Here is a 57,671-nt window from a genome sequence, read left to right as displayed (position 1 = left end):
TACTTTGAAGCGGGGCCAGTGTGGTGGTTCGGTGGCGGTTTAGACTTGACACCTTATTACCCCTTTGCTGAAGATGCGACACATTTACACAAGACATTAAAGCAGGCTTGCGACCAACACCACCCAGAGTATTACCCGGTGTTTAAGAAGTGGTGTGATGAATATTTCTACCTCAAGCATCGTGACGAGACAAGGGGTGTAGGTGGTCTGTTTTTTGATTACCAAGATGGCCAGGGTGCTTTATATCGCGGGCCAAATCCCAATGGAGAAGCGGCTATTTATAGCAACCAGGTAGGAACACCAGCAACCCGCAATTGGGAAGATTTGTTTGGCTTTGTGCAAGGCTGTGGCAGAGCATTTTTACCAGCTTACGTACCAATTGTAGAACGGCGACATGGGATAGAGTATGGCGATCGCCAACGGAATTTTCAACTCTACCGCCGGGGAAGGTATGTAGAATTTAACTTGGTTTATGACCGAGGCACAATTTTTGGTCTACAAACCAACGGACGCACCGAATCAATTCTCATGTCCCTACCACCCTTAGTCCGTTGGGAATACGGCTATCAACCGGAACCAAATTCCCCCGAAGCCGAGTTGTATGAGACATTCTTGAAACCTCAAGATTGGATCAATTGGAAATAATGGGGAGTAGAGAATAGGGAATAGGGAATAGGGAGTTATGATAATCTATCCGATCTTCCCCCAGTCCCGAATCCCCACCCAGTCCCGAATCTGTCTTTGCGCTCTTTGCGTCCTTTGCGGTTCGTTAAACGATCTTCCCCCAGTCCCCAATCCCCAATCCCCAATCCCCAATCCCCAATCCCCAATCCCCAATCCCCAATCCCCAATCCCCACGATTTTCCTGAGTTAAACTACTAGAGTTAAGCACTTAGCAGAAAAAGGTGACAATTTTAGCTATAGCTTGTTAATCTCAAGTGACAGCATTAGAAAATTCTGCGAGTAGTTAATCTTAAGAGAAATGTCACGGGGAGGACTTTAATGATTCATATAGACCAAAAAACTTATACAACCCAAGACGGAAACACCGTTATTATCCTGACACCAGCAGGCCGTCTTGATATTACCACTGCTTGGCAATTTCGGCTGAAGTTACAGGAGTGTATTTCCAAACTCAGTCGCCATGTAGTTGTAAATTTGGCTCAGGTAAATTTTATTGATAGTTCTGGTCTTACGTCTTTGGTAGCTGGAATGCGTGATGCTGATAAAGTCAAGGGCAGTTTCCGCATCTGCAATGTACATCCAGAAGCCAAACTCGTGTTTGAAGTGACGATGATGGATACTGTTTTTGAAATTTTTGAAACAGAAGATGAAGCTTTAGAAGGTGTACCTCGTAGCATTGCCAGCTAAAAAAGAGTTAGGAGTTAGAAGTTAAGAGTGAGGAGTTCATTCATAACTCAGCACGGGCTAAACGCCCCGCTACCGCTAACAGCACTCAGCACTCAATACTGAGTTCGCTTGCTGTAGCGATAAGGCCCCATAATCGCTCCCCAAGTTGCTTTTCCGGTGGCTGGATCAATTCCTTTGTCGTAGCTGTAAAATTCTGTCGCTGTCGCTGCAAAACCCAAAGAAACATAAATGCTATTGCCAAGATAAGTAAAGCTGCAACGTGTCTCTGGTGGTGGGGTAGCGGTAAACTTGTAGCGATCGCCAGCTAGTTTTTCCTGAGTAACTGTTAGGATACAACCTGGTAGTAAATCTAATTGTTCGGGTGTCAGTGTGTTTAGTAGAGCAGGGTTATCACCTGCGCCTCTTAATGCACCTGGATTTTGAGGCATATAATATTGTACTTCCACGGTTGTGTCAGAGTCGCTCCCCTGACGCAATCGGATAATTCGCTGGCGATAAGGTTGATCTAGGGTGATAACGTTAGCCTGTTCGGCAAACAAGGTGATGCTATCTTCTGTGAAGAGATTAACTGGTCTTTGCCACAGGCACAGGTGGACATACCAAACTGGTTCTGCTATGGCTTGTTCCCGATTATCAAATTTACCAGTTAGGTACTCACCTAAAGCAATTAACTGTGGCGAGAAGTTCATGAATACAATAAACGAATCATTAAGGATAATAATTTTGGGCTAGTTTTTTAGGATAAAAGGTCTTATCTCCTATGACTACTAGCTTATAAAATACTTCTGATGTGTATATATTGTAAATGAAACCGTCACTTGCTAAAAGCTCAACTTGGCAAAGTAGCCTTTAAGCGACAGAATAAAGATACGTCGCCCTTAACATTCTCTTTTTTCTTTGTGAATAACGTCCGTACAGTCTCTGATACAAAGCGAACTTTCTACAATCTTCACACCCGTCCGATTAACACTATTTATCGGCGGGTAGTAGAAGAATTGATGGTAGAAATGCATCTGCTGTCAGTAAATATCGATTTTAGCTACAATCCAATTTATGCCTTGGGTGTCGTCACTACTTTTGATCGTTTCATGGAAGGCTATCAACCAGAACGGGATCAAGAATCAATTTTTAACGCCTTATGTCAGGCTATAGAAAAAGATCCGCAACAATATCGGCAGGATGCCCAAAGACTGCAAGCTGTAGCTAAAGGTTTGCCAGTTAAGGATTTAATTGGGTGGCTGGGCCAAAGTACTTACTTAGATAGAGATACTGACTTGCAAGCACAACTGCAAGCGATCGCCAACAATCCTAACTTTAAATACAACCGTTTGTTTGCAATTGGTGTATTTTCGTTATTAGAACAGTCTGATCCCGAATTGGTTAAAGACGAAAAACAACTCACTGAGGCGCTAAAAGCGATCGCAGCCGGTCTGCACCTTTCCGATGACAAACTCAACAAAGATTTGGAGTTATACCGTTCTAACCTAGACAAGATGGCGCAAGCACTGATAGTCATGGCAGATATGCTCTCAGCCGATCGCAAAAAACGCGAGCAACGTAAACAACAATCTACTACCCCAGTTGCTCCCCCAAGTTCCAACGAATAGTTAAGAGTTATTCAATTTTAGATTTTAGATTTTAGATTTTAGATTTTTACTCCAATCCAAAATTCAAAATCCAAAATCTAAAATTAGTAGAGTTTGGAGTTACTAATAAATCATCACTCCTAAATTCTAACTCTTCGCTTCAGACACCCAATATTTTGTAGATTAAGCTGTTAATTATAGTTAGCGCAAATGCCCCAATAACAGCACTCCAAATGCCGTAACGCAAGCGAAAGCCCTCGACTAACCAAGCAGCAATACTAAAACAAACCACAGCAATCATAAATGTGAAAATGCTGGATAATAAGTCTAAAGTAAGTAAATTTGGTACTGCAAAAACGAGACTTAAAATCGGTCTGACTATTGCCGTTACGATACCAAGCACTGCGGCAGAAAGGAAGGCTTTACCTGGAGTGTCAATTTCGACTCCCAGAGGCAATTTGCTAATAATCAACAAGCTGATAGCTGTTACTACCCAAACAATTAAAAGCGTCACAATATTCATGCCACAACCCCTGAAACGTGAATGGCAATTGGTGATAAATTACTTCAGTTTATCGGTGGAAAAATCTTTAAAGCTCAACCAATTATTTATAAATTAGCAGTAAATTTTTCTCTAGCCGAATTTTATTTCAGATATCTTTAGGTTTGGGAAAGAGATTAGAGAGAAATGGGGAGCAGGGAGCAGGGAGCAGGGAGAAGAATTTTCCCCTCCGCCCCCCGCACCCTGCCCCTCTGCATCTTTTCAATGCCCAATGCCCCATATCCCTATATCATCTTTTAAGAGGAGGTTGGGTTTGTTTGGGTGCTACAGGCGCTTGGGATGCTGGTGGGTTAGAAATACCAGGATTGATAGGACTGATGCCTTGTCCAGTTGGAGGCTGACTTACAGCAGGAAAGGGCACAGAATTAGGTGCTGAGGGAAATTTAGGGATAATATTCCCTTCAGGATTGATGCCCGGAACTGGTGCAGCACCAGGATTGATTGGGAAAGCAGGGACAAGCGGTTGGTTAAGTGAGTTTATGGGTGGTTGAGATGGGCCAGGGATAATTCCCAAAGAAACGCGATCGCCCCCTACTTGCCGCAGTAAGTCCAATGTCTCAATTACATCATTGTAAGTTGCTGTTCGGGAAGCATTCAGGACAACAACAGCATTGGGATTTTGTTGGAGATACTGTTTTAAGCTCTGTCTCAAATCTTCCTGTTTTACAGGTTGCTTTTCTATATAAGTATTACCAACGGCATCAATAGTCACAATCACACTTCCACTCTGTGAGGTTATGCCAGATATGCTACTAGGGCTGGCTTTAGGCAAATCCACATTGATTGCCTGTTGCCTGGTAAATTGTAATGCCGCTAACAAAAAAAACGTCAGAATACAAAAAACGACATCAATTAAAGGGATGATTTGAATTTGGACTTCTTCAATTGGAGTATGTAGATTAACTTTCATGTCTTACTCTAAAATCTGGTTCGGAGGTTGAATTTTTGACTATTAATTAGCTGTATTCGGGGGTTCAGGAGGTTCAGGAAGCCTAGTTTTTCCTGGGTTGCGGGGTGGAGTGAAATTTTCCCGTACAATTGCTGATGTCCGATTGCTAAAATCAGGTGGGGACTGGCGATAGAGCAATTCCATCTCATTGCCTGCCTTGCGAAAAACTTTGACTTGGTTGACTACAAAACTTTGAAATAGGCGGTAAAATACCAAAGCAATAATCGCAACTATTAACCCACTTGCCGTACTAATTAAGGATTCACCAATACCAGTAGTCACCCCAGCAGTGGATTCAGTTCCCAAATCGCCAATTCTAATTGAGCCCAGAGAGTGGATTAAACCCAAAACTGTGCCCAACAATCCTAGCAGTGGCGCTAAGGCAATCACAGCTTCTAAAAGTTTTTCGCCCCGCCGCATCCCAGCTAATTCGTCTTCTGCTGTAGCCTCCAGCGCGAGTCGAAAGGTTTCCACATCGTTTTTCGTTAAGCGTAGAGGGGCATAGAGAAAACGCCCGACAGGCTGATCGCTCGCTTGTTTAGCGATGTCCGCAGCTAATTCCCAATTATCTTGGGCAGCATCCAGGATGCGATCGACTATTTGCTTTTCTTGAGTCAAAATTCGGAACCAGAACCACAAACGCTCAAAAATCACACTCACAGCCAGAATCGATAAAACAAGCATTGGCCACATCGCTGGCCCGCCTTTATAAAACAAATCTAAAATATCCACTGTTTAAGTTTCCTCCCTCCATGACTAAAGCAAATGTGTTAAGGCATTTTAATTCTAGAGATTAATGCAAAATGAGGGACTTCCAAAATATAAATTTCTCGAAAACCTCAAAAAACAGGCGTATTTGACTGCGATTACTATAAAACTTGATGCTGGGTAAGTAATTGAATGATAGACCGATAATTTTTGGCATACTTTTGTTAGACTTCCTTGTAACCTGGGTTTCGCCACAAGATATTTTCACGTAAAGGAGAGCAAATTTTGGCAGCAGTCCGAGTCCGCCAGCATGTTAATCCACTTGGTAAAAAGTATCAAACACCAGCAAGTCCCCAAGACTGGGAAAAAATTTATGTAAAGCCAAATCAACCACTACATTTAGATATTGGCTGCGCTAAAGGAGTATTTTTATTGAATATGTCCAAGATAGAACCCAATTGGAATTATCTAGGCTTGGAAATTCGGGAACCTCTGGTGGTGGAGGCGAATAAGTTACGTTCTGAGTTAGGTTTAACAAACCTGCACTATTTATTTTGCAATGTGAATAACTCACTGCACTCGCTTTTATCTTCCCTCCCTTCAGGAAGGTTACAACGCGTTACAATTCAATTTCCCGATCCTTGGTTTAAAACCCGCCATGCGAAACGTCGTGTAGTCCAACCAGAACTAGTGGCAGATTTAGCTAATTATCTTGCGGTTGGAGGAGTTGTATTTCTGCAATCAGATATGGAATTTATCGCGGTGGAAATGCGCGATCGCTTTGCTGAAAATCCAGCTTTTGAGAAAATTGGTATAGGAGAATGGTTGCCTGAGAACCCCCTACCAGTCCCCACAGAACGGGAAATAAGTACGCAAAAAAAGGGTGAACCTGTTTATCGAGCTTTGTTTGTCAGGCGAGAAGTTGTGAATGAGGAGTAGTTATAGTTTAGTGCGATCATGCGATCGCCTAGCGCTATGGAAAATATCGCTTGTTATCTTGACATTTTAGAGTTTATATGTTCCTTTAATTTGATATAGAGTAACTGGACATTAGACATCCTCTGTCAATTGGCAATATTTTCGGGACATAAATGTTTTAGTTAATGGTCGAAATTGCCTGAGATATGAAATTTAAATTGCTATGCGAGAGTTTACAGCTTGAGCAAGTGATAGATATATGATATATGTCCCTACAGAAAAATAGAGCTAAACCACATCTATTCTGAGAACCATAGTTTTTAAAAGTAGTGGGAGCATCTTGCTCCCTACTGGTAGTAGCGGGCAAGATGCCTGCACTACTCCAGGTTTCAAAACGGACAAGGTTTAACTAAAAAACGATAATTTTTTAGTGACATAAAAGTTTTATTTGTGTCTAATTTAGAGTTATTAAGATATAGAGTAAGTAGCTTATTTTTTCCTAATATGAGGACATCTTAGGGAATTACACTAATTACTATAATTGCCTAAAAGATAATCAATAGTCCAAAAAATAAGAGGAAAATCAAGATGGAAGCTAAAGAAAGAAAGTATAACAGTCAAATTGAAATTAACGATTTGATTGATGATGCTGTGAAAAATGCTGTGACTCGTCGAAACGAAGTTTTGGATTCAGAAGAAGCTTTGTTATCTATGTCTGATGAGGAAGCAAAAAACGTTGCAGGTGGAATATGGCTAATAATACATGGTGTGATTATTAGAAGACCTCCTTTTATTTACGGAATCATTATCAATCCAGCTTTGACCTTGTAGTCATAAAAAACTCTGTTTAGTTGGAGGCTTAATTGATGGAAGATATTGCTGCTGATAAAACTACACTTTGCCCTAGTGCTAGACCAGAATCAGTGGATAGTTTTATTTTCGGTATTGTCAGTGGAACAGTTACAGAACCCCGTGTAACTTATCTCAAGCAGCCACTACCTATCACCAATGAACTCATAGCAAAAGCTAGTCCAATTACACCCACCGAAATTTTCCGGATGGCGACAGCTTGCGCGGCTAAAGCTTGTCTGCATTTTGATGGACAAGATTGTCGTCTAGCGAAACAAATTGCTGAAAAATTACCCGCAGTCACAGAGGAATTACCCCCTTGTTCTATCCGCCGAGATTGTCGGTGGTGGCAGCAAGAAGGCAAGGCAGCTTGTATGCGTTGTCCGCAAGTAATTACAGATAACTACAATCCGTCTGAAGTAGCAATTCAAGTATCAAAACTAGCTGCTGGTTAAGCACAACCACAGATTAGGTTTGTCAGGCAAAAGAACTTTCTAACAAAGATTTCATTAAGTAATTTCAGGAGATTATTATGTCAAAGTAAATGAATCAAAGGCATCTCAAAAGTCAAATTTAAATTGCAGACTTGATTGCAGAGGCAGTTGATAATGCATCCGCACGACGCAACCAAGTTTTAGATGTGAAAGAATCGCTGTCAGATTTGTCTGATGAAGAGGAGAAAAGCATTACTGGCGGTTCAATCAAACCAATAATTTTCGGATATTTAATTAATCAAGGTCAGGAGAATATTATGTCTCTAGAACATGTCAAAGGTTTTTACGAAACGCTAGCAAATGATGAAGCATTTCGTAATCAAATTCAAGGCGTTAATAGTAAAGAAGAATGTAGCCAAATAGTTAAAGCTGCCGGCTACGATTTCACTCTAGAAGAGTATGAAGAATATACCGCTCAATTGCTAGAGTCTGCCGATGATGAAGGTGAACTCAAGGATTTAAGCGAAAAAGAACTGGCAGCAGTTTTTGGTGGATTAACTGGGTGGGGCAAAATTCAACCATTATATGGAGGTGTACGTCCATGGCCACGTCCATGGCCACAACCAGGGCCACAACCATCATATGGAGTTATTCGGCCAACTGACATAGCTTAGGGAACCGTCTGTTGCTAATAGAACAGATTAATTTTATAGGGACGGATGGCGATTTGTCCGTCTCTTTCATAAATTCAAAGGAGAATCGAAATGACAAGCAGCGAATTTTAACAACAAACTAATATCTATCACGACGAATGGAGATTTGTTTGTCCCTTTCTAGAAAAATTAATTGAGGGTATTTTAATGACTTATCGCCGAATTAGTTATGCCGTTTGGGAAATTACACTCAAGTGTAATCTAGCCTGTCAACACTGCGGTTCTCGTGCTGGTCATACAAGGACAAATGAACTTTCCACAGCAGAAGCCCTTGATTTAGTCAAACAAATGGCCGAAGTGGGAATTACAGAAGTAACCATAATTGGTGGTGAAGCTTTTCTCCGTCCTGACTGGCTAGAGATTGCCCAAGCAATTACCAAAGCTGGGATGTTGTGTGGTATGACCACTGGGGGTTATGGTATCACCTTAGACACAGCCCGCCGGATGAAGGAAGCTGGTATAGGCGTGGTTTCTGTGTCGGTTGATGGCTTAGAAGCAACTCACGATCGCCTGCGGGGCAAACAAGGCTCGTGGCAATGGGCATTTAAGACTATGAGCCATCTCAAGGAAGCAGGTATCCCCTTCGGCTGCAATACGCAAATCAATCGTCTGTCTGCACCAGAATTTCCCCAAATTTACGAGCATCTCCGCGATGCTGGAGTCTTCGCTTGGCAAATTCAGTTGACTGTACCGATGGGCAATGCTGCCGATAATACTGATATTTTACTGCAACCTTACGAACTATTGGATATATACCCAATGATTGCTCGTGTTGCCCAACGCGCAAAGCGAGAAGGGGTACAGGTACAGCCTGGGAATAACATCGGCTACTACGGCCCCTATGAACGATTGCTACGGGGTGGGGATGCTTGGTCATTTTGGCAGGGATGTAGCGCTGGACTGTCTGCTTTAGGTATTGAAGCCGATGGTGCTATCAAAGGTTGTCCCTCACTACCGACCACAGCCTACACTGGCGGCAACATCCGCGACTATTCACTGCGAACAATTATTGAAGAAACCGAGGAACTACGGTTTAACTTAGGGGCTGATACTCCCAAAGGAACATCACATCTATGGGGCTTTTGCAAGACTTGTGAATTTGCAGAACTCTGTCGTGGTGGTTGCAGTTGGACTGCTCATGTTTTCTTTGATAAGAGAGGTAATAATCCTTATTGTCATCATCGCGCTCTCACTCAGGAAAAAGGCGGTATTCGGGAGCGAGTATTTCTCCAACATCGGGCGGATGGAAACCCCTTTGATAATGGGGAGTTTGGGCTAATTGAGGAACCAATAAATGCTCCTTGGCCTGAAAACGATCCACTTCATTTTACTAGCGATCGCATTCAATGGCCAGAAAGTTGGGAAGAAGAGGCAAATCTAGCATCATCTTTAGTTGGTTCTAGTAATTAAAAACTGCAAAACACCATTTTTATGAATAATATCTCTACTGATATCCCTCCAGAAAATACGACTGTTCCCGACTCTCAAGCAACCCTATTACCTCGTTCACCTTGGAATAGCCAACTAGCTTATTTGAGAACTATTTTTCGTGCAAAGAAAGCTCTAGACCGCATTGAGCAGGAAGCAGGTGTTGTGAGAAGTGAAAGCTGATTAATTGCTAAGAATAAATTCATCTGATGCTAAAAATTAAATATTTATTATCTGTCAATCAAAGCTTTATTTTGGGTTGATTTTTTCTCGACTCTAGTCTTGAAGGATTACATAAACAAATAGTGACATAAATATTATATATATATCACCAGATTAGATTTGCATATTTAAAAAAAATACTAGAGATTGTTTTTGCTAAAAATAGTAATGGCTTTGGGTAATAAATAGTGACATAAATAAATCATTTTTGTCTAAAAATATCGTAATTAAAATCTTGTTATCACGAATTTTATAAAATATAATTTTATAAAATATGATGATAATCAGAACAGAGAATTCAAAGTCTAATTTCAATTCAAATCAACAACTTTACTTCATACTTCATAACAGGTCTACAAAATGGCTAAGATTACAATTTCAGATATCGATATTTCTTCCGATGCCGAAAGCTTAATGATTGCGCTTACAGAGTATGAATTAGAGTCAACATCTGGAGGTATAATCCAGTTACTAATCATAGTGTTTGGAGTAGGCTATGCAATTGGCACTGGTATTGCAAAAGCTTTGGATTTATAAAGCAATTAGCTAGTTTTGATGGTTTGTAGTAAGGATTTTAGTGTTTATAAAATAATGACTAAAGTCCTTACTAAGAACTTAAATCATCAATTCAAGACGGTTTTTTACTGATGTCGAGCCTGGAGAATTTTCGCGAAGTTTGGGTGCTTTGGTAAGGAGTAACAATCGCCGCTAAAACTCTAGGCATAGCTTGAAGACTAATCAAGTTGAATATTAAATTCAGCTTGCTGACTTTGTACTTTTAGCCATCCAAAATACAAATTCGTAGCAATTTTTTGATACAGATTTTGATTTAGTGATGCTTGAATAACCTCCTCTACAAAAATTAAATGTATTCCCTTAGAAGTCACAATTGGTTTAAGAACCTCTGGCGGTTTAGCAGTAAAAACAGCAGCAGAAATCTCTGGTTTTAAATCCTGACGGCGCACTATCCCCAAATATCCACCCTTGCGACGCAATTCTACATCCTGAATATATTTGTGAGCAACATCATAGAAACTCATCTCACCTTCCTTAATCGTATAGAAGAGTTCTATGGCTAAATCTTCATCATCCAGAACAACTTCATACATCACCACACCAACATAGTCTAGTTGATTTTCAAAGAAATAAGGTTCAACTTTGTCTGCAAACAAATGTTTTACCAACTTCCCAGAGATTAGACTTATGTAAGCAATTTCTTCAAAATCATCTATAGATAAACCATGTTTATCTAACCATTTCCAAGTATCTTCAGCACTATCAAGTTTATTCGCTAATCGTATTTGGTCTGCTGCTTTCTGAAGTTCTTCAACCTCTACTTTTATCCCAGCTACTTCAGCAGCCGCTATAATCACTTTACGGTGAATAATCTGCTCAACTATTTCAGGAATTTTACAAGATAGTTTAACTTCCTGAAGAATGTCTTCGTTGGTAATAGTGATAGGTTGTGACATGATATTTATCCTAAATTTGATTGTCAAAATTAAACATGAGATAATGCTTAAATTTTCATATTAAGCAAAGCAAAACATCTCAAAGATTCTTCATTTCATCTGAAACTCCTTAAATTGAGAGGATAGCGATAAAAAAATAAGCCACATTTTTTACTGAGATAATCCCTTCACCATAAGCTTCAATTGAACAAGGATATCTCTCAATACGGTTCGGTTAAGATCCCCCCGCCTACGGCGACCCCCTTTTTAAGGGGGTAAATAGGAGGAAGAGCAAGCCTTTTTTAAGGGGGGTTGGGGGGATCTCCGAGAGCCAAATATACTAACCGAACCGTATTGGGATATCTCTACATTCCCAATTCCCATATCCTGCGGAGGTAGGGAAGGCGGTTAGCTTTTCTACAATTTCACTCCCCCTTGCTGCAATTTCTTAAACGGATCGAGTAGGAAATCAATAATTCGACGTTGGCGTATAATCACTTCAGCCGTCGCCGTATCCCCTGGACGCAGGGGAATACATTTATTTGCAGAGGGAATACAATTCTGTTTTAGGGCAATATCTAAGTTATAAGCTGCAACTTTTCCATTAGGGGTATCTATTTGTGTAGTAGTAGAAGAAATCTTAATTAACTCCCCTGGTAGAACCCCATAATCCTGAAAAGGATAAGCATCAAATTTTATCTTTACTGGTAATCCTGTTCGCAAAGAACCACTTTCAGTAGTTGCCATTTGTGCGCGAACTATTAAAGGTGAATTAAGTGATGCAATCTCCGCTAGCATTGTCCCCGGCTGCACAACAGATCCAGCTTTTTCAATCGGCAATTGAAACAATACACCACTCGCAGTAGCTTTGATATCTCGTTGTCCTAACTGAAATTTTAATGATTCAATCTGTCTTTGACTTTGAGCAATTTCTGACTTTAGCGAAGTAATATCTGTTTCTAGACTTTTCTGTTGTTCTTGAATTTTTAGCACAGCTAATTCACAAGAACGGGTCAAAGTTTCATTACTCCTTTCCTGTTCTTTTAGTCGCAATCGAGCCTGTTCAATATCTGCATTGGTTTGACGAAGATTTCGTTCGTAACTGCTGTGTTGTTCTGCCAGACTTAACTTAGCTTGTTCTATATCTGACTTAGTTTGTTCATATAGTTTTTGCTTCTCTTGAGCTATATCCTTCTTGTCTACTACATTAATTTCTGGTACAACTCCTTCTTGTTTTAGTTTACTATAGCGTTCAACTTCCCTCTGAGTACTTACCAAACTACTTTCCACTAACTTACTAGTAGTTCGACTATGTTCAAGAGTTTGTCGTGCCTGATTAACTTGAGCTAACTTTTCATCTTTTTGTAATTCATAGGCATTCTTTAGAGCATTCAAACTCTGTCGCGCTTGATCAATTTGTGCTTGCTTTTCTAACTGCTGAGATTGATTTTGTTGCTCTTGAGTTGCTAAAGATACAAATAACTGATTTTTTGACGATTTTAACTGAGTAAGACGGTTTAACTGTCCCTCTAGCTTATCCTGCGCTTGCTGCAAATCTGCTTTTACTAACTCCGATTCTAACAACAATAAAGTCTGCCCAGCCTTAACTGATTCACCTTCTTTAACTCGAATTTCGGCAACGGTTCCAGCCACGGCAGCATCAAGCCTAATTGTCTTTTCTTTAGGCTCAGTCCGCCCTATAGCTGTACCTGTTTCATCTACTTCCGAGAGCATTGCCCAAGGTAAAAATATAGACACAAATACAACCAAAAAATATAGTAGTCCCCTAGTCCAAATCTGGGGTAAGCTATCAAGTGATTCTTTGGTAACATCAGACCAATCATTGCTTGATATGGGCGGTATTTGTGGAGCTAAAATTTCCTGATGAGATGTGTCTTCTGGGAGTGAGCTAGTAACCCGTCCATTTAATAATGGAGTATTTGTCATGATGATTTCTGATACTAATTTTTAACTTTGGATGAGTAATGGTTACACAATTGCTTATTAAGTATTCTGACTTCTCATAGTATCTGGAAAACCTCTCTCTAAATCTCTCTCCTATAAGTAGAGAGACTTTGAGTTTTCCTCTTAACTGTTCACGCTACTCCATGTAACTGCTGTTGATTCAGATAAAAATAATGTCCCCGTTTCGCCATCAATTCTTCATGAGAGCCACTCTCAATCAAAACGCCTCTGTCTAGCACCAAAATCAAATTTGCATTTTGCACGGTGGAAAGACGATGAGCAATTATTAATGTGGTTCTTCCTTTGAGAATTGTGTTGAAATTCTGCTGTATAATCCTCTCTGACTCAGTATCTAAATGGGACGTTGCCTCATCGAAAATCAATAATTGGGGATTACCTAATAAAGCCCTGGCAATAGCTATCCGTTGTCGCTGTCCCCCAGATAATAACCCCCCACCTTCACCAATTTGGGTTTCATATCCCATAGGCAACTTTTTAATAAACTCATCAGCACCCGCCAGTTCTCCTGCCTCAATCACCTCTGGTAAACTTGCCCCAGGATGTCCTAAGCTAATATTTTCTCGAATTGTTCCGCCAAATAAAAAGGTATCTTGGTCAACTACTCCAGCTTGCTGACGTAAGGAACTTAAGGAAATACTGGTAATATCCTGTCCATCAATTAAAATTTTGCCATCTGTAGCTGGATACAACCCTAAAACTAACTTAGAAATGGTAGTTTTTCCCGAACCACTACGTCCCACCAGCGCTACCATTTGCCCTGGTTTCATTTCAAAACTGAGATTCTCCAGGATATTGATATCGCTTTCTGGGTGATAGCGAAATGTCACTCCCTCAAAGCGAATATGACCCTGAATTTGTGGTAAATTTTGTCGTGGTTGGTGATGTAAATCCTCTTCTGGCTCTGCATCTAATACATCATTAATGCGTTCGACTGCAATCACAACTTCCTGCAATTGATTCCACAATACGGTTAAACGTTGAAAGGGTGTAATAATATTCCCAAGCAGCATATTAAATGCCACTAATTGCCCAATAGTTAACTGGTTATGAATAACTTGGTATGCCCCAAACCATAGCAAACCAGTAGTGATTAGTGCTTCAATGGTATTACTAAAGATTTGCAACCGATTGCTAATAATTTGCCCGGAAAAGTTAGTTTTTATCTCTTTATTTAATAACTCTTCCCAATGCCAACGGACTGTTTGTTCCACCGCCGTAGCTTTCACCGTCCGCACACCAGTTAGGGTTTCAATTAGGTAACTACTCTCCTGGGCAACAGCATTAAATATTTCTCTGGAAATCCTTTGTAAAAAAGGTGTGGCAATCAACGCTAGTAAGGCAAAAGGCGGGATAATTAACAACACCAACAAAGCCATTTTCCAACTGTACCAAAACATTAATCCTACATAGATAAAGACGGTGAGTAAATCTAGCAGGATAGATAATGCTTCACCTGAGAGGAAGCGTTGAATTTTACGGTTTTCCTGGACGCGAGAGATAATATCTCCCACGTAACGGGACTCGAAAAAATTCAAGGGTAGCCGTAGGGTATGGCGTATAAATCCCACAATTAGCGCCAAGTCTATCCTATTAGCTGTGTGGTCTAGGAGATATTGCCGTAACCCTGTCATCGCCACCCGAAACAGGCTAAACATCAGCAACCCTAACCCCACTGCTGTTAAGGTGAGTTCCGATCGCTGCACTACTACCCGATCTAAAATTAACTGGGTGAATAAGGGCGTAACTAGTCCAAATATCTGGATAAATACCGAAGCAATAAACACCTCCAGCATTACCAAAGAGTGAGGCTTCATCAGCTCAAAGAATTGCCAAAAGGGAGTGGATGTCTCTTTGGTATCTTTGAGCATGGCTGTCGGTTGCAGCAGCAATGTGTAACCAGTCCAGTTGGCTTTAAATTCGGCGTGGCTGAGGGTGCGTTGACCGATGGCGGGATCGGCTACAATGACGTACTTGGGGGTAATTTCGTAGACAACAATGTAATGCTTGCCTTCCCAGTGAGCGATCGCAGGCAATTTTTGCTTCGCCAACTGTTGAAGGCCAGCTTTCACAGGGCGTGTAGCAAAACCAATACTTTCTGCCGCCACCAATAACCCCCGCAAGGATGCACCATTGCGATCTACATTGGCGATATCCCGCAAACGATTGACACTAAAGCGTTTTCCCCAATAGCGAGACACCATCACTAAACAAGCTGCACCACAGTCGGATGCACTGTGTTGGGCAAAAAATGGGTAACGCCGCATCGCCCGTTGCCATAAATGCCCGACTTGCACAGTAGGATTGGGAAAATAGGCTTTGCTAATTTTTTTTTCGCCCGATAAATCCCCAGACTTTGACAAAATCTTTATTTGATGATCTGTATTTGACTCAGCCGCCCTGACTGGGGGATGATCTGAGTCCACCTGTTGGGGATTCCGGGACAGCGCCTTAGCCCACAAATGCTCCCGAATTTGGGGATATTTAGCCATCAATGGCCACAACACCTCAGCAGGAATAAAGCACAGTTGCAAGTTTACTGAAGCCCTTGCTGCATAAGGTTTAAAGTCACCCTCCTTGAACAAGGTAAATTCCCCAAATGAGTCTCCGGACTCCAAAGTGGCGATTAACTCATCTAAGCTATCCAGCAACCTGACTTTGCCTGCGATCGCAATATAGATTCCCGATTCCGCATCAGTTCCTTGCCAAAACTTGCCGACTTTTGGGTTGATAAATTTAACTTGTTGAAGACAATGTTGATATTCCTCTGTGGAAAGAGAATAACCCAGAGTATTGTTGAACTGTTGCAGAGAAACCAACTGAGCAGATATATTTTGCGCCATAAATGTCAGAATTTTTTCCTAATTTTGCAAAATTAATCGGTAATAATTCGGAATTATCTGCAAGAGTTGCTGATTTTAGGTCACAAATCAAAATTTTGGAACCCTGAGTCTGTTCAGTATTGTTGGATTTTGGTAGTGTGGATAATCCCATTTGTTTAAGCAGTCGCTTCAGATGGCGATCGCTCACCTCAATCCCCAATTCTTTTGCTAGATGTTTCCCCAGCCAGTTTGCTGTCCACCGATGAAAAGAATAGCCATGATCGCGAGGACTGCTGTTAACTAGTTCTTTTAAACGTTCTAAATACTCGTCATTGACTGCCTTCGGACGACCAATGGGGCAATCTTGCCATTGGTGCGCCATCCCAGTCCGGGCTATGTGTGTCCAATGTCGTGCTGTTGCTGCACAACATCCCAAGGTTTGACAAATCGACTTTTGAGTTTTTCCCTCATCTGCCAACAACATGATTTCAATGCGTTGGCGGTAGGATTCAGGTAAACTTTTTTGCAAGCTTTCTAGCAGTAATTTCCTCTGAAATGATGTTAAATACTTACTGCTAAATACATCATATTTGAGTTGATTTTGTCGGTGAGACATATACCTATAATTTACTAGTTTTTATAGACACATGAATGTCTTATGCTAAATGCATAATTTGCTAACCACCTCTTAATAAGTAGATAACATATTGCAAGAGTTAATTTTTGCTCTTAGATGTAATATCTATCACTTTTTGTGAGTTTATGCAAAAACTATAGGAATCGTACTTGAATCTTGCTAATAGACTGAGAAACAAACCTTTGTATGGCAAGCTTCTAGCCAATTTGGTTTTTCAGAAATCAAATGTGAGTCCTATATATAATTAAAAGTAATATCATCTATGAAACCAATCGGCTTAATATTGCTTTTGCAACTCATAGATTATGCTACACATCCTATTCATTAATTCCGAAGAATAGTCGCTAAATTTTTAATAAAGTTTTTTCAAGACTGTCGAAGTTAATCGTTGACAGAAAAGACATAATATGTATTATGTCTTTCACGTATTCAAGCTTGATTCTTCTATGGTTTTTCAGCGATTCCCAATGTCCGTTTAATTAAATCCAAGAGGTGAACCACATTCGCAGCTTATAACCAGCAGGGGAAAGGGGTAAACCCAAATAAATAGGCATCCAGAAAATAAAAGCAGCCAGAATGATAAAAGTAATGGTGACGCCTAGCGCCCGGAGTTGTTGATAATAACTGCGAAGACACTGATCAACAAACCAAGCGATCGCTTTGCTGAAAATCCCTTTTTTGAGAAAATTGGTATAGGAGAATGGTTGACTGAAAACCCCCTACCAGTGCCCACAGAAAGGGAAATAGGCACGCAAAAAAAGGGTGAACCTGTTTATCGGGCTTTATTTGAAAGGGTGAAGATTGATACTCTCAGGTCTAAAGACACACTCGATTCTTGAGTCTAAGACATAACTTGCTATAGCTGGATTGCTGAAGCTTTACCCTTACCGGATGGTTTGTAAAGGGAGGGTGACGGTAAAGGTTGTACTTACTCCAACTTGACTATTGATTACAATCTCGCCTCCGTATGCATCGACACACTTTTTAGCGATCGCTAGCCCCAAGCCGGTACCAGGAATGGTTCCAACATTGCCCGCACGTTGGAAAGGCTGAAACAGTCGCTTTTGGTCTTCTTGAGGAATGCCAATTCCCCAATCTTGAATTCGGAAAATTACTGTTTTTTGCTGACCAATTAGTTCAAAACGCACTAGTCCGTCCAGTAGTGAATACTTAATAGCATTGGTAAGTAAATTGCACAAAATGTGCCGCAGCAAGCTTTTATCCCATAGTGCTTCGCCTAATTGCCCAAAACTGTTGAATACCAAAGTCAGATGTTTCTCACCTGCCATTAATCGAACTTCTTCGACCAGTTGACGGCAAAAAGCTTCTAAATCTAAGCTGATGAGTTCACAATGCAGTCTACCAGAATCAGCTTTACCGATGAATGAAACTTCATCTAATAGCTGCGCCATATTTTTGATCGCCGAGCTAATCATTTGCAAATGATTCAGTTTTTTCTCTTTGGTCAATTTTTCGTCGTAGTTTTGTAGCAATCCAGCAGCCAAGAGAATAGTATTTAGGGGATTGCGGATGTCATGGGAGAGCATCGAGACAAATTCAGATTTTAATTGGTTGAGTTCATTGGCTTTCAGCAGTTCAGCAGTTCGTTCTTCAACCCGGATTTCTAACGTTTCATTGACCGTGCGTAATGTTTCTAAAACTTGCTTGCGCTCGATCGCATAACGCAAAGAGCGAACCAATACATCTGAATTTATCTGGCGCTTGATTAGATAATCTTGTGCCCCCTGTCGCACTGCCTCAATTGCCAGTTCTTCGTCATTTGTATTGGTTAGGACAACAATCGGTATGTTTGGAACTTGACCAATCAGAGGAGGCAGAGATGACAATCCTTCGCTGTCAGGTAGAGATAAATCTAACAAAATAACGTCGTAATTACACTGAGTTAGTTCCTGAAGCGCTTCCCCCAATCGCTTCACATGAACCAGACTAAACTCTTGGGACTGACCTTGCATCAGAAACTTTTGTAACAACCTAGCGTAAGGTAGGTTATCCTCAACTAACAAGATTTTTACTGAGTAGCTCACAACCATAATTTCGGTTTTCACTCTAATGGCAGCGTCACAGTACAGAGCCAAAATTCTTCAATACTCTTGACAATTTGGAATAGCTGGTTAAGGTTCCGGGATTTAGTGATATAGCAATTCACATGCAAATTGTAGCTCTCAATAATGTCATCCTCATTTTTTGAGGTTGTTAAGACAACGACTGGAATACGTTTTAGTACTGGGTCAGTTTTAATTTCCGCCAGAACTTCTCTACCATCTTTTTTGGGCAAATTCAAATCGAGGAGGATGAGGTCAGGGCGCGGTGCATTAGCATATTCGCCTTCTTGGCGTAAATAAGCCATAGCATCTATGCCATCTCTGGACGTGACCACCTCATGTGGCATCGAACTATTTTTCAACGCTTCTTGAATTAAGCGAATGTCGGCTTTATTGTCCTCGACTAAAAAGATCATTTTTTGTTTTTCTCCCCTTTCTACGCTCAAGTTCACGTCCTCCAACTGGAATCGTAAAGTAGAAGGTTGCGCCTTCACCCAGTTTTGACTCTATCCAGATCCTTCCCCGGTGGCATTCGACAATCTTCTTACATATAGCTAAACCCATACCTGTACCGATATATTCATCCCGTGTATGTAGGCGCTGAAAGATCACGAAAATGCGATCGCTAAATTGTGGGTCAATGCCAATTCCGTTATCCCGGACTGAGAACAGCCATGCATCTTCTATCCTTTCTGCTCCCAGATGGATTTGTGGCGGCTGGTCACTGTGGAACTTAAGGGCGTTACCAATGAGGTTTTGAAATAGCTGCATCAGTTGGGTACTGTCAGCCATCACGGTTGGTAAGGGATCGTGGGTGATAGTAGCCCCAGTTTCATTAATCCGTTGACGCAAATTGCTTAAGGCCCGATTTAAGGCTGTCTCTACCTCGGTTATTTGAAATGCGATCGCCTGCATATCGACTTTCGAGTATGCCAGTACGTCATCAATCAAAGTCTGCATCAAGTTAACTCCCTCCACTGCGTAGCTGATAAACTCGTGGGCTTCTGCGTCGAGTTTTTCGCCATAACGCATCTCCAACAGCTGGACGTAATTCACAACTTGATTAAGAGGTTCTTGCAAGTCATGGGAGGCGACGTAGGCAAACTTTTTCAGGTCGGCGTTAGAACGTTCTAAATCCTGCGCTAACTGGGCAAGTTCATCGGCTTGACGCAGCACAATATTGACAATTGCTTTTCGCAGTTCTAATGCTGCTTTAACTTCTATATCTTTCCAAGGTAAAGATGTTAAGCGGACGGTTTCTTTCCACAGTTCAAATGATTTGCGTGGACATAAACGGACATTTCCTTCTGACTGGCTAACTTCAAATGCCTGATTAGGATCGCCACCCCAATTTACAGTTTGAATTACTTCCGGTCGAAACCACAAAACATAATTTCGTTTGGCAATGGGAATAGCTAATAAACCGCTAGCAACGTTTTTAAAACTTTCGGCATCTGAATAAATCTGCGGCAAAGAATCTGTATAGAATACTTCTTCCTCAACGTTATTCTTGAGCCATTGGACTAAAAAATTCAGGTCTTCTTCTTTCGGCGTTTCACCAACTACCCGACAATTTCCCCCAGAACACACAGCTGCGCCTTGAGCGCTAGCCAAATCTAAAATATACTGCGGGTTTTTAACTAAACCATCAATAAAGTTTTCGTCTTCAGACATATATTCAATCAAGACTGATTGAATACGTGTCAGATTTATCTGGCGATCGTGGTCTTCTGTCTCTTCTCTTGCTGAGATTTCAGCAAATATTAATCGCCCCAAAAATTCGCAAGCTTTACGCAATTCGTAGGAAATATATTTAGAGGACTGATGATGACAAGCAATTAGTCCCCAGAGTTTTTGGTCTTTAATTAAAGAGATCGTAAGCGAAGCCGCAACACCCATATTATGTAAGTACTCTAGATGACAGGGAGCAGGACTTCTGAGAATAGAGTTGGTTAAATCAATCGGGCGATCGCTAATTGGATTATTGACAGGAAAAATTTTTACTGGCTCAGAAGAAGAATCCGGTATGATTCTGATCGAATTGACAGCGAATATTTTTTTCGCTGATTTGGGAATATCTGACTCTGGGTAATGCAGTCCTAAGTATGGTTCTAGGCTTTCTAGTTTTTCTTCAGCGACAACAGAACCATGACCATCATCATCAAATTTATATAGCATTACCCTGTCAAATTCCGTTATTTTCCCCACTTCTTGAACGATAACTTGACAAAACTCTCGGAGATTTGATGTTTTTTTTAGTTGATTTATGGAGGCTTGAGCTAAATGATAAAAGCTTAAAAATGGAATAGTTTCTTGAGTAATAGCAGGTTCTAATTCCAGAATTAAAAATTTTTCTTCATTGCGGTGAAATACTGCATCAAATACTATGTATTCATCATCTTTTTTTCGCACCCAAACTCTGGTGGAATTGATGAAATCAAGATTTGCCCCGGATAGCCCTGTTTTAATTTTCTCTATTTGGAATGGATCGAGTAAATCTTCTAGTTTTTTTTGTAACATATTTTCGGGAGTGATTCCGAAAATACTTAATGTATTAGTGCTAACTTGTAATATTTTTAGCTCCGGCTCCTCCAAGACTAACAGGATACCATGAGGCTGAATTTGACTAGAAAGATGAATCGATGCCTCTTTTAAGCTAATTAAATTAATGTCTGGCAATTCTAAGTTCATTTTCATGACGATCCGCCTCTATTGTTCAGGATCATCAAAACTAGGTATCTATAATAACAATAACGGAGAATGATAAATGTAAAAAATTTTATAATTTCTCATTCATTATTTTTAGTTAATATCTAATTCACCATGCCCTGGTGTTGCGTTTTGCAGCTTTAATATTTATCTGCTTGCGCTTTTAACAGTCTAACAGTAATTAAAGCTACATAGTGATAAGAAATGTCAACTCTATGTGATTAAAGAAATCTCTATATGTGTAGCTATGTTAAGGGACTTCCAAATAAAAAAATATCCCAAAACTGACGCAAAAATCCTCTGCATTTCTCTTCTCTCTGTGTTCTCTGCGTCTCTGTGGTTCGTTTATTTAGATAATTTATTTCTTGGAAGTCCCTAAGTTGAGAAATTAGTTAGGAGTTAGGAGTTAGGAGTTATTATTCTTCCCATGCCCAATGCCCCTTTAATCAAATCCAAGAGTTAAACCACATTCGGAGCTTATAACCGTCAGGGGAGAGGGGTAAACCCAAATAAATAGGCATCCAGAAAATAAAAGCAGCCAGGATGATAAAAGTAATGGTGACACCTAGCACCCGGAGTTGTTGATAATAGCTGCGAAGACACTGATCGACAAACCAAGCGATCGCTAAAAATACAAACACCACTGCACACATATAATGATAGATAAAAACGCACCTCGTCACCTCTACCCAAGGTAATAAGTTAGCAGCATAATTGATGACTATATACAAGGCAATCCAAGTATCAACACTAAGAGTTGCTCTCCCAGAAAAACGCTTTTCCTTTACCCAAGGAATTATAATTTGTGACACTAGCATTCCTACTAAAAACAACATCGCAGCATCACCAAACCACCATAAAAATGGATTACCCATTGCATGGACATCATAAATAACTTGTCCAGCACCAGCAGGCAAAGGTGGCCCCATTACAGGTAATGGTTCGGTGATACTTTCTGCCGTTTGATAATAATATGCCATTGGTCTAGTCATCAAAGGCCATTTATACCAAGCAGCACAGTAAGGATGCACATCTGAACTATTACCACCTAAATGCAAATGAAATTTCAAAATTTGCTGATGTACTGCAATAAATCCATAAGTTTTATCTAGCTGAAGGTGAGGAATCCAGATGATGCTGTATATAAAAGCTGGGATAATTCCTAGATAAAATAACATCTGGAAAATATTTAGCTGAGTCAAGTTTTGTAGTGGTGACTCAGATGATAGGGATGGTGAAAATGGTAGAGAATAAGTACTAACTCCTGAATTATCGCTCCTGAATTCTGACTCCTGAATTCTGCCTCCTGCTTTCTCCAATGAAGGGGATGTAAAAAAGAGTTTGGAGTTAGAAAAAGAATGTATTAAATGAATTACCCAAGCTGCTATCCAAACAAGATAAGCACCTGACAGGAACCATAAACCATTCCATTTAGTACCAACTGATGCACCAAAAGCAATGCCAGCAAAAACTAGCCAAAAAGAACGTCGCCGATTTTGGTTATCTAATGCCAATAATAAAAACCAGTGCCCTAATAAACCAAAGATGACGATATAAATATTACTTAAAGCATAGCGAGACTCAACTAGAAAAATGCCATCACAAGCTGTGAACAATCCTGCAATTATTGCAAATGTACGGCGATAACTCAATTGATAAGCGATCGCACCGACAACTAAAGGGATAAATGAGCCTGTGAGGGCATTTAGCCAACGATAAGTCCAAGGCGATCGCATTGAACCTGTCAGTCCATTTACGGTATCGTGCCAAAAAGGAATGTGACTACCAATCCAAATGCCGATGCCGATAATATATTGACTTAGCGGCGGATGAGCATTGAAAAATGGTGTCCGCGTGAGATAATCATTACCGAATTTAGCAAAGTAAACTTCATCAAATACCAGAGTGTTGAATCGCTCCAGTCCCCAAAACCGTAAGGCAAGTGAGAGAAGAAATACACTCACCATCCCAATTCTGAACCATTTTTTAGTCATTAGTCATTAGTCATTAGTCATGGGGCATTGGGCATGGGGCATGGGGCATTGGACTACTCCCTACTCCCTACTCCCGCCCCAACGGGGCTTGGTTATGGCGATCGCAATCATACAGGTAGTTATCCAGAAGTTCAACTACTGTTGGTTATGCGATCGCAAATTCTGAATCTTTCCGCAGTTCCTCAGACCGAAATCCCAATACAATCCGATCCTTCGCCACACCAGCCCTAACTAGTTCCGTTGCTACCCCCTCTTCAGTGCCATCACGTTGAATCCAAATTTTGCCATCAATAATATCAATGTGAATCATACAACCGTGAACGCGACGAGTCACAGTCGGAGACAAATCATAAGCTGGTTCTCTTCCCAAAATCATCAAGAGATAGCGGTCTTGATCGCTATCGAAAACTGTTTCAAATTGAATATCACCAGCGCTGAAGGGGATTTTTGTATGTTCAATCAGAATATTCCGAATCAACTGCCTGTATTGCTCCAAGGTATCCATTTAAAAATAACCTCTTGTTCTAGCTGAAATAGAACAATATGAACTTTGTAATCTTCTACCAAAATTTTAGCAATTGGCTCATCAAAAATATCGGCGTATACTTCGTCCCTAACGGCGAGATAGAGGACGCGATCGGGATTGGTTCTAGTCATCACAGAACGGTATGCAAGGTACTGTCCTAATGCGTGTTCGAGAGCCGTCATGTCTGATACGCTGCGAAACGTTTTAATCTCAACGGCTATCTGTTGTCCTTCCTTTTCAGCAGCAATCAATTTTTCTGCACCCAAGTCAACATACATATCCCTTTTTCCCCACTTCAAATGAAAGGGATCGTCGGTAATCGTCCAGCCATCTTTGATTAGGGCATTTTTGACATTCTCGTGGTAGCGGTCTCTAACTGGCATACATTACTCAAATTACGAATTACGAATTACGAATTACGAATTACGAATTACGAATTACGAATTACGAATTACTACCCTCGACTTTTGCCACTTCTAGCATTGTCTTTAAAACCGAATCTGGATTCAGACTAATCGAGTCAATTCCTTGTTCCACCAAAAACTGGGCAAATTCTGGGTAATCGCTGGGTGCTTGTCCACAAATGCCGATTTTGCGGTTATGTTTTTTTGCAGCTTTTATAGCCATTTTCACCATTTCCTTGACAGCTGGACTGCGTTCATCAAACAATCTCGCTACCAACGCCGAATCTCTGTCTATCCCCAGTGTTAGCTGAGTTAAATCATTAGAACCGATTGAGAAGCCATCAAATACATCTGCAAACTCCTCAGCCAGAATCACATTACTGGGCAACTCACACATCACATAAACTTGTAAGCCGTTAACACCTTGTTTTAAACCATTTTTTGCCATCTCTGCCAAAACCAAACGCCCCTCATCGGGAGTGCGACAAAAGGGAATCATTGGGATCACATTCGTCAAACCCATCTCTTCGCGTACCCGTTTGATGGCGTGACATTCTAGGGCAAAAGCTTCTCTGTAACCTTCATCGTAGTAACGCGCTGCACCTCGCCAACCCAGCATGGGATTTTCTTCATTGGGTTCAAACTGTCGCCCACCTAACAAGTTGGCATATTCATTACTTTTGAAATCGGATGTTCTGACAATCACAGGTTTGGGATAAAATGCCGCTGCAATTCTACCTATACCTTGGGCTAATTTATCGACAAAATATTGAGGTTTATTGTCATAAAGTGAGGTAATTTCAGCAATTTTACCTTTCACAAATTCATCTTTTAGCAATTCATGATGAATCAACGCCATTGGATGAATTTGAATTTGGTTAGCGATGATAAATTCTGTCCGTGCTAAACCTACGCCATCGTTGGGAATTGCCGATAAACTTAATGCTTCTTGAGGATTACCCACATTCATTAAAATTTGAGTGCGGGTGCGGGGTAAGTTCTCTAAGGGGACTTCTTCAACTTCAAAAGGTAATAACCCTGCATAAACTTTTCCTTCTTCCCCTTCAGCGCAAGAAATTGTTACTTCTTGACCAGGTTTTAAGATTTCTGTAGCATTACCGCATCCCACGATCGCAGGTACACCCAATTCTCGCGCAATAATTGCGGCGTGACAATTACAGACAATCACTGGTGTATATTTGCTGGTGAACACAACATAGTTATGATGTTGGGCAACTGTAATGTTGAAAACATCATCATGAGTCTCTCGTTCAACTGCAACCACCCGTTGCATCCGAATATCACCTGCAATTAAGTGATGGAATTTACCAGTTTTCTGTAGTTGTTTGTCAGAAATCAGAAAATTATTATCTCTTCTGAGTTTTATCTGTCCTGTGGCATTGTCATCAAATAGTTGTTTGGTAGCAAAGAAGCGTGTTTGTATTACTCTATCGCTAACTTTCCCTTTAACTCTGTTGGTAAACTGGAATATTTCTGCTAATTTCTCAACCAACTGTACATTGTGTATTCCTCTATTTCTTGTCACTTGAGGAACAGTACCTATTTTTAAACAAGCTACCATTACAGCTTGCAAGAGAATTTCTTCTGACACATATATATGAATGCGATTATTAAAGTAACAGCCATCTCCATCAATTACACCTGCTAGAAAATTGTAAGCAACTTCCACAGAGCTATTGAGCAATATACTAACAATATTTTGCTCTTTATCGTACAATTCGTAGGCTATTTTTTTAGAATAGAGTCTGTAAGCTGTTGCTTCACCTACTACTAATTGACCTCTTATATATCCAGAAGAAGCTTTTTTGTGATATGCGACAAATGATTTATTGTAAAGTGTATTTACGCATTCATGCATAGCAGTTATAAATTGCTGCTTTGGCAAAGTATCCTTTTGGATAAACTGTACCTCTCCATGAGTACGACTTTTATAAATTGAACCATCTGTGAGAATACCTCCTAAGAAGTAAGCCATCTTGATATTTTCTTTTTGAGGCATATCTAACTGCGGGATATTTTCTGCTATCACGACCATTTCTTGGGCTGTGAGCATATCTTGAATTTCAGTTTTTAGATATTCGCCACCTCTAATATTAATCATTTTGTGATCCGGAGTCAGGCGCAAGTAGTTATCAGTCACTCTACCTGTTTGAGAAACGCTGACACTAATCATTTTTGATTGTCTTTTCATCGAATCAAGAATTGGTTGCCATTCTATTTTGTTCGTCTGGGTGTTTAATGATAGAGTTAGCAAACCTTCATAACCTTGCTCATAAATCTGCTGCAAGGTCATAAAACCTTTGTTGGTTAAAACTTTTGTTTTCCCATAAAAGCACGTGCGGCCTCCAGAATTGGTGACAATTGCACTGGCGCGTTTCATAATTGGTTCCCAATCGGGGTCAGTTCTTTCTGTCACCAAAACTTCCCCAACTTGGAACTGGTCAAGTTTCTGAACATCTAAAATTAGGCGTGCTTTCCCTTGACTAATAGCTTCCCCAATCGCACTTCCCGTAACCAGGGGAATTGGGGATTGAGAATCAGAAAGTGAGGATTGGAAAGATTTTTCCCCATTCCCTATTCCCCATTCCCTATTCCCCAATAACAAACGATAACTCCGCAGCACATTTCCTGTTTTCTGTGACTGGACGGTTTCGGGACGCGCTTGCACAATAAAAAGTTGGTTAGTAATTCCATCTTTTGCCCACTCGATATCCATTGGGGTGAAAATGCCGTGGACTTGGGAATAATGGTCTTCAATTAAACATGCCCAATTTGCTAGTTGTAAAATCTCTTCATCACTCAGGGCAAATTTACCTCTTTCGCTGGCCGAAACTAAAACATTTTTCGTAAGTTTTGAGCCGTCATCATAAATCATTTTCAGTTCTTTACTGCCCAATTTCTTATCGATAATTGGACGAAAACCAGCTTTTAAAGTTGGCTTAAAAACATAATATTCATCGGGATTTACTGACCCCTGAACAACGTTTTCACCTAAACCGTAGGCGGCTGTAATTAGTGCTGCATCTTTAAATCCGGTTTCTGTGTCAATAGAGAACATTACTCCAGAGGTTGCTAAGTCAGAACGCACCATTTTTTGTACGCCAACGGCAAGGGCAATGCTAAAGTGGTCAAATCCCTTGGCGTGACGATAAGAAATAGCGCGATCGGTAAATATGGAAGCAAAGCATTTATGACAAGCTGCTAAAACCCCCTCAGCACCGACAACGTTGAGGTAGGTTTCCTGCTGTCCGGCAAAACTAGCGTCGGGGAGGTCTTCAGCTGTGGCACTGGAACGGACTGCTACATCTGTCTCTGTATGGTATTGTTCACAGAGGCGATGGTATGCTGTGGCGATCGCCTCCCGCAATTCTACCGGAAATGGGGTGTGGATTAATAGCGATCGCGCTTTTTTTCCCCGTTCTCGCAAATTTTTGACATCCTCAACATCTAAATCTGCAAAGAGTTTGCGTAGCTTTGCTTCTAACCCTGCTGATTGAATGAAATAACGATAAGCGTAAGCAGTGGTGGCGAATCCAGTGGGAACGTTAATACCTTTGGGCGTTAGCTGTTGAATCATTTCCCCCAGCGAGGCATTTTTACCACCAACTACCGGGATGTCAGCAATGCCAACTTCATCAAACCACAAGATGAGCGATCGCTCTTGGGCAGATAGAGATAAAGTGCTTTTAGATACTGTAGTCATAAATATTACCTTTTAAGTTTATACTCAACTTGTAAGTACATAACTCATACTATATTTTTCCCATATTAAATTTTAGATTTTTGACTCTGTCGCGTGGTTTGATATTTAGCAATTAAATGCAAGGCTATAAGCAATAAAAATTAACAATTATTCAGTTTAAACCTCGTCTACCTTGAGAACCGTAGTTTTGTAGGTTGGGTGCAGCGATAGCGTAACCCAACTTAACAATTCAAAATTCAAAATGACGCTCTCTACGAGACGCTACGCGAACGGGATGGCAACGCTATGAGCGAGTCTTGTCTGCGACACGCTACGCGAACGAGGGTCAAATTTGGGATTTGGGATTTTAGATTTATTCCGCTTGACTTCGGGCGGGGTATGAACCAAAAATTCTTTTAATCCAAAATCTAAAATCTAAAATCTAAAATCGCTAGTCAAACTTATCTAGAATTAGTCCTGAAAGCCAAGTTACTTCTTTAACCATAATTAGTGATGTTTTTGCGATTTACTCGTCGTTTATTTCTGTTTAATCTGCTAGGTTTGACATTTGCTGCCTGCCAAGCAAAAAAAGACAAAGACTTTGAAGGCACGTTAACTATTGGTGTGATCAACTATGGTGGAGGCGAACAGATAATTAACCAATATGCTAAATTCAATACTTACTTGGGTGAAAAGACAAATGCCTATATTCAGCTAGAGCCTGTTTTTAATGAAAATAGAGCGGTTGAGCGTCTTGAGGCTCGTGCGTGGTCATTGGTATTTGCTCCACCTGGTTTAGCTGCGATCGCGATCGCACGCTATCAATATGTTCCCCTATTTCCTTTAATAGGTATTAGTAATTTGCGTTCTATCTTCGTTGTTCGCAAAGACAATCCGATAACTGAGTTGAAACAACTACAAGGTCAAACAGTGGCTTTAGGACAGTTAGGTTCAGCAACAGGATATTATTTCCCTCTTTACAATCTTTATGGTACAACACTAGCTGACATCCTATTTGCACCCACACCCAAAGCCGCGCTGGAATTCGTCGCTCAAGGAAAAGCGATCGCCTGTGCCGTTTCAGAGGCGGAATTAAGTCTCTACAGTTCGCAGTTGGCCCCGACTGAATTTCGCGTACTATTTAAAGATCCGCACTATGTACCCTTAGGTGTGGTCTTGATTGGGCCTAATATAGAACTTAACCGTCAAGAGTTTATCCGCAAAGTGATGAGTGATTCGCCTTCAGGTTTAGCTCAAGAAGTGGGGTATGTAGCCAATGGACAAGTACCAGATTACAAATACATGATTTCTGTTGTTGATCGGGTAAGCTCGATTAGTTCTAAGCTGCAAATAAAGCCTGTGCGTTTATTTTGAGTAAGGAATAAAAATTAAATAACACTGAATTCTTCTTCAAGACTCAGGACTAAAAACTATAGAAAGAGCTAGTTGGTAGAGTTGGCGACGGGGAAGAAAAGTAGCTTTTGCTAGCTGACGACTAGCTTGCGATCGCGATATTCCCTGACTAATTAACTGTTTCAATTCGGCTATCAACTCCTCTTCTGTCAGTTGGGGCTGACTGAGTGGAATTCCTGCCACTACTAATGTATATTCACCTTGGGGTTCTCGTTGGGTGTAATGAGCGATCGCCTCAGCAATTGTCCCCCGCCAAAATTCTTCATACAATTTAGTTAGCTCCCGTCCTAGCACAATTTGGCGATCGCTTCCCCAAACCTCTGCTAAGTCTTGTAAAGTATCTCGCAAGCGGTGGGGCGATTCGTAGAAAATCAATGTGCGAGATTCTGTTTGCAGAGATTCTAAATGTTCCTGTCTCTGTTGACTTTTAGATGGGAGGAAGCCTTCAAAGACAAACCGATCAGTTGGTAATCCGGCTGCACTCAAAGCGGTAATTGCTGCACTAGCGCCAGGAATGGGAACTACTGGAATTCCCGCCTCAATACAGGCTTTCACCAGTTCATATCCAGGATCGGAAATACCTGGCATCCCAGCATCACTCACCAGAGCGATCGCTTTATGATTAACTAAATGCTCTAATAATTCTGGGATGCGGCTAGTACGATTGTGTTCGTGGTAACTTACCTGGGGTGTCTTAACTTGAAAATGCTGTAGCAATTTCCCTGTATGACGGGTGTCTTCGGCAGCAATAATATCCACAGTCTGTAAAATTCGCACCGCCCGAAAGGTTATATCTTCCAGGTTGCCAATTGGTGTGCCGACAACGTAAAGTGTTCCTGGTTTTGGATCGGTTTGCATGAGCAAGAGTGAGGAGTTTGTAGAGACGCGATTCATCGCGTCTGTGCCGGAGAGACAGGAGAGACGCGATAAATCGCGTCTGTACAAGAGTTAAAAATAATTAAGAACATATATGAGAAATGGATAATCCAAAATCCAAAATCCAAAATCCAAAATCGGATCGTGGGTTATTTGTAGGTTTAGTAACCTTGGATTTGATTTACCTGGCTGAGTCTGCCCCTAAGAGTAACCAGAAGATTGTTGCTACTGACTATACTGTAGCGGCAGGAGGGCCAGCTACCAACGCGGCTGTGACTTTTAGTCATTTAGGTAATCAAGCTACAGTCTTGGGTGTAGTGGGTTCTCACCCGATGACGCAGCTAATTCGAGGTGATTTGGCAAATTATAAAGTTGCGATCGCAGACCTTGAGCCTACCACTGATTTAGCACCGCCTGTATCTTCAATTATTGTCACCCAAGCCACAGGTGAACGATCTGTGATTTCCATTAATGCTGTCAAAACTCAAGTCAGCAGCGCATCTATACCAGCAGATATTTTGCAAAATGTCAAAATATTACTGATTGATGGGCATCAGATAGCGGTTAGTTATGCTCTAGCCCAAATGGCTAAAGCCAAGAATATTCCAATAGTAATTGATGCTGGTAGTTGGAAGCCTAGATTTGAGCAAATTCTACCATTTGTGGATTATGCCATCTGTTCAGCTAATTTTTATCCCCCCAACTGCCAGACTAGAGAAGATGTTTTTGCTTATCTCAGTGGATTTGACATTCCTCACATCGCCATTACCCAGGGACAAAACCCAATTGAATACTTGAGTTGCACTAAAACTGGTATCGTAGATGTGCCGCAGATTCAAGCGGTTGATACCTTAGGGGCTGGAGATATTTTCCACGGTGCTTTCTGTCATTACATTTTAAGGGAAAGTTTTACTGATGCATTAGGACTAGCAGCTAATATTGCTGCTGATTCTTGTAAATTTTTTGGTACACGGCGCTGGATGGATTGAAATTAATGAAAGACTTACAAGAAATATTAGCGATCGCTCGTGAGGTAGGTTGGGGTGCAGCAGAAATACTGCGATCGTATTATCACGGCACTGCAAAAGACCCGAACCTAGAAGTACAATACAAGGAGAATGAGCCTGTTACCGTTGCCGATGTCGCTGTAAGTCAATACATTTTGCAGAGGCTACAAGCAACTTTGGGTAACGAAGATTTTGCTTATATCAGTGAAGAAACTTATCAATCGTCAAATATTGCTATACATTCTGCTCCTTGGGTATGGATCATTGACCCTTTGGATGGTACACGAGACTTTATCGAAAAAACCGGGGATTATGCAGTTCACATTGCTTTAGTCAAGGAAACACGCCCAGTATTAGCAGTGGTGGCAGTACCAGAGACTCAAAAGTTATATTACGCTACCAAAGGCGGGGGTACATTTGTAGAAACTCGTGATGGCTCTGTTCCTTTACAAGTTTCGTCAGGCAAAGGAATTGAAGATTTAACCTTAGTTGTTAGTCGCTCCCACCGCAACCAACGCTTAGATCACTTATTACAAAACTTACCCTCTCAAAATCAGAAATCTGTGGGTAGTGTAGGCTGTAAAATCGCCACCATTGTCGAGCAAGATGCAGATATCTACATTTCTCTTTCTGGTAAGTCTGCGCCCAAAGATTGGGACATAGCAGCCCCAGAGTTGATTTTAACGGAAGCTGGTGGTAAATTTACTCACTTCGATGGTACTCCGTTGCAGTATAACACTGGTGATATTAATCAATGGGGAGGTTTGCTGGCTAGTAATGGTGAATATCACGAATTGCTGTGTCAGGAAGCAGAAAGGATTTTAGCGCAGTTTGACCAGAGCTAATGGGATATTTAAAGATGAATATTTTTTAATTTTGCTTTTAAAACAGTTAGTCATGGTATATTTACCAGAACTACTAATAATCTTCGCCCTTAGTCGATATCGTCATTTTCAAAACACTAGACATCTCCATAAATTAAATATGCGTTATCCAGAACCCTTGTAGAGACGTAGCACTGCTACGTCAAAACAATTCTTTTTCGGAGATGTCTACTACATACCTGAGCGATCGCTAACTAATATCGATTTCCTGTTAAAAGTGTAACTTTTATAGTACAAACAACAAAAGCCTGTCGTTGGAAGGTTTACGAACCTGTCCTAAAGGTTCTATTTGTCAATAAAATTCACGATCTGACGATATTCAAAGGCTAGAGGCTGTGCTACACTCATGGACATAAAGATTATTTTCGGTTGAGTAACTAGTGGTCTGTCAAGAACTAATTGACGGATAAGTTCTCTGTAGAGACGGCGATTTATCGCGTCTCTCTAACCGCCAAAATGAATTTGACAGACCACTAGTTTTGATTTCTAAAAACCGTCTCTCCGAATTTAACGTGTCGCGGAAGTCCCCACCTTCAATGTACTCTAATGGTAGGTATTGTGAGCGGGGGATAAGGATTGCATCTGGAATTTCTGGATGGATGACGAATCCCCAGAATTTTCTGATATTATACTCAGTGTCTTGACCATCAATGCCATAAGCGAAAACCAAGCTAATAGGTATATGTTGCATCGCCTTTGGCGTCTCCCCTTGGGAGAAGAAAAAAATTTGGGTCTTGGGAACCAGGACTCCTGCCCTTGGAGGGAATGTAAGACTTTCTAGTACTACGCAGTTCTGGAGGCTATTTCTGATGAATTGGGAAGCCCCGTCCGTCTTAGGTTGGGGTAGTTCACCTCTCTACACTCCCTGAATTCGGAGATTTGTATGTCAATTTACGTCGGAAACCTGTCCTATCAGGTTACAGAGGATGACCTCAAGCAGGCTTTTGCAGAATACGGTAAAGTAAGTCGTGTTCAGCTACCCACAGATCGGGAAACAGGCCGGCCGCGTGGGTTCGCTTTTGTAGAAATGGAATCAGACAGCCAAGAACAAGCTGCCATTGATGCACTTGATGGTGCTGAGTGGATGGGACGTGATTTGAAAGTCAACAAAGCTAAACCTCGTGAGGAAAGAAGCAGTTCTCCTCGTGGTAACTGGGGTGGCGGTAATGCCCGCCGCAACAATAATCGCTACTAAAGTCGATTCCTGAAAATTTCACATTTAGAGTCTCCAGCAGATAAAGGCAAAGGCTCCATTCTGCTGGAATATTTGATTTTGGAGACCTCCACAAAAAGAAATGCCCTTCGATTTGAAATTTAGCTAGCATCTCTTCATGAAAAAAGTGAAGGTTTAAAACCTCGCCCCTTGTGGGCGAAACAGTCCTTGTATCCCAAGGGTTGTTGAAACCCCTCTTCCCGTTGTGTCTGTCTTGATTCAATTGCGAATTGCGAATGGGCGAAAAAGCGAATTGGTTTCATTGGTTAGATATTTTTGTAAAATCAGGATGTTCTCAATATTTCAGCCATTACCATTGTGAAAAAGGGTGTTTTACTAAATTGCTGTTGAAATATCTGGAATCATCAGAAACTTCTTCTCCAATCCACATTGGTAGTTCAATTTGTTGATTTTCATCACTGAGTTCAACTTCTGCTAATATCAATCCTTTATTAACACCATCAAACTCATCTATTTCCCAAATTAAACCACCCGACTCTATTTTATATCTGATTTTTTCGATAAAGGGACGTTCGCATAATGTCTCAAGTATTTCTTGAGCATCTTCAACAGGAATAGGATACTCAAACTCTAATCTTGAATATTTAATATTAGGGCCTTTAATGGTCAAATAACTTTTTTCCCCGACTATACGTATACGTACAGTCGCTTTATCTTGTGTGGCAATGTATCCTTGACGATATACACTACCTTCAGCTAATTCTCTCCAGCTATCTCCTCTCACTAAATATTTCCGCTCTATTTCTTTTGCCATTTTATTTACCAGATTATTTACTGAGAATGGGGCGTAGCCGCTTATCTTATGTAGACGTTGGGTTCAATTGTTAATGCTGGGTAACTGAGTCGGTATTTTGCATTCAAGATTGTCTAATTGCTTTTAAAAAGCTGAAATAGTTAAAACAAGTCGCAAGTCGCAAGTCGCAAGTCGCAAGTAAGTTTTGTGTTAGCGAAGCGGTAGCGAGTCTGCGAGCGTCCGGGGATTTAGACCCCGACCCAAAACTTGCCGGTTATTGAACCGGGGGACTTAAACCCACGGAGTTTGTTAAATTAAGAACAGCCTTCAACATATTCGACTTCTGGCAATTTACCTGCTCTGAACTGAGTGACAAGCTTACCATCAGTTTCAAAGACTACACGGTAGTTCTGATGGGCGCGATCTTTGGGGATGAAAGTTAGGTAATGTCCGTTTTGGACGTATTTATGAGGTGTGACTTTAAACAGATAATATCGGGTGTAGCGTTAATTAATGTCTGCAACCGCTCCTCAATCTCTTGTAAGGATTCTTGAGTTTGTTGAGTCAGTGTAATATCCTGAATTACTAGTGTTGCACAGCGATCGCTAGTCAATCCAGTACAGCTACCGGAAATTTGTAGCGTTAAAGTCTGCCCATCTTGCTGCAACTGATAATTTGTTGTTTCATACTCTCCATTGAGAACCTGTACATCAGGATAACAAGATAAAGCAACTGGTTGTCCTACTTGTGTTAGAGGTAGTAACTCAGTTAACTTTACACCGCAAACATTACTGTGAGGTTGGTCTACTAGAGACTCAAAGCGAGAATTACACCATTGAATGAGTCTGTCTTCTCCTACCCAGACTACAGCATCAGCGATCGCACCCAGCGTTACTTCCATCTTGTTCACAATCGCTTGCAATTGCTTTACTTGCTCTAGCTGTTGTGTACTCATCAACCACTCCTCTTAAATAATTCGTAATTATTATGAGTTAAATGCTTTACAAATTAACAATTATGTGCTAACAATAGCACTAATAAATCTGTATAGTGATTGTATCCTCAGTTGATCGCTGGAATGCTAGACTACAGCAAAACTACATACTCTCTTCAAAATTTTACAAAAATGCGTAGGTGTAGCTAGTAGTCTGTCCCATTAAATATAATGGGTGAACTCATTCTTAACTTTTCTTTCTTTGCGCTCTTTGCGTCCTTCTCCCAAAGGGAGACGCTAACGCGAATGCGGTTCGTTCTCTTAACCCTCAAAACTTTTGCGATAGACTACTAGCCGTAGGCATCTCAAAATCAAGAACACTCTGTTTTCACCAGATGTCTAATGGTTGAAGCAGGAGTAGCAGCCAAAGTTTGCAATGATTTTTCGCTGAGGCGATCGCTGTTTATCATAGGTATCGGGTTGATTTAATTTATGCAAGCGATCGCGACAACAATATTACTGATAGAATATCCAAAATGCGAGAACTTTACCCAGCGATCGAGCCTTACTTAGAAGGTTATTTAAAGGTTTCCGACCTTCATACCATTCATTTTGAAGAGTCAGGGAACCCCCAAGGTCAACCCATCGTTTTGCTGCATGGGGGTCCTGGTGGTGGATGTCCAGCTTTTTATCGGCAATATTTCCACCCCGAAAAATGGCGGTTAGTGATGTTTGACCAGCGCGGTTGTGGTCAAAGTACACCCCATGCTGAATTACGAGAAAACACCACTTGGGATTTAGTCAGTGATATTGAAAAACTGCGCCAACATTTAGGTATAGAAAAGTGGGCGGTTTTCGGTGGTAGTTGGGGTAGCACTTTATCATTAGCCTACAGTCAAACCCATCCCTCTCGCTGCACGGCATTAGTTCTGCGTGGAATCTTCATGCTGAGGCAAAAAGAGTTGCGCTGGTTTTACCAAGAGGGTACTAGCTATATTTTTCCTGATGCTTGGGAAGAATATCTCAAACCAATTCCCGTAGATGAACGTGACAATCTGATTGCAGCATATTACAAACGCTTAACCAGTCCAGATTTAGAAATTCAATTAACAGCAGCGCGTGCTTGGTCAATTTGGGAAGGTAGTACCAGTAGACTGTTTTTAGATCCGGAACTGATGCAAAAGTTTGGCGAGAGCGAGTTTGCTTCAGCTTTCGCACGGATTGAATGCCATTACTTTATGAATAAGGGATTTTTAGAAACAGAAGATCAATTACTCTTAAATGTAGACCGTATCCGCCATATTCCGGCTGTAATTGTTCAGGGACGCTATGATGTAGTCTGCCCAATGATATCAGCTTGGGAATTACATCGGGCTTGGCCAGAAGCCGAATTTATAGTGGTTCCTGATGCCGGACACTCGATGAGCGAACCCGGAATTCGTAGTGCTTTGATTGAAGCAACAGATAATATTTAATTCCGTTGAATTAACTAACAGATATAAGAGTATATTTGAAAAGTTTTAGGCGAATTTTATGAGACTGTTGGCAAATTAATAGGGGGTCTAACCCATCATTACTCTAATTTCAGTCCGTTTAAACGGACAGTAGCTCTTAGCCCGAAATTTATTTCAGGGCGGGAAAGGAACGCCAAACCAAGGTTTTAGGGGTGAGGGGTCAAACCCACCGTGAATTGACCAACAGTATCTTTCTAATAGACATCTCCAGAAATTAAATATGCGTTACCCAGAACCCTTGTAGAGACGGCGATTTATCGCGTCTCGAAAACCCAAAATTGTTGCCAGAAGCCCTTAACCCAAGCATATTGCACTATAAAAGATGGTATATACACAGCAGTGCTAACTCTTGTTACTTTGGAAACTTACACTGTATGTAAAGCATCAGTGTAAATAGTTCACTACAAAAAAAGAAAATATGCGAATACTAATTGTGGAAAGCAGTATGTTGTTGCTCCTGACTGCGTTGACAACTGGCTGTGTCGGTTCTTCCTCTGTTACAAAACAGCCGCAAGCCTTGCCAGCAAGCACCGAACAACCAACGAAAGAAGCTGTGTTGTCTTCAACACCTACACCGACTGCAAAACCTATAGAGCATTCTACCCCTGAAGCCACTATTTCCACGAATCCGACGCGCTGTGAAACTAGTCAATTGTTAGTGCGCCAAGTCTCCAAAGATGCTGGCGTTGGGAATGTTGCACTCACCTACGCCTTCACCAATAACGGCTCATCCCCTTGCACCCTCAACGGTTATCCAGGATTGGCACTACTGGATGCAAAAGATCAACCCTTACAGGGAATTAAAGTTATTCGCTCCAAGGGCACTTACTTTTCGAGTAGGCAACCTCGACAACAAGTAACTCTAGCTCCTGGAAAACAAGCCTCATTTCAGATAGCATATAACCATGTTAGTTCCCCACAGGAAAACTGCCCAATATCTAGTAAAATCGAAATCACGCCTCCTAATACCTCCCAAAACCTTACCCTTGTAGAAGAAATCAAGCCTTGTACAGGCAAAGTTAGAGTGACTCCAGTGCGTTCTGTTGACACTCAACCCTAATAAATTTCTGTAATTTACTCAAATACCCAGAAAAAGCATAAATTTAATCAAAGCCTCTGATAAGTTCACTATTGTACTAATCACAAAGGTTAAGAAATTCTATGGAAGGAATTGATGTTGCCGATCAAGACGGCAGAGTAGATTGGACAGCAGTAAAAAACTCTGGTAAAACTTTTGCCTTTGTCAAAGCCACAGAAGGAGTTAGCGTTAAAGATTCTGCTTTTGCTCATCACTGGCAAACCACGAAAGCTGCTGGTATTATTCGGGGTGCTTATCATTTCTTTCACCCCCATACATCTGACCCAGTTCAGCAAGCGAAGGAATTCTTAAAAACATTGGGCAAATTAGAACCAGGAGACTTACCACCAGTTCTGGATGTAGAGATAACTGATAAAGTAAGTAGCCAAGCAGTAATTAGTGCAGCGAAGCTGTGGTTAGCAGAGGTAGAAAAAGCCCTTTTGCAACAAACAAAAAAACCAATCAAACCAATTATTTATACCTTCCCCAGTTTCTGGGCAGAAATTGGTAATCCATCAGATTTTGCTAGTTATCCGTTATGGATTGCCCACTATGGAGTCAAAAACCCAAGTATTCCTAGTGCTTGGCAGGGGCAATACTTAATTCATCAATATGAAGGTGATATATCTGGTGTAACTGGTGTTAGTGGTCGAGCCGATTTGAATAGATTTAATGGATTGCAGCTAGGAGATTATGGGCTAAGAGTAAAACAATTACAACAGCAATTAAAAGATATTGGATTATATACTGATGCCATTGATGGGCATTTTTCTGATTCAGTTAAAAATGCAGTTGTTAGTTTTCAAACATCTAAGAAATTGCAGGCTGATGGAATTGTCGGTATAAAAACTTGGGTAACTTTACTATGGATTTAAAACTGATTTTACACTCAAGAAATAGACGCATATTCACTATCAAATGAGTGCATTCTATTGGCATATCAATGCTATAATGTTACAAAAAAATTGTCGGTTGGGGAGCCACTACGTTGCGTGGGTTCCCCGCGTTGTAGCAAGTGGCGTTGGAGGCTTTTCGTAACCCAACATCCTGATATATGTTGGGTTGCGCTCCGCTCCACCCAACCTACGTCTAATATGATAGTAGAGGTACAGTCCACTTCGTTGTGTACCCTGCGGGTTCTCCAAAGGAATACACAATTACATAGTTATAAATTTTTTCACCCACCTACTTATAGGAACACTTTTAATCAGGAGGCATAAGCCCCTTGTGTGGTCTTAAATATAGTTACTTCTAAAAAAACCTCACTTTGGTTTGAGAAGCTCAAAATAATGTGTATTTCAATATCTAACTAATATCGAAATGCACAAAAGTGAGACTTTACTTGGAAAAAACCTTTAAGGATTCGTTTGAGTGAATTGAATTTAACCTGCCTGATAGCTTTATTCACTTCTACCCACTGCCGTTTTCTTTTACTTGCTTCTGGATAATCTTCACTCAGCATCTCGACTGGTAATAAATACATCTTGACGCGGTAACTTTTGCCTTGTTTGCGGTATTTGTAAGTGCCCACTTCCTTCACGTCTACATGCCCAATAACTCCTGCTTCTTCCCATGCCTCTTTAGCTGCTGAAGCAGGCGGACTCATGCCATTAGGAATATCTCCTTTCGGAATTACCCAGTGTTGAAAATCACGGGTGGTAATTAGCAAGATTTCAATTTTACCATTGTTCACTCTGTAAGGAATCACCCCAGACTGTTTAAACACTTTGCTGACTTTTCGACTCATGTAATTTGCATCCTGTAGGCCTAGCTTTTTTGTACAATGTTTACTTCAGAAAGTCGAGAGATGATACCGGATAAATTTTGGTTAATCTTAGATTATGAAAAGGTTAAAAATATTTTTTTACCTATAATAGTTAATTATTGAAGTTTTTGATTGTTTAACTAGGGGCGCACACCCATAAACCCGCAGGGTATGAAAATCGCTAGATTGACAAGATTACAAATATAAAATTAACTGCTGTAAAATGTGTACTCCTGATGGCTGATTGACAAATGTAGCGATCTTCGCAACATTAAATACTTTGACCCCTCACCCCTAAAACATTGGTTTGGCGATTACTTGATTGATATGGAGACTGTGCCGAATTTGGGAGTGCATTACGGAAGGGTTGAACGGGTGAGATGCCTTATCCCTGTTGACAAGTGCGATCGCTACAAAGAATCAGATTGTGACTGAGTGTATTTCTCTGCAAGGACAAACTTATACTGTAGCTGCGAAAAAACGTAGTTTTTCATGCAAGGCAATCGGTGGCAGTCCAGTTTTTTGGTAGCTCCTCCTGGGTTACACCCCAGACCTTGCACCCTAGTTTTGGTTAATATAGGAATTCCCCTGACATTGCAAACAAACCATGCCCAAGACTTGGAACATTAAAATAGATAACTATATCAAGCCAACCCCAATTGCATCATCGCCACCGCCCACGTAGACTCGTTCCCAACAGACCTCCCCCTAGAACCAAACATCCGGGAACCAAACCGCAAAAGCGCGACCTATAGACAAATCTTCGACTCCCTGACGACCGAACCCGTAAAATTCTTCTCCCGTCACAGTGGAATCGTCCTGTCAGCCAATAAACTTAAACCAAGCAAAACCTCACTCGAACTAGAAGTAAAAGAAGCTAACGAGGGTGGTAGCGATGGCATAATCAATGGTGGTCACACAGTTTTAGCCTTTGAGCAAGGGAAAAATTACAAATATGACCTAACCCAAGCGAGGGTAAAAGTTACAATTCATATCGGACTGACTGAAGAATCAGCCCTAGACATTGCCCTGGCAAGTAATACCACAACGCCAGTAGATTCTCGCTCCAAAGTCAACGCTAGGGGTGATTACAAATTCATCAAGCAGTATTTAGCTTCTTTAGAACAGAAAGAAGATAGAAAATTTAGAATAGCCTATTACCAAAACCAAAGCAGCGCTCCCAGAAATGCCCAATGCAATGTGAACCATTTGCTGTAGTTATCGCCAAAGCGAATCAAATCTGATAACATCGAGTCACCACTGTTGCGATCGCATAGTCTACCATTGAAAGAGCTATTGGGCATCTACGTTAAATTCATCGAGAGCTTAGACTGTGTGAGGAACCATCGTGGTTAACAACCGTCAGGAAAATTGAATTGGCATTTCTCAAAACAAGGCGCAAAATCTTAGCTTCAAGAAATCGTCCAAGTTTCAATTTTCATTAACCTGAGTGCAAGCTTTGGGTAATTTCACTGCTTTAGATTTAATGGTTTTTTAACATCTGCTCCTCACCATGATACACACATCAATTAATCGCTTCAAGTACTCAATTAGGAGATAGATAATGAAAAAGCTAATTACATTATTAGTTACTGGCGTTTTGGTAATTGGTGCTTTTGGCTGTCAAGACGCTCCTAAAACTGGTTCGGAAACTCCTAGTACTACTAACGAAGCCGCTCAAGTACCAGCAAAACCAGCTTCTCAGACAAATCAAACTACGGATAAAACTATTGCCAACATTCCAGCAACAGAAACGACTCCTTCAGTAGCTAGTACAGGTACTAAAGTTAAAATTGATTCTGAAAAAACTACTGCAACAAAAGCTAAGAGCGACTTAAAAACGGAAGTTAACGAGAAGTTGAACAAAGGCTTACCAGGCAATAAGTTACAAGTTGAAAACAAAGAGGGTAAAATTATCCTCAAAGGCACAGCCGCTTCTAAAGAAGAACTCAAGAAAGCTGAAACCTTGGCTAAAGAAGTTAAAGGTGTGAAAACGGTGAAGGTGGAAGCAAAAGTTGAAGCTGCGAACAAGCCAGAAAATAATAACTAAAGTTTTCAGTTAATCGTGGACTAGCTAAATCAGCTTACATCATCAAAAAATTTAAACAGGACTTACATCTGCGTAAGCCCTGTTTTTTTTTTGCTTAAATAAGGGTTAGTTCATTAGTAGTCATAAGCTGTTGCGTATTTAATTTGTATATGCGATGCGCTCATGTTGCCCGCACTACAATAATTTTACGTTTTCGTACTATACAATTTAGCTGTACATCAGCTTACCAATTCTGTATGAAGATGCGCTAAATATTTAAGTACAAGAAAGAAAAACGAACCGCGAAGGATGCAAAGAAAGAAAGAAAGAAAGAAAGAAAGAAAGAAAGAAAGAAAGAAAGAAAGAAAGAAAGAAGTTAAAAGTGTTTGGCGCAGCTTCACAAATAAATGGTATAAAGTAGTAGTCATCAATTTACTCCTTTATAGCCTTTATCAGAATAACTATACAAGATTATAAGTATTATCGCTATTGAGGCAGTGGTAAGTGAATAATTCGGTTTTGATATTCATCATTAAAAGATGCTTGAGCAATTAGACTTAATTCATCAATAGTCTGACCAATAGTTAATTTGTCATTCAAAATAAAAATACCTGGTATACTACGGTCTTGCGCGATATGTTCAGCTAAATGTCCCGGCATAGATGTACGGTTATTTGTGACTAAAATAAAGTTATATTCCTCACACCAGCATAATATTTCTGGATCTAATGTGCCTCTGGGAGGAGCGCCAGGATCACCAACCACCCACATCATTAAGGTAGGGTTGCGCTGGATAAATTGTCTATTGTAGACTTTATCAACATTTTCATCAAGAAGATATTTGAGAGTCATGTACTTTTTTCATCGCTTCTCTTTCAGCTTTCAGTTTTAGCAATTTGATTACAACAGGTGGTGGATTACGTCGCTGTTCTTCTCGCATTCGGTGACTATGTTCTAGCCAATCAGCTATGTAAGCACTGACTGCTTCCTTGTTATGCAGGTAATAGAGAATAGTTGCATATACTTGCTCTAAAGTTACTGATGGATAACTTTGGGAAATTTCTTCTGGAGTCCGACACCGATGGATGAAATCATAGAGTATAGTTTCAATTCCTACTCTTGTACCTTTGAGTCGAATATCATCAGGTCGCTGAAAGTCGAAGTAATCTTCTAGTTGCATAATTTACTTTATTATATTTACCTATAAAATCATCTTACATACTTGTAAAATAGTCTTGCAAGAAATAGTAATGAACTGATAATTTTCTCTAAACCACGATTCTCCTTCCCCTCTCTGCGTTCTCCGTGCCTCTGTGGTTCGATAATCCCTAATTTTCCCCCTACCCTCTTGCGAATTTTTAATTAGTTGATACACTTGTTCTTCATTAGCCCAGTGAACCAGCGCCTATGGTGCATATCAAGCGCGTGGAACTTACCAACTTCAAATCCTTCGGTGGCACTACCTCAGTCCCTTTGCTACCGGGGTGTACTGTCATATCTGGGCCAAATGGTTCGGGTAAGTCAAATATTTTAGATGCACTGCTATTTTGCCTCGGACTCTCCAGTTCTAAGGGAATGCGAGCCGATCGCCTACCGGATTTAGTAAATAATACTCAAACAGCTAAAGGACGCGCTTCTATTGAGGCTAGCGTCACTGTGACATTTGATTTGTCAGATGAAATCTCACACAAAGACACAAAGCCGCAAAGGGAGGAAGCAGGGGAAGCAGGGGAAGCAGGGGAGGTAGGGGAAGTAGGGGAAGAAAATCCAAAATCCAAAATCCAAAATCCAAAATCGGCAGAGTGGAGTGTTACTAGAAGACTGCGAGTCACTCACCAAGGGACTTACACCTCGAATTACTATATCAATGGTGAAGCTTGCACGTTGACAGAATTGCATGGGGAATTAAGTAACCTGCGGGTTTATCCCGAAGGCTACAACGTTGTGCTGCAAGGGGATGTCACCAGCATTATCTCGATGAATGCGCGAGAACGGCGGGAAATTATTGATGAATTGGCTGGGGTGGCGGCGTTCGATCGCAAAATTGTCCAAGCCAAGTCAACTTTAGATGAGGTGAAGGAAAAGGAAGATAGCTGTCGAATTATTGAAACAGAATTAACAGCACAACGCGATCGCCTTTCCCAAGATCGTGCTAAAGCTGAGAAATATCAAAAACTCCGCACAGAATTTCTGGCCAAACAATCTTGGGAAGCTGTTTTATCATGGCGATCGCTACAAGCACAACAAGAAAAATTAGTTCACGAAATTCAAACAGGCGATCGCAACTCTACTGAACTCACTACCCAACTCACAAACCTAAATTCCCAAATCGTCCAAAAAACTGCTGAACTAGAACAACTCAATGCCCATGTCAAAGCCTTGGGAGAAGAAGAACTGTTGGCGGTACAATCTACCCTCGCTACCCAAGAAGCAGAACGTAAACAACTCCAGCGTCAGCTAACCGAATTACAAACAGCTTCCCAAGAAACTGCCAAACGTCTAACTCAGACTCAGCAAGAAATTCAAAAACACCGTCATTCCCTAGAAGAAATTGCCGAAACACACATTGTAGAGACGCGATTCATCGCGTCTTCCCAACACCAAAGGAATGAAGCCCACCAATCCTTAGAAACCTCCCGCGAAGCCGCCGCCGAAATTGCCTCGGCTTCCGAAGCATGGGTGCAGCAACAAACAGCATTCAACCGTCAAATTGAAGCTTTGCTACACACCCTAGAACCGCAACGCACCGAACAAGCACAACTCAGGGAACGCAATCATCAGTTACAGCAACTTATCCAAGAGCAAACCCAGTTAATTGAACGCGACGAACCCCTTTTAGCAGAAAAACAAACTGAGTGTTATCGAGTTGAAACAGAATTTAACGCCTCTAGCGAACCCATCCAAAATTTAGCTCAAAAGCTCTCAGCCACAGAACAAGAACTGCAAATCCAACAGGAAACCCAAAAACGGTTACTTTCTGAACAACGAGAAAAACAACGCCAATTGGATAAAATCGAGGCGCAAGCGCAAGCACAGCAAGAAGTTCAAGGAACCCAAGCGAGTAAAGTCATTTTACAATCGGGAATGCCTGGACTTTGTGGCTTAGTTGTGCAATTGGCAAAGGTGGAACCCCGCCATCAGTTAGCTTTGGAAATGGCTGCTGGTGGACGCTTGGGACATATTGTGGTGGAAGATGACAGCATCGCCGCAGCCGGGATTGAACTCCTCAAACAGAAACGTGCAGGGAGAGCAACTTTTTTACCACTAAATAAAATTCACGCCCCCAAATTTACTCAAGATGCAACGCTGCGTTTTGCTAGTGGCTTCGTTAACTATGCTGTGAACTTAGTCGATTGCGATCGCCGTTACAAAGATGTATTCAGCTATGTTTTCGGTAACACGGTAGTTTTTGCCAGCCTGGAAGCGGCGCGGAAAAACTTAGGGCTGTATCGCATTGTCACCTTAGACGGAGAACTTCTGGAAACTAGCGGTGCAATGACTGGTGGTAGTAACAGCAATCGTTCAGCCTTGCGGTTTGGTAACGCAGAAGCGGCGGAATCTGATGAAGCGATCGCTTTAAGAAGTCGCTTAGTGGATATTGAGCGGGTTTTAGAGCGTTGTACTGAAGCGATCGCAACTTTGTCAACCAAAACCAAAAAACTCACCCAGGAACTCACAGAAGCGCGTCAGGCGCGGCGCGAACAGCAGTTGCAATTGGAACAGTTGCAGAAAGACATTAAGAGTTTAACAGCGCAATTAGAAGGGACGCGATCGCAACTCGCCCAAAACAGCCAAAAGTTAACCACTGCTCAATCTCGATTAGAAATTTTAGAGAGGGAATTACCGGGACAAGAAAATGAGTTGCAACAATTGCGACACGCCTTAGCCGAGTTAGAAGCATCCCAAACCCCCAGTGAATGGCAACAAATCCAGGCAACCATTAAAATTCAAGAGCAACAATTGCAACAATGCGAAACAGCGTTACGGGAAGCCGAACAAAGATTAAAAAATTTAGAAAATCAACAACAACGCCTCCAAGAAAAAATCCAAGAAGCAGAAACGCGAATCACCGAATACGAAACCCAACAAATCTCTTGTAGAGACGCGATTCATCGCGTCTCCACACAAACCACAACAATAAACGACCAAATCACCCAAACCCGTTTATCGTTGAGTGAAATGGAGCAAAATTTGGGCGAAGAGAAACAAAAACGCGACGCTACAGAATTGGAAGTGCGATCGCACCTTTTACGCCAACAACAATTGCAATGGGAAATCCAAAAACTCCAAGAAACCCAAGAGAAGCGGCGAGAGGAACTAATTGCACTGCAAACTCAATTGCGGGATGTGGGAGCAGAATTACCAAATCCCTTGCCGGAAGTACCAGATCAGGTAGACTTGGAAGAATTACAGAAAGAATTGCGATCGCTTACCAAACGCTTACAGGCGATGGAACCTGTTAATATGCTGGCGTTGGAAGAATACGAACGCACGCAAAACCGTCTCCAAGAACTGACGCAAAAATTAGAGACACTAGAAGGGGAACGCACCGAACTACTTTTACGGATTGAAAACTTTACCACATTGCGGCAACTTGCCTTTAAAGAAGCTTTCGATGCCGTTAATGAAAACTTTCAATCGATTTTTGCCATTCTTTCCGACGGCGACGGCTTCTTACAACTAGAAAATCCCGAAGATCCCTTTAGCAGTGGATTGAATTTAGTCGCACATCCCAAAGGCAAACCCGTACAGCGCCTAGCATCCATGTCTGGGGGAGAAAAATCACTCACAGCCTTGAGCTTTATTTTTGCCCTGCAACGCTACCGCCCATCGCCATTTTACGCCTTTGACGAAGTAGATATGTTCCTAGATGGAGCAAACGTAGAGCGATTAGCTAGAATGATTAAACAACAGTCACAACAAGCGCAATTTATAGTTGTGAGTTTGCGTCGTCCGATGATAGAATCAGCCGAACGCACAATTGGCGTTACTCAAGCACGAGGAGCTTACACTCAAGTTTTGGGGATTAAGTTACAATCATCCAATACATCTGCTTGAGTTTTTGTTAATAATAGTGTATAGATAAACCACGTAATGTCCGACTTTCTCTCAAACCTAACCCCCAACCCCTTCCCTACCAGCGAAAGAGAGCAAAAATCAAAGCCTTTCGTTCACTGTGAGAGAGGAATGGAAGCAGGGTTGCAAGAATAAGTCGCACATCGCGTTAAACCGGATTCGAGATCAGGACTCGGTATAGAATGACCTCCGAACAGATAATTAGGCGTTCCGACATATTAAATACCCAGGTGATTACCCGCGACAACGGCAAGCGGCTAGGCATCATCAGTCAAGTCTGGGTAGATATCGATCAACGAGAGGTTGTGGCTCTTGGTTTGCGAGACAGCCTGATCTCCATTTCGGGCATACCGCGCTATATGTACCTCAACAACATCAGCCAGATTGGTGATGTTATCCTGGTTGATAACGAAGATGTCATTGAAGATATCGAAGTTGAATCTCTCAGTAATCTGATTAACTGGGAAGTAATTACAGAAACAGGTGAAGTATTAGGCAAAGTTCGGGGCTTCAAGTTCAACGGTGAAAATGGGAAGCTTGAATCTATAGTCATTGCTTCTTTAGGATTGCCCCAAATTCCCGATCAATTTGTGAGTACTTATGAGTTCTCAGTAGATGAAATTGTCAGCACTGGCCCCAATCGGTTGATTGTATTTGAGGGAGCCGAAGAACGGGTGAACCAGTTGACAGTTGGTTTACTAGAGCGCTTGGGTATCGGTAAAGCGCCGTGGGAGCGCGATGCAGAAGAAGAATACGGCTATACTCCACCGCGCCAAGTTGCACCAGCCAATCAACTGCCTAGTGGAGTACCATTGCAGCCACCCAGGCAAAAAGTTCGCGCTCCTGAACCCGTAGCGCGGGAAGAAGAATGGAATGAAGACTATGTGGAAGAGGAAAGGCCACAGCGTCAGGTAATGAAGGCGCGGCAGTATGAGTCTATTCAATACGAAGAAGACGAGGAAGAAGATAACTGGAGCGAAGCAACGGGCAACGACAGGTATCAACAACCGCAGCCGCTAAAGTATGAAGCCAAGCCTTATAGCAAGCCTTATGTTGACGAATACGACGATTATGACGACGTAGACGGTGATGCTTGGGAAGATGCACCAAAGCCTGTGAATATTCCTAAGAAAGTTAAGGAAAGACAGCCAGAATACGAAGAAGAAGGCGGATATTAAGTAATTCGTAATTCGTAGTTCGTAATTCGTAATTAAAGAAGATTAATTTAGCTCTTTCCTTAGAAGTAAGGAGGGGGCTAATTTTTTAGAACGCACTAGCGACAGCAAATCGCACAGAATTATTTACACACAATTTTTAGTCTGGACAAGGGTTTCATTCCTAAATAGTGTGTAATTAATTTTGTTTAAGTACTTGTAGCGAAGACAGTGTAAGCGATATCTCTAATATTTTCTTGTTTGTCAACTTTCATTTTTATGAACCTTGTTACGATGTCCGACATCTATAACATTTACCAATAAAACATCATCGAAAATATCGTATATAACTCGATAATCGCCTACTCTAATTCGATATGTGTTTTCTTCACCCTGTAACTTTTTAACTCCATTGGGACGTGGTTCTATAGCCAACTCATCTATTTTGGGTTGTATGCGATCTTGTAATTCTTGAGATAGTTTTTTAAACATTTTTCTAGCGCCATTGGTAAATTTAACTTCGTAACTCACGCTACGCCCTTTTTTCTTTCATTAGCGATTTCCTTTTTAATGTCGTCCCATGCGATAATACTATTATTTTCTATATCACTTTTAGCAGCATGATAGGCTCTTAAATCGTTTTCGTCCTCTTCATCTTCGATTTTCTGAAGTAGTGCATAAATTTCATCTAGGGTACTATCGTAAGCTTGGTTTAACAGTACGTTGATAGCTTTGATTAATTGTTCGCGTTCGTGTTCGGTTTTCATAATTAAGCCTCTTTAAGATTGTTAAGTTTGATTAATTTATCAATTCTATCAAGTATAAATAACTCATTTTGAAAACTCAATATCATCTAAGGGTAATAATCCTTCGTCTACTTCTTTAGTTCTAACAAAATTGCACTTTTCCAAGTTTTTTTAGAGCAAAAAATAATGAACTAATATGTAATGTTTGCAGCAATATCCCATTATCAATAGCTTGAATTATCTTTTCCAGTGGCAACAAAACTAAATCAATTTCTTCGGTAACATCTAACTTTAAATCAGCTATACGTTCCACATCTGTTGCTAAAAAACAATGGGTTAGATTAGTATGATTTGCTGGGTTTGGTGATAGTATACCAGTTTCAAAAAAATTATTGCTAGTGTAACCAGTCTCTTCCAGTAATTCGCGTTTTGCAGCTTCCACTGGTAAAACATCTTCAGCCTCTACAGCACCACTGGGCAATTCTAGAATTGTTTTTTTCAGACCGTGGCGATATTGCTTTACTAAAATAACTTCCTGATTTTTGGTTAAAGCTACAACATTTACCCATGTTGGATATTCAAGAACATAATAGGGGTCAACTATTGTTCCATTAGGCATTTGGCAAGTATCAGACCGTACTGAAATCCATCTGTCTTTTACTATATGTCTGGATTTTAATACAATCCAATCAAATGAATTTACCATATCTAAACCTCTATTTATTGTTTGTGACAGTAATTATTTATAATGATTTTAAAGCTGATAAAGCTAGTACTATAGCAAGCAATCCTATTTGATTTGCTCTCCACCGAGAGGCTCAGATCCCCGACTTCTTCAAGAAGTCGGGGATCTGAGCCTTCGTAACGTTTCTGCCGGAAATAAAATGGTTCTAGGTTGAGATGAGATAGATATCTGGGGCAATTTAGGTCATGCTAGTCATAGTTTTGAAATTCCTACTGGCAATAATGAAACATTTCACTTCAATCATAGAAGAACACCGGGAAACTCTATGATGAATGCTAAAACAGTTTGTAACTAATTAGTGAACTGTTCAGAAACTCATCAAAAACTGCTAGCGTCAAACAAAGTAAAATATCGTTGTGGACTTTCGAGCTTGAAAACCCGTTCTAATTACTGGCTACTACTGCCTTATATCCGACTCCAGTGGCGAACCATCACCAAGGGACTTATTGGCATCTTGGGATACGTGCTGGCGACATTAGTGTTGATTAATGTCGCCGGAAAGTTGGCAATTCCCTTTGCCCAAGGTAATGTAGTAGCGATCGCTCAAATAACTGGTAGTTGTGCTTTAGTATTTCTTGTTAGAGGCTTGTTTCAGTCTATACAAGATATGTACATGGCGAAAGCTGCTTTGAGAGTTGCTTTTCATCTCCGCCAACAAGTCTACGCCCATCTGCAAAAGCTGAATCTCAGCTATTTTGAAACTGCAAAAGCAGGTGATTTATCTTACCGCCTCACGGAAGATGTTGACCGCGTTGGCGAAGTGGTAAATAAAGTATTTCACGACTTTATTCCCTGTATTTTGCAGTTGGTAGCAATTCCGATTTACATGATTTACCTAAATTGGCAACTGACACTCGCAACAGTGATAGTTGCGCCACTGATGGGTATTTTAGTTGGTTGGTTTGGTGAACGGTTACGCAAATATTCCTTGAAAAGTCAAAATCGCGTGTCGGGTTTATCAGCCATTCTCGCGGAAGTTTTCAACGGTATTCGTTTGGTACAGGCTTTTGCTGCCGAAAATTACGAAATTGCCCGCTTTGGCCATGAAGCAGAACGCAGTCTGAAAGCCAAATACTCAGCCGAACAGCTAAAAGCGATTCAGATTCCCATCATCGGATTTTTGGAAGCCTTAAGTGCCTTATCCTTACTGATTGTGGGAGCGTGGCAAATCTCCCAGCATAACTTAACAGTGGCGAATTTTTTCAGTTATCTGGCGGCGGCGGCGCTGTTAATTGATCCCATTGGTCATACTACTAACAACTACAACGAATTTAAGCAGGGTGAAGCATCTGTTGACCGCGTTTTTGAATTGATGGCGATTCAACCGACGGTGATTGAAAAGACTAATGCGATCGCTCTCCCCCCAGTCAAGGGTAAAGTAGAATATCGTCATATTTCCTTCGCCTATAAGCCAGGTGAACCTGTATTAAAAGATATCAGCTTATTGGTATCGCCAGGTGAAGCGATCGCACTTGTGGGTGCTTCTGGTGCTGGTAAAACCACATTTGTGAATCTCCTCCCGCGTTTTTATGACCCGGAAGTTGGTCAAATCTTCATTGACGATGTTGATATTCGAGATGTCAAGCTGCATAGTCTGCGGCGACAAATTGGGATTGTTCCTCAAGAAACCATCATGTTTTCCGGGACAATTGCCCAAAATATCGCCTTTGGACAAGATATTTTTGACATCAAAGCAGTTAAAGAGGCGGCAAAAATTGCTAATGCCCATCAATTTATTAGCCAACTACCAGAGGGTTATAAGACTTGGGTAGGTGAGCGTGGGGTAAACTTATCAGGTGGACAAAGACAAAGAATTGCGATCGCTCGTGCTGTTCTGCTCAATCCCCAAATCTTGATTCTGGATGAAGCGACATCAGCCTTAGATTCCGAATCGGAAGCACTGGTACAGGAAGCACTGGAAAGATTGATGGAAAAACGGACGGTGTTTATTATTGCTCACAGGTTATCGACAGTTAGGAGGTGCGATCGTATTTTAGTTCTCGAACAGGGACAAATTGTCGAATCGGGAACCCATGAAGAATTATTAGCCCTAGAGCGTCGCTATGCGCGGTTTTATGCCCAGCAGTTCAGTTAGTCAAACGATTTTGAATTTTAGATTTGCGATTTTAAATTTGTTTTGACAAATATTTTTGAGATGGTCATTCACCGATTCAATGACTGCTTATTTGCGTAACAAAATTTTATCAAGCAATTAGAATAAGCGGTTTTTTATGTTTTTCTTGGATTTAGTAATTAACTCGCTTACCTCGCTCGTATAACTCCTCAAATAATTTTTGTGAAACATATCCTCTGTCACCAAAAAGTTTACCAATTAAATCCTCAGTCATCTCTCCTATTGTCGATGGTAACTGTGGTATTTGCTGCCATAAGTGTTCCCACTGTTTACAGAAGTCATCTACGTCACAGAAAATTTCTGTAATGTCGAGTCGAGATACAATGGTAGACATCGCCCTGACCCTCATTTTTGTTAGATATTCTTAGTTTCGGCCTTTTTTGTCGCTTTTTGACCGATTCTCCATCAATCGTAGCGATCGGCTGGAGAATACCCAGCTTGGCAAATCCATACATAGCAAGCTTTTTGCCTTTTTCTCCTCATCGAACTCACGTTTAGTTAGAGTCTACTGATTTTTGGGAATTATAAGAAAAAGGAAAAATAGAAGTCTTGTCTTTTCATATATTTCAAGTACTTTGCTCTATTCTCCCTACGCATTAATTTCTACTCCAGAGGTACTTGTGGTAGCGATATCAACAGAGCAAACATCGAAACTTCCTGCGTGGTTAATTGTGACAATATGGCTAATTTGCCTATTCCCATTGGGATTAAACCTGTTGGGATTTAGTTTTGCTTCAGATATTGCATTCCCAACAAGAGAAGGTGTTTGTGGAAATACCAAATTGATTACCTCTTGCCAAGAAGTTATCTATCACCAATTAGAAGGAAGTTTCATTCATACAATTTTAGAATGGAGTGCTGTATGTACTGCCATTTTCATTGTCATTCTGGCTTTTACCCACTTCTACATCAAAGGAGATGTCATCACGCCAATAATTGGTGTGACTTTGCTGTGCGCTGGACTAATGGATGCATTCCACACCCTAGCTGCGGATAGATTAATCACAGCCGTGGCTGATAACAGTAAACTGATCCCTTTTACCTGGGCATTATGTCGGCTTGCTAATGCCTTAGTGACAATAATTGGGGTGATGATTTTTTTAATAATTAAACCGAGAAAGTGGCAAGGTAGTCTCAGTTTTGTAGTTGTAATAACTCTGTCTTTGGGATTAGTTTGCTATAGCATAATTGCGGCTTGTGCAAATAGTCATATCCTCCCACAAACCATCTTCCCAAAATCAATTGTCACTCGACCTTGGGATGCCATACCCCTAATTCTCTTTTTGGTTGCTGGCATTCTTCTTTATCCACGTTTTTGGCATCAGCATCCTAGTCTATTTTCTCACTCTTTAATTATCAGTACTATTCCTAATACTGTTACCCAATTACACATGGTTTTTGGCTCCAAAGCGCTATTCGATAATGACTTTAATATTGCTCATTTTTTAAAAATTATTGCTTACCTAGTGCCACTGACTGGACTAATTCTTGACTACATTCAGGCGAATCATCAGCTTGTAATATCTTTGAAACAAGCACAACTTTATACTGAAGCTCGTAACAATGCTCAACTTGCACAACTTGCACTTTCACAGCTGCAACATAGCCAAGCACAAATCATTCAAACAGAAAAAATGTCCAGTTTGGGGCAACTAGTGGCTGGAGTAGCACACGAGATTAACAACCCGATCAACTTCATCCACGGAAACCTCAAGTATTTAGATGGGTATACTCAAAATTTGCTGGAATTAGTGATAGCGTATCAGCAGCATTACCCTCACCCACCACCATCAATTCAACAACTGATTAACTCGATAGAACTCGACTTTATTGCACAAGACCTCAACAGCATTCTCCAATCAATGCAAGGTGGTACAAATCGGATTCGAGATATTATTGTATCACTCCGAAATTTTTCTCGCTTGGATGAATCTGATTTTAAGGAAGCAGACATTCATTCGGGAATAGATAATACCTTGATGATTTTGCATCACCGCCTTCAGTTACAACCATCAGGGCGGTCAATTCAAATTATTAAAGAATACGGTCAATTGCCTTTAGTACATTGTTATCCTGGTCAACTCAACCAGGTATTTATGCAGATTTTAATGAATGCTATTGAGGCGTTGTCAAAGTCAGTCACAACAAATAAAGAAGAACACAAAATACCTAGCATTTGGATTCAAACTCAGCTCACAATAGAAAATCGAATATCTATCTCAATAATTGATAATGCTGGGGTCATTCCTGAAGAAATTCGCTCGAAATTGTTTGACCCATTTTTCACTACTAAATCTGTAGGACAAGGTACAGGACTGGGGTTATTTATCAGTTATCAAATAGTTGTAGAAAAACACGGGGGCAACATCTGGTATGATTCCCTATTAGATAACAGAACAAAGTTTGTGATTGAAATTCCTTTACATCCTAAAAAACCAAATTAAAGTCAGGATTTCCGGCTACAAAAGGGGATAAAGAGCATTTTGACTTGGACAGATGCGATTGGTGAAATGAAAATCAACCGATTCGGCAGGGCAGAAATTCTCACACCCGAGCAAATTAATGTCCTATTTACCGAGAGCTTTGTCAACCCACGCGATCGCGCTTTATTTGGCGTGTGCCTTTATGCTGCCTGCCGGATCAGCGAAGCCTGCACTTTGGCAGTAAAAGACGTGTTGTGGGTGGTTTTTCTCCTCTGCTCCCCTGCCCCTCTGCTCCTCTGCTTTTTCACAGAAGTCATCTACGTCACAGAAAATTTCTGTAATGTCGAGTCGAGATACAATGGTAGACTAAGCCCTGACTCTCATTTTTGTTAGATATTCTTAGTTTCGGCCTTTTTTGTCACTTTTTGACCGATTCTCCATCAATCGTAGCGATCGCCTGGAGAATACCCAGCTTGGCAAATCCATACATAGCAAGCTTTTTGCCTTTTTCTCCCCATCGAACTCACATTATTTTAGTTCTTGAGCAGGGACAAATTGTCGAATCGGGAACCCATAAAGAATTATTAGCCCTAGAGCGTCGCTATGCGCGGTTTTATGCCCAACAGTTTAGTTAGGCATAAAAGGAGTTAGGAGTGGGAAATCTCACTTCTTACTTAGGGCAGCCACATCTAAAGTAGTCTTCACTATAAGCCTCCTGTGCAAGTACAATAATTCCGGGTTAGACTATGGCAATTAATTTTATGTGTAGTGGGTGAGAAGTGAAACAAAGAAATAATCCTAAGAAATCTCAGTTTTTAAAACAGCCATTTGCTTTAGCAATGGGTGCGGCAGTAGTAGCTGCAACTTGCGGGGCAATTTTCTCCTCGATTGTAAGTTTAACTCCCTTAAAAAATGATGTTGCTTTTGATCTGCCTGGCAGTTCCAAAAGTGTCACAGGTTTGATTCCTGCAACTCTAGATCATCCTGTGAATATTTTGATTCTCGGTATCGACAATTCTGGACATCCCCACGAGAAAAATTTTACTCCTGCTGAGGCATTAGCAGGCAATAGCGATACTATGCTACTGGCCCAAATCAAGCCAGATTCTCATTCGATTAATATACTATCTATTCCTAGAGATACTCTCGTTAAATTTTATGGAGTTGGTGTAGATAAAATTAATGATGCAAACGTGCGTGGTGGAACAAAACTAGCAGCCCAAAGTGTAAGTCAGCTATTAGATGGTGTATCAATTGATCGTTATGTGCGGCTGGATACAGAAGGTTTTATTCATCTGGTGGATGCCTTGGGAGGGGTTGAAGTTAGTATTCCCAAAAAAATGGATTATGTAGATCATTCACAGAACCTCAACATTCACTTTTTAGCAGGTGTACAAAAGTTGAGTGGGCAGCATCTAGAAGAATACATCCGTTTTCGTCACGATGCTTTAGGTGATATTGGTCGAGTGCAGCGACAACAACAAGTTCTGAAAGATATCCTAATTACACTGCTTCAACCACAAACTATTACTAAATTACCTCAGATTTTAAAGGTAGTTCAAGATAATATAGATACTGATTTATCTATTAATGAAATGTTAGCTATAGCTCAAACTCTAGCTCAAAGCAATCACCATAATTTTATGCTCCTGCCAGGGCGTTTTAGTGAAAAAAGTGAATACAATGTTAGCTACTGGATTTCTGACCATAAAGCTACTAAAAAAATTCTCCAACGTTATTTTAATTTTAATAATGCAGAAGTAAAAGAAGAGGACAAAAATTTAGTGGTGCCGCAAGGCATAAAGATTTTCATCCAAAATGCAACCAGACAACCCGAAGCTGTAGGAAAAGTCACATCTTTACTCGAAAAACACGGTTTTAGGAATATTTTTCTTTCTAGCCATGAAATTGATACTGATATAGACTCTGCCAAAAAAACCAGAATTATTGCTCAACATGGAAATCCTGAAGCAGCCAATGCAGTTGAACAAGCTCTTGGTGTCGGTGATGTAGAAGTTGCTTCTTTAGGAGATATTGCATCTGATGTCACTGTTGTCATTGGCACAGATTTGACTACTTCAATTTCTGAAAATAATTCTACTTATATCAAACAGAATTTAGGATTACAGGCTAGATAAAAATACGGCAAACTTGGTAGTGGTAAATAAGCTGTCCCGTATTTAATTTGTATAATTATGGCAGGCAAAAGCGATCGCACCACAAACTAATGCCAGTTCCCTGAACCTTTTCATTTTTGTTGTAAAAATTAGGATTTTACTTGATCAATTTCTGTTATGTTACGATAAAAGGATCAACCTGTACAGACTTAATGTACAGGTTGAGTGAGAATGTACTTAATTACATTTGCCAGAACAAAAGTGACTTTTAATACTTATGAGTTCTACTACTTATACTTACACACAAGCACGAGAAAAGCTGTCTGAACTGTGCGACAAAGTTACTTCAGAACGCGATTTTGTAATCATTACACGTCGTAATGCTGAAAATGTAGCTTTAATAGCTGTTGATGAACTTTTTAGTATTCTAGAAACTGCTCATCTTTTACGTTCCCCTCGTAACGCTGAACGTTTGTTAACAGCTTTAAATCGAGCTAAATCAGGAGTTGTGAAATCTCAAAGCTTGGATGATCTTAGTAAGGAGTTGGGATTTGACCAAAAAGAAGAACCTCAAAAACCAATCCAAAGAAGAAATTCCAGCAACTCAAAAGCAAAGAAAGACAGTATTTCAACCTGAATTTTTAGAAGACTTAAAATTTTGGGTGGAAAACGATCAACGAGTTACCCTTAAAGTTTTGGATCTTGTCAAAGAGATTTGCCGAGATCCTTTTAAGGGGAAAGGTAAACCGGAACCTTTAAAATATTTAGATCCTAATACTTGGTCTCGCCGTTTAACACAAGAACATAGAATTGTATATCTTGTAGAAGATGATGAAATAAATTTTTTACAAGCTCGTTATCATTATTAACTATTAATTATCCCAAAATATAAGTAGCACGGTTTTCTGTGCGAATGCTACTCATACCCCATTTTCTCATGGAAACGCAGGGCAAAGGCATCTATTGACAAGAAAGCAGGGGGGCAAAGGAAAAAAAGGATTTTCGTTATAAGCCTTGCCCCTTGCTAACTATCTCCTAGACTGAATTGCCTTGACTAAATCATAAAAAGGTTGCCAATTATCTTCCTGGGCAATTGGTTCCCAAATAGACTCAATAACAGGCCTTAATAATACCGTTTTGGGATTATTAACAGCTAGAGTTTGGGCAATTATATCGGTGCGTAGGCGTAGCCCGTCGTAGACATCGCTATCAAAATCGTTCAAAATTTTATGATATAATATGCACCAATCATCAAATATTCCTGACGCACCCGGCACTGGCACAATATCTGAATTATTCATCACAAAACCTGGTTCATCGCGCCATTTAGATGAAAAAGTACGAGCCATCTCATAAAAAAACTGGTGATAACCAACTTGGCTATCTTTCAAAAATTCAACCGTTAGATTCAACAGTTCCGCAGCTTGTGGATGTGGCAACTCCAAAAAACCTAACTTTTTCAACATCAAACAACTGTATTCAGCTTGATAATATTCATCAAACCTTTCTAATGCAGCTTCCATTTCGCCTTTATCAATAATCGCCTTTAAAGGTTCTTGGAGCATTTGTAAATTCAGTTGACAAATACTTGGTTGATTACCGTAACAGTAGCGCCCATAATAGTCAAAATATGCAGCTATAAAGGATGGGTTATAACTCGGAATAAATGCGTAAGGCCCGTAGTCAAAACTCTCTCCAGTAATCGACATATTGTCAGTATTCAGGACTGCATGACAAAAACCAGCCGCCATCCACTGTGCTACTAGTTTTGCAACTC

54 protein-coding genes and 4 pseudogenes (2 of these 58 cut by a window edge) are annotated in these 57,671 nt (G+C 40.7%); 29 read left to right on the top strand and 29 right to left on the bottom strand.

The genetic code is table 11. From position 1 onward, the window contains the following. On the top strand, nt 1-645 hold the 3' portion of the coding sequence (gene hemF / locus V7K76_RS34150) for an oxygen-dependent coproporphyrinogen oxidase (protein WP_334776953.1). It extends 390 nt beyond the left edge of the window; only the last 645 of its 1,035 coding nucleotides appear in the window; the start codon falls outside the window, past its left edge; the stop codon is at nt 643-645. A 357-nt stretch (nt 646-1,002) separates the two neighbouring features. Further along, the gene (locus V7K76_RS34145; protein ID WP_179066965.1) at nt 1,003-1,371 is read left to right on the top strand and encodes an STAS domain-containing protein; all 369 of its coding nucleotides are present in this window, start codon (nt 1,003-1,005) and stop codon (nt 1,369-1,371) included. A gap of 92 nt (nt 1,372-1,463) precedes the next feature. Here the strand turns inward: V7K76_RS34145 and V7K76_RS34140 are convergent, their stop codons facing one another. Then, entirely contained in the window at nt 1,464-2,060 is a 597-nt protein-coding gene (locus tag V7K76_RS34140) for a chromophore lyase CpcT/CpeT (protein WP_334776951.1), read from the bottom strand. 210 nt (nt 2,061-2,270) lie between these two features. On the opposite strand from V7K76_RS34140, the gene psb29 reads away from it, so the two are divergent. Then, nucleotides 2,271-2,978 (top strand): photosystem II biogenesis protein Psp29, encoded by a 708-nt coding sequence (gene psb29, locus V7K76_RS34135; RefSeq protein ID WP_334776950.1) that lies wholly within the window; start codon nt 2,271-2,273, stop codon nt 2,976-2,978. A 139-nt stretch (nt 2,979-3,117) separates the two neighbouring features. Here psb29 and V7K76_RS34130 read toward each other — a convergent pair whose 3' ends face one another. The 3 genes from V7K76_RS34130 to V7K76_RS34120 form a co-directional block, all read right to left on the bottom strand. Beyond that, nucleotides 3,118-3,480: a phage holin family protein gene (locus V7K76_RS34130; protein WP_179066968.1), complete on the bottom strand. Its 363-nt coding sequence runs from the start codon at nt 3,478-3,480 to the stop codon at nt 3,118-3,120. Nucleotides 3,481-3,748: 268 nt separating this feature from the next. Further along, nucleotides 3,749-4,429, bottom strand: a complete 681-nt coding sequence (locus V7K76_RS34125; protein ID WP_334776948.1) for an ExbD/TolR family protein — start codon at nt 4,427-4,429, stop codon at nt 3,749-3,751. Nucleotides 4,430-4,471: 42 nt separating this feature from the next. Further along, nucleotides 4,472-5,200 (bottom strand): MotA/TolQ/ExbB proton channel family protein, encoded by a 729-nt coding sequence (locus tag V7K76_RS34120; RefSeq protein ID WP_334776947.1) that lies wholly within the window; start codon nt 5,198-5,200, stop codon nt 4,472-4,474. A gap of 261 nt (nt 5,201-5,461) precedes the next feature. Between V7K76_RS34120 and trmB the strand changes: the two genes are divergently transcribed. From trmB to V7K76_RS34085, 7 genes are all read left to right on the top strand, one after another. Further along, on the top strand, nt 5,462-6,115 hold the full coding sequence (gene trmB, locus V7K76_RS34115) for a tRNA (guanosine(46)-N7)-methyltransferase TrmB (RefSeq protein ID WP_334776946.1): 654 nt from the start codon (nt 5,462-5,464) through the stop codon (nt 6,113-6,115). Between the two features lie 567 nt (nt 6,116-6,682). Continuing rightward, a complete protein-coding gene (locus V7K76_RS34110) occupies nt 6,683-6,925 on the top strand; it encodes a hypothetical protein (protein WP_334776944.1) in 243 nt (80 codons plus the stop codon). 35 nt (nt 6,926-6,960) lie between these two features. After that, entirely contained in the window at nt 6,961-7,398 is a 438-nt protein-coding gene (locus V7K76_RS34105; RefSeq protein ID WP_334776942.1) for a nitrogen fixation protein, read from the top strand. Between the two features lie 131 nt (nt 7,399-7,529). Next, nucleotides 7,530-8,051, top strand: coding sequence for a Nif11-like leader peptide family natural product precursor (locus V7K76_RS34100; RefSeq protein WP_334776941.1), 522 nt, complete (start codon nt 7,530-7,532; stop codon nt 8,049-8,051). Between the two features lie 186 nt (nt 8,052-8,237). Then, on the top strand, nt 8,238-9,500 hold the full coding sequence (locus V7K76_RS34095; RefSeq protein WP_334776939.1) for a nif11-class peptide radical SAM maturase 3: 1,263 nt from the start codon (nt 8,238-8,240) through the stop codon (nt 9,498-9,500). A 21-nt stretch (nt 9,501-9,521) separates the two neighbouring features. Further along, a complete protein-coding gene (locus V7K76_RS34090) occupies nt 9,522-9,701 on the top strand; it encodes a hypothetical protein (RefSeq protein ID WP_334776938.1) in 180 nt (59 codons plus the stop codon). Between the two features lie 399 nt (nt 9,702-10,100). Further along, a complete protein-coding gene (locus tag V7K76_RS34085; RefSeq protein ID WP_334776936.1) occupies nt 10,101-10,277 on the top strand; it encodes a class IIb bacteriocin, lactobin A/cerein 7B family in 177 nt (58 codons plus the stop codon). A 197-nt stretch (nt 10,278-10,474) separates the two neighbouring features. On the opposite strand, the gene V7K76_RS34080 is transcribed toward V7K76_RS34085, so the two are convergent. The 5 genes and pseudogenes from V7K76_RS34080 to V7K76_RS34060 form a co-directional block, all read right to left on the bottom strand. Next, entirely contained in the window at nt 10,475-11,212 is a 738-nt protein-coding gene (locus V7K76_RS34080; protein ID WP_334776935.1) for a peptidylprolyl isomerase, read from the bottom strand. Nucleotides 11,213-11,608: 396 nt separating this feature from the next. Beyond that, a complete protein-coding gene (locus V7K76_RS34075; RefSeq protein WP_334776934.1) occupies nt 11,609-13,138 on the bottom strand; it encodes an HlyD family efflux transporter periplasmic adaptor subunit in 1,530 nt (509 codons plus the stop codon). 149 nt (nt 13,139-13,287) lie between these two features. Then, a complete protein-coding gene (locus V7K76_RS34070; RefSeq protein WP_334776933.1) occupies nt 13,288-16,017 on the bottom strand; it encodes a peptidase domain-containing ABC transporter in 2,730 nt (909 codons plus the stop codon). After that, nucleotides 15,911-16,612 carry a helix-turn-helix domain-containing protein gene (locus V7K76_RS34065; protein WP_334776932.1) on the bottom strand — a complete coding sequence of 234 codons (702 nt, stop codon included), beginning with the start codon at nt 16,610-16,612 and terminating at the stop codon, nt 15,911-15,913. The genes V7K76_RS34070 and V7K76_RS34065 overlap by 107 nt, the downstream gene beginning before the upstream one ends. Nucleotides 16,613-17,112: 500 nt before the next feature. After that, a pseudogene (locus tag V7K76_RS34060) lies at nt 17,113-17,292 on the bottom strand (dolichyl-phosphate-mannose--protein O-mannosyl transferase); the annotation flags it as partial. Here V7K76_RS34060 and V7K76_RS34055 point away from each other — a divergent pair. After that, nucleotides 17,287-17,472: pseudogene (locus tag V7K76_RS34055) on the top strand (hypothetical protein); the annotation flags it as partial. The pseudogenes V7K76_RS34060 and V7K76_RS34055 sit on opposite strands and share 6 nt — an antisense overlap. Before the next feature lie 45 nt (nt 17,473-17,517). Here V7K76_RS34055 and V7K76_RS34050 read toward each other — a convergent pair. The 7 genes from V7K76_RS34050 to ppsA all read right to left on the bottom strand — a co-directional run bounded on the left by V7K76_RS34050 (nt 17,518) and on the right by ppsA (nt 28,053). Continuing rightward, the gene (locus V7K76_RS34050; protein WP_334776931.1) at nt 17,518-18,684 is read right to left on the bottom strand and encodes a hybrid sensor histidine kinase/response regulator; all 1,167 of its coding nucleotides are present in this window, start codon (nt 18,682-18,684) and stop codon (nt 17,518-17,520) included. 11 nt (nt 18,685-18,695) lie between these two features. Continuing rightward, complete coding sequence (locus tag V7K76_RS34045; RefSeq protein ID WP_334776930.1) at nt 18,696-19,112, bottom strand: response regulator; 417 nt, start codon at nt 19,110-19,112, stop codon at nt 18,696-18,698. Beyond that, on the bottom strand, nt 19,087-21,393 hold the full coding sequence (locus V7K76_RS34040) for an ATP-binding protein (protein WP_334776929.1): 2,307 nt from the start codon (nt 21,391-21,393) through the stop codon (nt 19,087-19,089). The genes V7K76_RS34045 and V7K76_RS34040 overlap by 26 nt, the downstream gene beginning before the upstream one ends. 458 nt (nt 21,394-21,851) lie before the next feature. Then, on the bottom strand, nt 21,852-23,399 hold the full coding sequence (locus V7K76_RS34035) for a dolichyl-phosphate-mannose--protein mannosyltransferase (protein WP_334776927.1): 1,548 nt from the start codon (nt 23,397-23,399) through the stop codon (nt 21,852-21,854). 145 nt (nt 23,400-23,544) lie between these two features. Further along, complete coding sequence (locus V7K76_RS34030; RefSeq protein ID WP_334776926.1) at nt 23,545-23,904, bottom strand: XisI protein; 360 nt, start codon at nt 23,902-23,904, stop codon at nt 23,545-23,547. After that, nucleotides 23,874-24,308, bottom strand: coding sequence for an element excision factor XisH family protein (locus V7K76_RS34025; protein ID WP_334776925.1), 435 nt, complete (start codon nt 24,306-24,308; stop codon nt 23,874-23,876). Before V7K76_RS34025 ends, V7K76_RS34030 begins: the two co-directional genes overlap by 31 nt. Nucleotides 24,309-24,369: 61 nt before the next feature. Then, nucleotides 24,370-28,053: a phosphoenolpyruvate synthase gene (gene ppsA, locus V7K76_RS34020; RefSeq protein WP_334776924.1), complete on the bottom strand. Its 3,684-nt coding sequence runs from the start codon at nt 28,051-28,053 to the stop codon at nt 24,370-24,372. 492 nt (nt 28,054-28,545) lie between these two features. Between ppsA and V7K76_RS34015 the strand changes: the two genes are divergently transcribed. After that, entirely contained in the window at nt 28,546-29,406 is an 861-nt protein-coding gene (locus V7K76_RS34015; RefSeq protein WP_334776922.1) for a phosphate/phosphite/phosphonate ABC transporter substrate-binding protein, read from the top strand. 36 nt (nt 29,407-29,442) lie between these two features. Here V7K76_RS34015 and rsmI read toward each other — a convergent pair whose 3' ends face one another. Continuing rightward, a complete protein-coding gene (gene rsmI, locus V7K76_RS34010; RefSeq protein ID WP_179066221.1) occupies nt 29,443-30,303 on the bottom strand; it encodes a 16S rRNA (cytidine(1402)-2'-O)-methyltransferase in 861 nt (286 codons plus the stop codon). A gap of 119 nt (nt 30,304-30,422) precedes the next feature. Here rsmI and V7K76_RS34005 point away from each other — a divergent pair, with 119 nt between their 5' ends. Beyond that, nucleotides 30,423-31,310, top strand: coding sequence for a sugar kinase (locus V7K76_RS34005; RefSeq protein ID WP_334776921.1), 888 nt, complete (start codon nt 30,423-30,425; stop codon nt 31,308-31,310). A 5-nt stretch (nt 31,311-31,315) separates the two neighbouring features. Further along, nucleotides 31,316-32,173, top strand: a complete 858-nt coding sequence (locus V7K76_RS34000; protein ID WP_334776920.1) for a 3'(2'),5'-bisphosphate nucleotidase CysQ family protein — start codon at nt 31,316-31,318, stop codon at nt 32,171-32,173. A 427-nt stretch (nt 32,174-32,600) separates the two neighbouring features. Here the strand turns inward: V7K76_RS34000 and V7K76_RS33995 are convergent, their stop codons facing one another. Beyond that, the gene (locus V7K76_RS33995) at nt 32,601-32,903 is read right to left on the bottom strand and encodes a hypothetical protein (RefSeq protein WP_334953767.1); all 303 of its coding nucleotides are present in this window, start codon (nt 32,901-32,903) and stop codon (nt 32,601-32,603) included. A 192-nt stretch (nt 32,904-33,095) separates the two neighbouring features. Between V7K76_RS33995 and V7K76_RS33990 the strand changes: the two genes are divergently transcribed. Continuing rightward, nucleotides 33,096-33,407, top strand: a complete 312-nt coding sequence (locus V7K76_RS33990) for an RNA recognition motif domain-containing protein (protein WP_335030424.1) — start codon at nt 33,096-33,098, stop codon at nt 33,405-33,407. A 328-nt stretch (nt 33,408-33,735) separates the two neighbouring features. Here the strand turns inward: V7K76_RS33990 and V7K76_RS33985 are convergent, their stop codons facing one another. Together V7K76_RS33985 and V7K76_RS33980 are read right to left on the bottom strand one after the other, a co-directional pair. Next, nucleotides 33,736-34,200, bottom strand: a complete 465-nt coding sequence (locus tag V7K76_RS33985) for a CYTH domain-containing protein (protein WP_334776917.1) — start codon at nt 34,198-34,200, stop codon at nt 33,736-33,738. 418 nt (nt 34,201-34,618) lie between these two features. Beyond that, a complete protein-coding gene (locus V7K76_RS33980; protein ID WP_334776916.1) occupies nt 34,619-35,134 on the bottom strand; it encodes a hypothetical protein in 516 nt (171 codons plus the stop codon). Between the two features lie 515 nt (nt 35,135-35,649). Here V7K76_RS33980 and pip point away from each other — a divergent pair. The 3 genes from pip to V7K76_RS33965 all read left to right on the top strand — a co-directional run bounded on the left by pip (nt 35,650) and on the right by V7K76_RS33965 (nt 38,580). Then, nucleotides 35,650-36,588 (top strand): prolyl aminopeptidase, encoded by a 939-nt coding sequence (gene pip / locus V7K76_RS33975; protein WP_334776915.1) that lies wholly within the window; start codon nt 35,650-35,652, stop codon nt 36,586-36,588. Between the two features lie 457 nt (nt 36,589-37,045). After that, the gene (locus V7K76_RS33970) at nt 37,046-37,687 is read left to right on the top strand and encodes a DUF4232 domain-containing protein (protein ID WP_335030423.1); all 642 of its coding nucleotides are present in this window, start codon (nt 37,046-37,048) and stop codon (nt 37,685-37,687) included. Between the two features lie 101 nt (nt 37,688-37,788). Then, on the top strand, nt 37,789-38,580 hold the full coding sequence (locus tag V7K76_RS33965; RefSeq protein ID WP_334776912.1) for a GH25 family lysozyme: 792 nt from the start codon (nt 37,789-37,791) through the stop codon (nt 38,578-38,580). 434 nt (nt 38,581-39,014) lie between these two features. Here the strand turns inward: V7K76_RS33965 and V7K76_RS33960 are convergent, their stop codons facing one another. After that, the gene (locus V7K76_RS33960) at nt 39,015-39,452 is read right to left on the bottom strand and encodes an NUDIX hydrolase (RefSeq protein WP_334776910.1); all 438 of its coding nucleotides are present in this window, start codon (nt 39,450-39,452) and stop codon (nt 39,015-39,017) included. 625 nt (nt 39,453-40,077) lie between these two features. Here V7K76_RS33960 and V7K76_RS33955 point away from each other — a divergent pair. After that, nucleotides 40,078-40,685, top strand: a pseudogene (locus tag V7K76_RS33955) (AIPR family protein); the annotation flags it as partial. Here the strand turns inward: V7K76_RS33955 and V7K76_RS33950 are convergent. After that, on the bottom strand, nt 40,628-40,774 hold the full coding sequence (locus V7K76_RS33950; protein ID WP_334777027.1) for a hypothetical protein: 147 nt from the start codon (nt 40,772-40,774) through the stop codon (nt 40,628-40,630). The pseudogene V7K76_RS33955 and the gene V7K76_RS33950 sit on opposite strands and share 58 nt — an antisense overlap. Nucleotides 40,775-41,034: 260 nt before the next feature. On the opposite strand from V7K76_RS33950, the gene V7K76_RS33945 reads away from it, so the two are divergent. After that, entirely contained in the window at nt 41,035-41,520 is a 486-nt protein-coding gene (locus V7K76_RS33945) for a BON domain-containing protein (RefSeq protein WP_334776909.1), read from the top strand. Between the two features lie 465 nt (nt 41,521-41,985). On the opposite strand, the gene V7K76_RS33940 is transcribed toward V7K76_RS33945, so the two are convergent. Then, nucleotides 41,986-42,351 carry a hypothetical protein gene (locus V7K76_RS33940; protein ID WP_334776907.1) on the bottom strand — a complete coding sequence of 122 codons (366 nt, stop codon included), beginning with the start codon at nt 42,349-42,351 and terminating at the stop codon, nt 41,986-41,988. Next, a complete protein-coding gene (locus tag V7K76_RS33935) occupies nt 42,329-42,679 on the bottom strand; it encodes a DUF433 domain-containing protein (RefSeq protein WP_334776905.1) in 351 nt (116 codons plus the stop codon). Before V7K76_RS33935 ends, V7K76_RS33940 begins: the two co-directional genes overlap by 23 nt. Before the next feature lie 227 nt (nt 42,680-42,906). Here V7K76_RS33935 and smc point away from each other — a divergent pair, with 227 nt between their 5' ends. After that, nucleotides 42,907-46,557 carry a chromosome segregation protein SMC gene (smc, locus tag V7K76_RS33930; RefSeq protein WP_334776904.1) on the top strand — a complete coding sequence of 1,217 codons (3,651 nt, stop codon included), beginning with the start codon at nt 42,907-42,909 and terminating at the stop codon, nt 46,555-46,557. Nucleotides 46,558-46,757: 200 nt separating this feature from the next. Continuing rightward, on the top strand, nt 46,758-47,753 hold the full coding sequence (locus tag V7K76_RS33925; RefSeq protein ID WP_334695816.1) for a PRC-barrel domain-containing protein: 996 nt from the start codon (nt 46,758-46,760) through the stop codon (nt 47,751-47,753). 240 nt (nt 47,754-47,993) lie between these two features. On the opposite strand, the gene V7K76_RS33920 is transcribed toward V7K76_RS33925, so the two are convergent. The 3 genes from V7K76_RS33920 to V7K76_RS33910 form a co-directional block, all read right to left on the bottom strand. After that, complete coding sequence (locus V7K76_RS33920) at nt 47,994-48,260, bottom strand: type II toxin-antitoxin system RelE family toxin (protein ID WP_334776903.1); 267 nt, start codon at nt 48,258-48,260, stop codon at nt 47,994-47,996. Next, entirely contained in the window at nt 48,257-48,496 is a 240-nt protein-coding gene (locus V7K76_RS33915) for a hypothetical protein (protein ID WP_334776901.1), read from the bottom strand. The genes V7K76_RS33920 and V7K76_RS33915 overlap by 4 nt, the downstream gene beginning before the upstream one ends. Before the next feature lie 121 nt (nt 48,497-48,617). Beyond that, entirely contained in the window at nt 48,618-49,181 is a 564-nt protein-coding gene (locus V7K76_RS33910) for an NUDIX hydrolase (RefSeq protein ID WP_334776900.1), read from the bottom strand. 409 nt (nt 49,182-49,590) lie between these two features. On the opposite strand from V7K76_RS33910, the gene V7K76_RS33905 reads away from it, so the two are divergent. Next, a complete protein-coding gene (locus tag V7K76_RS33905; protein WP_334777023.1) occupies nt 49,591-51,315 on the top strand; it encodes an ABC transporter ATP-binding protein in 1,725 nt (574 codons plus the stop codon). 90 nt (nt 51,316-51,405) lie between these two features. Here V7K76_RS33905 and V7K76_RS33900 read toward each other — a convergent pair. Beyond that, nucleotides 51,406-51,688: pseudogene (locus tag V7K76_RS33900) on the bottom strand (transposase); the annotation flags it as partial. Nucleotides 51,689-51,974: 286 nt separating this feature from the next. On the opposite strand from V7K76_RS33900, the gene V7K76_RS33895 reads away from it, so the two are divergent. The 6 genes from V7K76_RS33895 to V7K76_RS33870 all read left to right on the top strand — a co-directional run bounded on the left by V7K76_RS33895 (nt 51,975) and on the right by V7K76_RS33870 (nt 56,763). After that, nucleotides 51,975-53,798, top strand: a complete 1,824-nt coding sequence (locus V7K76_RS33895) for an ATP-binding protein (protein WP_334776898.1) — start codon at nt 51,975-51,977, stop codon at nt 53,796-53,798. Nucleotides 53,799-53,837: 39 nt separating this feature from the next. After that, nucleotides 53,838-54,170, top strand: a complete 333-nt coding sequence (locus V7K76_RS33890; protein WP_334776897.1) for a hypothetical protein — start codon at nt 53,838-53,840, stop codon at nt 54,168-54,170. A gap of 32 nt (nt 54,171-54,202) precedes the next feature. Further along, nucleotides 54,203-54,412: a hypothetical protein gene (locus V7K76_RS33885; protein WP_334776896.1), complete on the top strand. Its 210-nt coding sequence runs from the start codon at nt 54,203-54,205 to the stop codon at nt 54,410-54,412. Nucleotides 54,413-54,556: 144 nt separating this feature from the next. Further along, nucleotides 54,557-55,915 carry an LCP family protein gene (locus tag V7K76_RS33880; protein WP_334776894.1) on the top strand — a complete coding sequence of 453 codons (1,359 nt, stop codon included), beginning with the start codon at nt 54,557-54,559 and terminating at the stop codon, nt 55,913-55,915. 256 nt (nt 55,916-56,171) lie between these two features. Next, on the top strand, nt 56,172-56,531 hold the full coding sequence (locus tag V7K76_RS33875; RefSeq protein WP_334776892.1) for a type II toxin-antitoxin system Phd/YefM family antitoxin: 360 nt from the start codon (nt 56,172-56,174) through the stop codon (nt 56,529-56,531). 25 nt (nt 56,532-56,556) lie between these two features. Further along, the gene (locus V7K76_RS33870; protein WP_322680486.1) at nt 56,557-56,763 is read left to right on the top strand and encodes a Txe/YoeB family addiction module toxin; all 207 of its coding nucleotides are present in this window, start codon (nt 56,557-56,559) and stop codon (nt 56,761-56,763) included. Nucleotides 56,764-56,922: 159 nt separating this feature from the next. Here the strand turns inward: V7K76_RS33870 and V7K76_RS33865 are convergent, their stop codons facing one another. Beyond that, nucleotides 56,923-57,671 carry the 3' portion of a protein adenylyltransferase SelO gene (locus V7K76_RS33865; protein ID WP_334776889.1) on the bottom strand. Its footprint extends 730 nt past the window's final position, so the window shows 749 of its 1,479 coding nt (coding positions 731-1,479); its start codon lies beyond the right edge, outside the window; its stop codon occupies nt 56,923-56,925.

It is taken from the genome of Nostoc sp. (assembly GCF_036917975.1).
Lineage (GTDB): Bacteria > Cyanobacteriota > Cyanobacteriia > Cyanobacteriales > Nostocaceae > Nostoc.
Note: the sequence above shows the minus strand (reverse complement) of the source record. Positions and strands in the feature narration are given on the sequence as shown.

Bases quoted from the DNA above. Each gene is read 5' to 3' on its own strand.
- V7K76_RS34145 (WP_179066965.1), top strand. From the start codon at position 1,003: ATGATTCATATAGACCAAAAAACTTATACAACCCAAGACGGAAACACC.
- V7K76_RS34140 (WP_334776951.1), bottom strand. From the start codon at position 2,060: ATGAACTTCTCGCCACAGTTAATTGCTTTAGGTGAGTACCTAACTGGT.
- V7K76_RS34130 (WP_179066968.1), bottom strand. From the start codon at position 3,480: ATGAATATTGTGACGCTTTTAATTGTTTGGGTAGTAACAGCTATCAGC.
- V7K76_RS34125 (WP_334776948.1), bottom strand. From the start codon at position 4,429: ATGAAAGTTAATCTACATACTCCAATTGAAGAAGTCCAAATTCAAATC.
- V7K76_RS34110 (WP_334776944.1), top strand. From the start codon at position 6,683: ATGGAAGCTAAAGAAAGAAAGTATAACAGTCAAATTGAAATTAACGAT.
- V7K76_RS34105 (WP_334776942.1), top strand. From the start codon at position 6,961: ATGGAAGATATTGCTGCTGATAAAACTACACTTTGCCCTAGTGCTAGA.
- V7K76_RS34095 (WP_334776939.1), top strand. From the start codon at position 8,238: ATGACTTATCGCCGAATTAGTTATGCCGTTTGGGAAATTACACTCAAG.
- V7K76_RS34090 (WP_334776938.1), top strand. From the start codon at position 9,522: ATGAATAATATCTCTACTGATATCCCTCCAGAAAATACGACTGTTCCC.
- V7K76_RS34085 (WP_334776936.1), top strand. From the start codon at position 10,101: ATGGCTAAGATTACAATTTCAGATATCGATATTTCTTCCGATGCCGAA.
- V7K76_RS34080 (WP_334776935.1), bottom strand. From the start codon at position 11,212: ATGTCACAACCTATCACTATTACCAACGAAGACATTCTTCAGGAAGTT.
- V7K76_RS34075 (WP_334776934.1), bottom strand. From the start codon at position 13,138: ATGACAAATACTCCATTATTAAATGGACGGGTTACTAGCTCACTCCCA.
- V7K76_RS34070 (WP_334776933.1), bottom strand. From the start codon at position 16,017: ATGGCGCAAAATATATCTGCTCAGTTGGTTTCTCTGCAACAGTTCAAC.
- V7K76_RS34065 (WP_334776932.1), bottom strand. From the start codon at position 16,612: ATGTCTCACCGACAAAATCAACTCAAATATGATGTATTTAGCAGTAAG.
- V7K76_RS34050 (WP_334776931.1), bottom strand. From the start codon at position 18,684: ATGGTTGTGAGCTACTCAGTAAAAATCTTGTTAGTTGAGGATAACCTA.
- V7K76_RS34045 (WP_334776930.1), bottom strand. From the start codon at position 19,112: ATGATCTTTTTAGTCGAGGACAATAAAGCCGACATTCGCTTAATTCAA.
- V7K76_RS34040 (WP_334776929.1), bottom strand. From the start codon at position 21,393: ATGAAAATGAACTTAGAATTGCCAGACATTAATTTAATTAGCTTAAAA.
- V7K76_RS34035 (WP_334776927.1), bottom strand. From the start codon at position 23,399: ATGACTAAAAAATGGTTCAGAATTGGGATGGTGAGTGTATTTCTTCTC.
- V7K76_RS34030 (WP_334776926.1), bottom strand. From the start codon at position 23,904: ATGGATACCTTGGAGCAATACAGGCAGTTGATTCGGAATATTCTGATT.
- V7K76_RS34025 (WP_334776925.1), bottom strand. From the start codon at position 24,308: ATGCCAGTTAGAGACCGCTACCACGAGAATGTCAAAAATGCCCTAATC.
- ppsA (WP_334776924.1), bottom strand. From the start codon at position 28,053: ATGACTACAGTATCTAAAAGCACTTTATCTCTATCTGCCCAAGAGCGA.
- V7K76_RS34015 (WP_334776922.1), top strand. From the start codon at position 28,546: ATGTTTTTGCGATTTACTCGTCGTTTATTTCTGTTTAATCTGCTAGGT.
- rsmI (WP_179066221.1), bottom strand. From the start codon at position 30,303: ATGCAAACCGATCCAAAACCAGGAACACTTTACGTTGTCGGCACACCA.
- V7K76_RS34005 (WP_334776921.1), top strand. From the start codon at position 30,423: ATGGATAATCCAAAATCCAAAATCCAAAATCCAAAATCGGATCGTGGG.
- V7K76_RS34000 (WP_334776920.1), top strand. From the start codon at position 31,316: ATGAAAGACTTACAAGAAATATTAGCGATCGCTCGTGAGGTAGGTTGG.
- V7K76_RS33995 (WP_334953767.1), bottom strand. From the start codon at position 32,903: ATGCAACATATACCTATTAGCTTGGTTTTCGCTTATGGCATTGATGGT.
- V7K76_RS33990 (WP_335030424.1), top strand. From the start codon at position 33,096: ATGTCAATTTACGTCGGAAACCTGTCCTATCAGGTTACAGAGGATGAC.
- V7K76_RS33985 (WP_334776917.1), bottom strand. From the start codon at position 34,200: ATGGCAAAAGAAATAGAGCGGAAATATTTAGTGAGAGGAGATAGCTGG.
- V7K76_RS33980 (WP_334776916.1), bottom strand. From the start codon at position 35,134: ATGAGTACACAACAGCTAGAGCAAGTAAAGCAATTGCAAGCGATTGTG.
- pip (WP_334776915.1), top strand. From the start codon at position 35,650: ATGCGAGAACTTTACCCAGCGATCGAGCCTTACTTAGAAGGTTATTTA.
- V7K76_RS33970 (WP_335030423.1), top strand. From the start codon at position 37,046: ATGCGAATACTAATTGTGGAAAGCAGTATGTTGTTGCTCCTGACTGCG.
- V7K76_RS33965 (WP_334776912.1), top strand. From the start codon at position 37,789: ATGGAAGGAATTGATGTTGCCGATCAAGACGGCAGAGTAGATTGGACA.
- V7K76_RS33960 (WP_334776910.1), bottom strand. From the start codon at position 39,452: ATGAGTCGAAAAGTCAGCAAAGTGTTTAAACAGTCTGGGGTGATTCCT.
- V7K76_RS33950 (WP_334777027.1), bottom strand. From the start codon at position 40,774: ATGCCCAATAGCTCTTTCAATGGTAGACTATGCGATCGCAACAGTGGT.
- V7K76_RS33945 (WP_334776909.1), top strand. From the start codon at position 41,035: ATGAAAAAGCTAATTACATTATTAGTTACTGGCGTTTTGGTAATTGGT.
- V7K76_RS33940 (WP_334776907.1), bottom strand. From the start codon at position 42,351: ATGACTCTCAAATATCTTCTTGATGAAAATGTTGATAAAGTCTACAAT.
- V7K76_RS33935 (WP_334776905.1), bottom strand. From the start codon at position 42,679: ATGCAACTAGAAGATTACTTCGACTTTCAGCGACCTGATGATATTCGA.
- smc (WP_334776904.1), top strand. From the start codon at position 42,907: ATGGTGCATATCAAGCGCGTGGAACTTACCAACTTCAAATCCTTCGGT.
- V7K76_RS33925 (WP_334695816.1), top strand. From the start codon at position 46,758: ATGACCTCCGAACAGATAATTAGGCGTTCCGACATATTAAATACCCAG.
- V7K76_RS33915 (WP_334776901.1), bottom strand. From the start codon at position 48,496: ATGAAAACCGAACACGAACGCGAACAATTAATCAAAGCTATCAACGTA.
- V7K76_RS33910 (WP_334776900.1), bottom strand. From the start codon at position 49,181: ATGGTAAATTCATTTGATTGGATTGTATTAAAATCCAGACATATAGTA.
- V7K76_RS33875 (WP_334776892.1), top strand. From the start codon at position 56,172: ATGAGTTCTACTACTTATACTTACACACAAGCACGAGAAAAGCTGTCT.